Origin of the sequence: Microbacterium azadirachtae (genome assembly GCF_000956505.1) — a bacterium.
Taxonomy (GTDB): Bacteria; Actinomycetota; Actinomycetes; order Actinomycetales; family Microbacteriaceae; genus Microbacterium; species Microbacterium azadirachtae_A.
The window spans coordinates 111575-169245 of sequence record NZ_JYIX01000037.1 but is presented as its reverse complement, the minus strand read 5'-3'; the positions used below and the strand labels follow the sequence as shown (position 1 = coordinate 169245).

At 68.2% G+C, this 57671-nt stretch carries 48 protein-coding genes and 1 tRNA gene (2 of these 49 running past the window's edge); 19 read left to right on the top strand and 30 right to left on the bottom strand.

The window, feature by feature from the left end:
* Together RS86_RS13615 and RS86_RS13610 are read left to right on the top strand one after the other, a co-directional pair.
* Positions 1-173, top strand: partial view of a macro domain-containing protein gene (locus tag RS86_RS13615; RefSeq protein ID WP_052680272.1) — the 3' portion only. It extends 682 nt beyond the left edge of the window; only the last 173 of its 855 coding nucleotides appear in the window; its start codon lies beyond the left edge, outside the window; it ends in the stop codon at positions 171-173.
* Positions 170-673: an HIT family protein gene (locus RS86_RS13610; protein WP_045272781.1), complete on the top strand. Its 504-nt coding sequence runs from the start codon at positions 170-172 to the stop codon at positions 671-673. Before RS86_RS13615 ends, RS86_RS13610 begins: the two co-directional genes overlap by 4 nt.
* A gap of 138 nt (positions 674-811) precedes the next feature.
* On the opposite strand, the gene RS86_RS13605 is transcribed toward RS86_RS13610, so the two are convergent.
* From RS86_RS13605 to RS86_RS13585, 5 genes are all read right to left on the bottom strand, one after another.
* Positions 812-1534, bottom strand: coding sequence for a M48 family metallopeptidase (locus tag RS86_RS13605; protein ID WP_045272780.1), 723 nt, complete (start codon positions 1532-1534; stop codon positions 812-814).
* Positions 1521-4622 carry a type I restriction endonuclease subunit R gene (locus RS86_RS13600; protein ID WP_045272779.1) on the bottom strand — a complete coding sequence of 1034 codons (3102 nt, stop codon included), beginning with the start codon at positions 4620-4622 and terminating at the stop codon, positions 1521-1523. The genes RS86_RS13605 and RS86_RS13600 overlap by 14 nt, the downstream gene beginning before the upstream one ends.
* Positions 4619-5764, bottom strand: coding sequence for a restriction endonuclease subunit S (locus RS86_RS13595; protein ID WP_052680271.1), 1146 nt, complete (start codon positions 5762-5764; stop codon positions 4619-4621). The genes RS86_RS13600 and RS86_RS13595 overlap by 4 nt, the downstream gene beginning before the upstream one ends.
* Positions 5764-8214, bottom strand: a complete 2451-nt coding sequence (locus tag RS86_RS13590) for a type I restriction-modification system subunit M (RefSeq protein WP_045272778.1) — start codon at positions 8212-8214, stop codon at positions 5764-5766. The genes RS86_RS13595 and RS86_RS13590 overlap by 1 nt, the downstream gene beginning before the upstream one ends.
* A gap of 211 nt (positions 8215-8425) precedes the next feature.
* On the bottom strand, positions 8426-8809 hold the full coding sequence (locus RS86_RS13585; protein WP_052680270.1) for a hypothetical protein: 384 nt from the start codon (positions 8807-8809) through the stop codon (positions 8426-8428).
* A 684-nt stretch (positions 8810-9493) separates the two neighbouring features.
* On the opposite strand from RS86_RS13585, the gene RS86_RS13575 reads away from it, so the two are divergent.
* Complete coding sequence (locus RS86_RS13575; protein WP_045272777.1) at positions 9494-9778, top strand: helix-turn-helix domain-containing protein; 285 nt, start codon at positions 9494-9496, stop codon at positions 9776-9778.
* Positions 9779-10823: 1045 nt separating this feature from the next.
* On the opposite strand, the gene RS86_RS20425 is transcribed toward RS86_RS13575, so the two are convergent.
* The 4 genes from RS86_RS20425 to RS86_RS19925 form a co-directional block, all read right to left on the bottom strand.
* Complete coding sequence (locus RS86_RS20425) at positions 10824-11381, bottom strand: hypothetical protein (protein ID WP_152642177.1); 558 nt, start codon at positions 11379-11381, stop codon at positions 10824-10826.
* Positions 11382-11722: 341 nt separating this feature from the next.
* Positions 11723-12748 carry an ATP-binding protein gene (locus RS86_RS13565; protein WP_052680269.1) on the bottom strand — a complete coding sequence of 342 codons (1026 nt, stop codon included), beginning with the start codon at positions 12746-12748 and terminating at the stop codon, positions 11723-11725.
* Positions 12745-14751: a Mu transposase C-terminal domain-containing protein gene (locus RS86_RS13560; RefSeq protein ID WP_082076781.1), complete on the bottom strand. Its 2007-nt coding sequence runs from the start codon at positions 14749-14751 to the stop codon at positions 12745-12747. The genes RS86_RS13565 and RS86_RS13560 overlap by 4 nt, the downstream gene beginning before the upstream one ends.
* Complete coding sequence (locus RS86_RS19925) at positions 14748-15485, bottom strand: TnsA-like heteromeric transposase endonuclease subunit (protein WP_052680267.1); 738 nt, start codon at positions 15483-15485, stop codon at positions 14748-14750. The genes RS86_RS13560 and RS86_RS19925 overlap by 4 nt, the downstream gene beginning before the upstream one ends.
* 469 nt (positions 15486-15954) lie before the next feature.
* On the opposite strand from RS86_RS19925, the gene RS86_RS13550 reads away from it, so the two are divergent.
* From RS86_RS13550 to hrpB, 4 genes are all read left to right on the top strand, one after another.
* A complete protein-coding gene (locus RS86_RS13550) occupies positions 15955-16383 on the top strand; it encodes a MarR family winged helix-turn-helix transcriptional regulator (RefSeq protein ID WP_045272775.1) in 429 nt (142 codons plus the stop codon).
* A gap of 108 nt (positions 16384-16491) precedes the next feature.
* Positions 16492-17838: an HNH endonuclease signature motif containing protein gene (locus RS86_RS13545; protein WP_045272774.1), complete on the top strand. Its 1347-nt coding sequence runs from the start codon at positions 16492-16494 to the stop codon at positions 17836-17838.
* A gap of 118 nt (positions 17839-17956) precedes the next feature.
* The gene (locus RS86_RS13540; protein ID WP_045272773.1) at positions 17957-19567 is read left to right on the top strand and encodes a flotillin family protein; all 1611 of its coding nucleotides are present in this window, start codon (positions 17957-17959) and stop codon (positions 19565-19567) included.
* A 72-nt stretch (positions 19568-19639) separates the two neighbouring features.
* On the top strand, positions 19640-22201 hold the full coding sequence (gene hrpB / locus RS86_RS13535; RefSeq protein WP_045272772.1) for an ATP-dependent helicase HrpB: 2562 nt from the start codon (positions 19640-19642) through the stop codon (positions 22199-22201).
* Between the two features lie 30 nt (positions 22202-22231).
* Here the strand turns inward: hrpB and RS86_RS13530 are convergent, their stop codons facing one another.
* The 7 genes from RS86_RS13530 to RS86_RS13500 form a co-directional block, all read right to left on the bottom strand.
* Positions 22232-22966 (bottom strand): ABC transporter permease, encoded by a 735-nt coding sequence (locus RS86_RS13530; RefSeq protein ID WP_045272771.1) that lies wholly within the window; start codon positions 22964-22966, stop codon positions 22232-22234.
* On the bottom strand, positions 22963-23736 hold the full coding sequence (locus RS86_RS13525; protein WP_045272770.1) for an ABC transporter ATP-binding protein: 774 nt from the start codon (positions 23734-23736) through the stop codon (positions 22963-22965). The genes RS86_RS13530 and RS86_RS13525 overlap by 4 nt, the downstream gene beginning before the upstream one ends.
* Positions 23737-23794: 58 nt before the next feature.
* Complete coding sequence (locus RS86_RS13520; protein WP_045272769.1) at positions 23795-24382, bottom strand: TetR family transcriptional regulator; 588 nt, start codon at positions 24380-24382, stop codon at positions 23795-23797.
* 42 nt (positions 24383-24424) lie between these two features.
* The gene (locus RS86_RS13515) at positions 24425-25927 is read right to left on the bottom strand and encodes an L-serine ammonia-lyase, iron-sulfur-dependent, subunit alpha (RefSeq protein WP_045272768.1); all 1503 of its coding nucleotides are present in this window, start codon (positions 25925-25927) and stop codon (positions 24425-24427) included.
* Complete coding sequence (locus RS86_RS13510; RefSeq protein ID WP_045272767.1) at positions 25924-27495, bottom strand: sensor histidine kinase; 1572 nt, start codon at positions 27493-27495, stop codon at positions 25924-25926. The genes RS86_RS13515 and RS86_RS13510 overlap by 4 nt, the downstream gene beginning before the upstream one ends.
* Positions 27492-28289: a response regulator transcription factor gene (locus RS86_RS13505; protein WP_082076780.1), complete on the bottom strand. Its 798-nt coding sequence runs from the start codon at positions 28287-28289 to the stop codon at positions 27492-27494. Before RS86_RS13505 ends, RS86_RS13510 begins: the two co-directional genes overlap by 4 nt.
* Before the next feature lie 117 nt (positions 28290-28406).
* Positions 28407-29699, bottom strand: coding sequence for an MFS transporter (locus RS86_RS13500; protein ID WP_045272766.1), 1293 nt, complete (start codon positions 29697-29699; stop codon positions 28407-28409).
* A gap of 103 nt (positions 29700-29802) precedes the next feature.
* On the opposite strand from RS86_RS13500, the gene RS86_RS13495 reads away from it, so the two are divergent.
* A complete protein-coding gene (locus RS86_RS13495; RefSeq protein ID WP_045272765.1) occupies positions 29803-30687 on the top strand; it encodes a LysR family transcriptional regulator in 885 nt (294 codons plus the stop codon).
* A gap of 13 nt (positions 30688-30700) precedes the next feature.
* Here the strand turns inward: RS86_RS13495 and RS86_RS13490 are convergent, their stop codons facing one another.
* Positions 30701-32152, bottom strand: a complete 1452-nt coding sequence (locus tag RS86_RS13490; protein WP_045272764.1) for an MFS transporter — start codon at positions 32150-32152, stop codon at positions 30701-30703.
* Positions 32153-32214: 62 nt separating this feature from the next.
* Here RS86_RS13490 and RS86_RS13485 point away from each other — a divergent pair, with 62 nt between their 5' ends.
* Positions 32215-32658 (top strand): MarR family winged helix-turn-helix transcriptional regulator, encoded by a 444-nt coding sequence (locus tag RS86_RS13485; protein ID WP_045272763.1) that lies wholly within the window; start codon positions 32215-32217, stop codon positions 32656-32658.
* On the opposite strand, the gene mmuM is transcribed toward RS86_RS13485, so the two are convergent.
* Positions 32644-33534: a homocysteine S-methyltransferase gene (gene mmuM / locus RS86_RS13480; protein ID WP_045272762.1), complete on the bottom strand. Its 891-nt coding sequence runs from the start codon at positions 33532-33534 to the stop codon at positions 32644-32646. The two genes, RS86_RS13485 and mmuM, sit on opposite strands and share 15 nt — an antisense overlap.
* Positions 33535-33599: 65 nt before the next feature.
* Between mmuM and RS86_RS13475 the strand changes: the two genes are divergently transcribed.
* The gene (locus RS86_RS13475; RefSeq protein ID WP_045272761.1) at positions 33600-34409 is read left to right on the top strand and encodes an IclR family transcriptional regulator; all 810 of its coding nucleotides are present in this window, start codon (positions 33600-33602) and stop codon (positions 34407-34409) included.
* On the opposite strand, the gene RS86_RS13470 is transcribed toward RS86_RS13475, so the two are convergent.
* From RS86_RS13470 to RS86_RS13460, 3 genes are all read right to left on the bottom strand, one after another.
* Entirely contained in the window at positions 34403-35155 is a 753-nt protein-coding gene (locus tag RS86_RS13470; RefSeq protein WP_045272760.1) for an IclR family transcriptional regulator domain-containing protein, read from the bottom strand. The two genes, RS86_RS13475 and RS86_RS13470, sit on opposite strands and share 7 nt — an antisense overlap.
* An 83-nt stretch (positions 35156-35238) precedes the next feature.
* Positions 35239-36366: an alanine racemase gene (gene alr, locus RS86_RS13465; RefSeq protein WP_045272759.1), complete on the bottom strand. Its 1128-nt coding sequence runs from the start codon at positions 36364-36366 to the stop codon at positions 35239-35241.
* Positions 36363-37886 (bottom strand): amino acid permease, encoded by a 1524-nt coding sequence (locus RS86_RS13460; protein ID WP_045272758.1) that lies wholly within the window; start codon positions 37884-37886, stop codon positions 36363-36365. The genes alr and RS86_RS13460 overlap by 4 nt, the downstream gene beginning before the upstream one ends.
* Before the next feature lie 291 nt (positions 37887-38177).
* Here RS86_RS13460 and RS86_RS13455 point away from each other — a divergent pair, with 291 nt between their 5' ends.
* Together RS86_RS13455 and RS86_RS13450 are read left to right on the top strand one after the other, a co-directional pair.
* A complete protein-coding gene (locus RS86_RS13455; protein WP_045272757.1) occupies positions 38178-39233 on the top strand; it encodes a homoserine dehydrogenase in 1056 nt (351 codons plus the stop codon).
* Positions 39230-40645, top strand: a complete 1416-nt coding sequence (locus tag RS86_RS13450) for an aldehyde dehydrogenase family protein (RefSeq protein WP_045272756.1) — start codon at positions 39230-39232, stop codon at positions 40643-40645. The genes RS86_RS13455 and RS86_RS13450 overlap by 4 nt, the downstream gene beginning before the upstream one ends.
* Before the next feature lie 16 nt (positions 40646-40661).
* Here the strand turns inward: RS86_RS13450 and RS86_RS13445 are convergent, their stop codons facing one another.
* Positions 40662-41090 (bottom strand): Lrp/AsnC family transcriptional regulator, encoded by a 429-nt coding sequence (locus RS86_RS13445; RefSeq protein ID WP_045272755.1) that lies wholly within the window; start codon positions 41088-41090, stop codon positions 40662-40664.
* A 112-nt stretch (positions 41091-41202) separates the two neighbouring features.
* On the opposite strand from RS86_RS13445, the gene RS86_RS13440 reads away from it, so the two are divergent.
* The 3 genes from RS86_RS13440 to RS86_RS13430 all read left to right on the top strand — a co-directional run bounded on the left by RS86_RS13440 (position 41203) and on the right by RS86_RS13430 (position 44415).
* Entirely contained in the window at positions 41203-42402 is a 1200-nt protein-coding gene (locus RS86_RS13440; RefSeq protein WP_045272754.1) for a trans-sulfuration enzyme family protein, read from the top strand.
* A gap of 64 nt (positions 42403-42466) precedes the next feature.
* Entirely contained in the window at positions 42467-43180 is a 714-nt protein-coding gene (locus RS86_RS13435; protein ID WP_052680266.1) for an alpha/beta hydrolase, read from the top strand.
* Between the two features lie 380 nt (positions 43181-43560).
* Positions 43561-44415, top strand: a complete 855-nt coding sequence (locus tag RS86_RS13430) for a hypothetical protein (RefSeq protein ID WP_152642175.1) — start codon at positions 43561-43563, stop codon at positions 44413-44415.
* Positions 44416-44789: 374 nt separating this feature from the next.
* Here the strand turns inward: RS86_RS13430 and RS86_RS13425 are convergent, their stop codons facing one another.
* The 4 genes from RS86_RS13425 to RS86_RS13410 all read right to left on the bottom strand — a co-directional run bounded on the left by RS86_RS13425 (position 44790) and on the right by RS86_RS13410 (position 48648).
* Positions 44790-46124 (bottom strand): DUF4041 domain-containing protein, encoded by a 1335-nt coding sequence (locus RS86_RS13425; protein ID WP_045272751.1) that lies wholly within the window; start codon positions 46122-46124, stop codon positions 44790-44792.
* On the bottom strand, positions 46117-47370 hold the full coding sequence (locus RS86_RS13420) for a hypothetical protein (protein ID WP_052680265.1): 1254 nt from the start codon (positions 47368-47370) through the stop codon (positions 46117-46119). The genes RS86_RS13425 and RS86_RS13420 overlap by 8 nt, the downstream gene beginning before the upstream one ends.
* Before the next feature lie 449 nt (positions 47371-47819).
* Positions 47820-47892: transfer RNA gene (locus tag RS86_RS13415), tRNA-Arg, on the bottom strand.
* 114 nt (positions 47893-48006) lie between these two features.
* Entirely contained in the window at positions 48007-48648 is a 642-nt protein-coding gene (locus tag RS86_RS13410) for a hypothetical protein (RefSeq protein ID WP_052680264.1), read from the bottom strand.
* A 134-nt stretch (positions 48649-48782) separates the two neighbouring features.
* Between RS86_RS13410 and RS86_RS13405 the strand changes: the two genes are divergently transcribed.
* The gene (locus RS86_RS13405) at positions 48783-49634 is read left to right on the top strand and encodes an SDR family NAD(P)-dependent oxidoreductase (RefSeq protein WP_045272748.1); all 852 of its coding nucleotides are present in this window, start codon (positions 48783-48785) and stop codon (positions 49632-49634) included.
* 6 nt (positions 49635-49640) lie between these two features.
* Here the strand turns inward: RS86_RS13405 and RS86_RS13400 are convergent, their stop codons facing one another.
* The 3 genes from RS86_RS13400 to RS86_RS13390 all read right to left on the bottom strand — a co-directional run bounded on the left by RS86_RS13400 (position 49641) and on the right by RS86_RS13390 (position 52480).
* Entirely contained in the window at positions 49641-50375 is a 735-nt protein-coding gene (locus tag RS86_RS13400) for a GntR family transcriptional regulator (RefSeq protein ID WP_082076778.1), read from the bottom strand.
* A gap of 96 nt (positions 50376-50471) precedes the next feature.
* Positions 50472-51008, bottom strand: a complete 537-nt coding sequence (locus RS86_RS13395) for a gluconokinase (RefSeq protein WP_235281777.1) — start codon at positions 51006-51008, stop codon at positions 50472-50474.
* Between the two features lie 14 nt (positions 51009-51022).
* Positions 51023-52480 carry a GntP family permease gene (locus RS86_RS13390; RefSeq protein WP_045272929.1) on the bottom strand — a complete coding sequence of 486 codons (1458 nt, stop codon included), beginning with the start codon at positions 52478-52480 and terminating at the stop codon, positions 51023-51025.
* 144 nt (positions 52481-52624) lie between these two features.
* Here RS86_RS13390 and RS86_RS13385 point away from each other — a divergent pair, with 144 nt between their 5' ends.
* The 3 genes from RS86_RS13385 (at position 52625) to RS86_RS13375 (ending at position 55657) form a co-directional block, all read left to right on the top strand.
* Complete coding sequence (locus RS86_RS13385) at positions 52625-53347, top strand: FadR/GntR family transcriptional regulator (RefSeq protein WP_045272747.1); 723 nt, start codon at positions 52625-52627, stop codon at positions 53345-53347.
* A 77-nt stretch (positions 53348-53424) separates the two neighbouring features.
* Complete coding sequence (locus tag RS86_RS13380) at positions 53425-54705, top strand: alpha/beta fold hydrolase (protein ID WP_082076777.1); 1281 nt, start codon at positions 53425-53427, stop codon at positions 54703-54705.
* A gap of 121 nt (positions 54706-54826) precedes the next feature.
* Positions 54827-55657: a VOC family protein gene (locus tag RS86_RS13375; protein ID WP_082076800.1), complete on the top strand. Its 831-nt coding sequence runs from the start codon at positions 54827-54829 to the stop codon at positions 55655-55657.
* Positions 55658-55703: 46 nt separating this feature from the next.
* Here the strand turns inward: RS86_RS13375 and RS86_RS13370 are convergent, their stop codons facing one another.
* Positions 55704-57671: the 3' portion of a DUF2264 domain-containing protein gene (locus RS86_RS13370; protein WP_200892811.1), read on the bottom strand. The gene runs 6 nt beyond the window's last position; only the last 1968 of its 1974 coding nucleotides appear in the window; its start codon lies beyond the right edge, outside the window; the stop codon is at positions 55704-55706.

Here is a 57671-nt window from a genome sequence, read left to right as displayed (position 1 = left end):
CCCCTGTACTGCCAGCAGCGGATTCCGTGCGGTTCATCGCGTTGTCATTCATGCTCGCCTCCCGCACAGCGAAAGTCTGCGACGAACTCGTGATCGTTGCCCCACCGGCCCAGTACGACGCACTCGATCACCTCGAGATCCAGGCATTCCTGAACTCGTTGAAGCCGTCATGAGCGACACCGGCGAACCAGCCATCGAACTCCCCGACGAAGACCGGTGCGCCTTCTGCGACTACCTCACCGGCCGGCGCCCATACACGGTGCTGTGGCGGGAAAATCGCGTTGCCACGCTGGTCACCCGAGAACAGCGCGGCATCGCGCACCTCCTGATCCTTCCGGTGGAGCATGTGCCCTCACTGCTGCACCTGCCCGACGAGGACGCAGAGCGGATGATGATCGCCGTGCGAGATGCCGGCCTCACCATCGACGGTGCATACGAACGACCCGGTATCGCCGTGTGGCAGAACAACGGCGTCGCCGCACACCAGGCCATCCCGCACCTGCACTTCCATGTCGCGGGCACGTTGCCGAGCGGGGGAACTGATTTCGGCACGGTGCCGGAACTGCCCGTGGAAGAAACCGACGCGATCGCACGACGCCTTGCCCCGTTCGTCCCCGACCGCCGCAGCAGTCAGCGCCGCCTCGACACCCGATTCGACAACACCGCCACCTAAGACGCCGCCGATCGTCCGATCTCGCGAATGTTGGCAGTCGGTGAGACGAATACGTCACTGTCCACCCTGGTCGCATGGCGCGGCTTGACTAACGTTCGGAACGAAGTCGAGTTCTGCCCAACCAAAGAGGCGCAGAATCTACTCCCAGTCCTCATCAGCCAACGGAGCGTCGTTGAGTTCATCACGCCGCGCTCGCCAGTCCGGCAGGTACTGATCCATGAGCGCGACAAACCGTTCGTTGTGGCTGCGTTCGTGCAGATGCGTTAGCTCGTGAACGACGATGTACTCGAGACAACGAGGATTCTTCTTGGCCAGTTCCGGATTCAGCCAGATCGTGCGTGAGTGCGCAACGCAGGTGCCCCACTTGGTCTTCATCCGCCGCACGATGATCTTGCCCGCTTCGACACCGATGACCGGTTGCCACTTGGACAGGAGCGCAGGAACGGCTGCCTTCAGTTCCCGGCGATACCAACGGTCTAGCGTTGCTCGCTTGGTCTCTGCGTCAGCGTCCGCGGGTGTGGTGACCCACAGTGTCTGTCCTTTCGGCTCGACGTGATAGTTCCCTGACGTTTTCGATATGTCGAGCCTGTACCGCTGACCCCAGACATAGTGCGTCTCACCGGACTGCATCTTACGTACGCTCTGCCGGTCGGCCTTCTGCAGTTGCTCCCTCTGCCGTTTGATCCACGACAGGCGCTGCACCACCGCGAGACGGATCGTGTCCTCGCTCGTCGATGCCGGGGCTGCAACTCGTACGCGTCCTACCGGTGGGTAGACGGAGATGTGCAAGTTCTTGATGTCTTTGTAGATGACATCGACCCCAAGTCCGGCAACTGTTAGGTAGGAGCTAGCGGTATTCATCACGAGCCTTCACCAGTTCAAATAGTTCTTCGAAGCGGTCGAAGCCAGCAGGCAATGCCCGGCGAAGCTCCCTGGCCAGCGCCCGCTCCTTGATGCGGCTGCCGACCCAGCCATGCTCCTTCTGGCGCATGACGGTGTAGTCGACCACGACGGCGAGGTTGGGGTCAGGGAAGCTGAAGTCGACCAGCGCCCGCTGGGCACCGTTCTTCGCCCACTCCGGATAGACCGTGTCGGACTCCTTCTTGCCGACCTTGGTCGCAAGCTCAAGGAGGCGCTCCAGGTATGCCTTGTAGTCGAGGGCATCCTGGCGGCGCTGTTCGATCAGGGCATCGAGCAGATCGGACATCCGATCGTAGTAGCGCGGGTTGAGAGCTCGCTCGTCAACGATAGTCTTGCGAACGTTGTTGACGATCGTCTCGGCGGCAGCTTCGGGGCTCTTGCGAATACCTGGTGGGAGCGAGGTCAGAGCATCCTCACCGCGTTCGACGATGAGATCGACGAGGCCCTTCTCGAAGGTCGCTACCACCTCCGACGGGTCAGCCTGGATGTAGTTGTCGAGCAGTGCGCGCATGCCAGCCTCGAACTGTTTCATGTCGATGTTCTCGCCAGCACCGAGTTCGACCTCGTCGCGAACGGCGACGAAGTGTGCGACCTCGTTCTTGATCGCCGCAGCCTCAGCCAAGGAGTAGCCCGCGGCCTCCATCTCGTTGGCCAGAGCACCGTACGCGCGCACGAGGCCAGAGACGGTCTTGTACAGTTCGACGCGCTTGGCCTCGTTCGCCTTGATCTGAGCGAAATCACCCGGCGTTGAGGCCACGAAGTAGTGCTGGTACTCGAGAGTGCCCTTGGGAGGCGCGACCGGCTCGGTCAGAGCACGGATCCGTTCCAGTGCCTCTTCGAGATCCTCGCGTCCCTGTTCGACGCGGTCTTTGAGCAACCCCTCGACGTCCTTCTCCTCATAGCCGTCCAGAGCGCCCGAGGTGTAGTCAGTGATGGCCGACTCCAGCGAATTGAACAGATCGCGGTAGTCGATGATGTAACCGTAAGTCTTGTCGTCGCCGTCAAGACGGTTGACCCGGCAGATGGCCTGGAACAGGCCGTGATCGCGCATCTTCTTGTCGATGTACAGGTAGGTGGCGCTCGGAGCGTCGAACCCGGTCAGGAGCTTGTCGACCACGATGAGCAGTCGCATCTGGCCGGGTTCTTCGATGAAGCGGCGCTTGACTTCCTTCTCAAACTCCTCGATCCGGCCAACCGCCTCGTCCGCGGGCACACCGAAGAAGTCCGCCAACATCTGCCGATAGATGTCGTACTGGCGCAGCTTCTCAGTCGCGCCCTCGCCCGAGTCCTCCTTGGAGATGTCGCTCGGGTTCGGCACGTAGCTGGTGACGATGGCAACCTTGTCCTTGAAGCCAGCGTTGACGAACATCTCGTAGAACTTGCACGCCTGGTAGATCGAATCGCCAACGAGCATCGCGTTACCGCGACCGCTCACCAGCCGTGGTTCGGTCTCCATGTCCAACAGGATGTCCTGGACGATCTGCTTGGCCCGAGGTTCAGCGGACACGACTTTCTGCATCGTGCCCCACTTCTTCTTCAAGCGGGCCTTGCTCAGGTCGGTGAGGCCCTTGGTCTTGGCCTCGAACCACTTGTCGACCTTGTCCGGGCTGGTCAGGTCTTGTTCGATGTTGCGCGCCTCGTAGCGCAGATCGAGCACGACCCCGTCCTCGACAGCCTCATCGAACTTGTAGGTGTGGATGAACGAGCCGAAGGCCTCGACACTCGTTGCCTTGTCCGCCTTGAGTAGCGGCGTGCCTGTGAAGCCGATGAACATCGCCCCCGGCAGAAGCTCCTTCATGGCTCGGTGCATCTTGCCCGACTGCGTCCGGTGCGCCTCGTCGACGAAGACGAACAGGTTGCCCTTCGGGGTGAACCCGGCGGGAACGCGCGAGCGTAGCTCAGCGATGAAGTCCTCGCTGTCCCGGTCGATCTCCTTGTCGTCGTCGCTGCCCCGAAACTTGTGGACGAGGGAGGCGATGAGCCATGGATCGTGCTTGTTGACCTGGGTCAGCAGGTCCGCGCTGGAGGTCGTGCGGTAGATGTTCTCGTTGACGCCGCCGAAGACTTTCTCAATCTGCTCGTCAAGCTCGGTGCGGTCGGTGATGATCAGGACGCGCGATTCCGGCTGATGCTCACGGATCCACTTGGCCAGCCACACCATCGTCAGGCTCTTACCAGAGCCCTGGGTGTGCCAAATGATGCCGCCCTCACGCTTGGCGATGCGTGCCTGTGTCGCCTTCACCCCAAAGTACTGGTTGTGTCGAGCCGTCTTCTTCTTGCCGGCATCGAACACCATAAAGTCGTGGATTAGTTCGAGGAAGCGTTCCTTCGAGCACATCTGGAGAATCGCCCGGTCCAGCGGTTCGGCCACGTCAGCCCCGACTTCGCTGTCCTCAGGCTCTTTCCATTCCAGCCAGTACTTCTCCGGTGTCTCGATGACGCCGTAGCGCAGGCCCTCGACGTCGTTACCCGCGAACAGGAACTGGACAGTCGAGAAGAAAGGTCGGATGAAATGAGCGCTCTGGTTGCCGATGTTCTGGCGGATACCCTCCGTGATGCTCACCTTCGAGCGTTTCAACTCGATTACCCCCAAGGCCAGGCCGTTGACGTAGAGTACGACATCGGGACGCTTGTTGTGCTCGCCCGCAATCGCAACCTCCTCGGTCACGACGAAGTGGTTGGCCTCCGGGTTGCTCCAGTCGATGAGCCACACGGTCTCGAACTGATCGCCCACACCACGTTTTACCTTCACGCCGTAGCGCAACAGGTCGTAGACCTCACGGTTTGCTTCATACAGCGTGCGGACTCCACCGACGGATGCGGCCTTGGACAGCTCGTTGATGGCCTTGCCGATGACCTCCTCGTCGTACCGGCGCGCCAGCAGGTTGTTCCGGAGGTATGCGACCTCGATGTTCGAATTCGCCCCCCGATCTTCCCAGCTGTCGCCGTATTCGTAGCCGAGGCGCTCCTTGAAGAACCTCACGACGCGGTTCTGCGTCTTGCGTTCGACTTGTCCAACCGTGCTCATGCTATTTGCTCCTTGGCCAGCAGACGAGTGCGCCGAGTGAGCAGCTTCTGCATCACGCCGTGCTTGATGGCGTGAGCGGACTCTAGACGGCGCTCGAGGGCTGCGATCTCGGCATCGGCGTCCTCGGCGACCCTAGCGATTGCCCGCTGCTCGTCGGTGGACGGAATGTCAACTTCAACCTTGCTGTATTCCCCAATCCATCGGCGCTTGTGATCTACGATCACAAAATCAACGAGTTGCATGCGTTCGAACACGAAACGGAGGTCCGCGCCAGGCTTTGCGCGGAGAATCTTCATAGCTGATGACTTCGCCTTGAAGGGGAAATCGACGTACTTCGTCGCAGTCGTGAAATCGTCGAAGATGATCACCGGGGGCGAGTCATAGATGCCAGTTGTCTCAGTGGTGTAGCCCAAAACGAACGTCTTGCCTGCCGTGAGCACGGGTGTTCCCGCGCTCACATAGTCCGTACTAGAGACGAGGAATCGCCCCGGCTGTTGGTACGAGAGCATCTCCGCAAACTTCATCGAGCGCCAGTCGCCGCTGAACCCAGGCAGTCGCGTGCGCCCGGTGAGGAGCTCCTGCATCATGCCTTGCTTGATGTCTCGCTTCTTCGCAACTTGCTTCTCGAGCGAGGAGATGAGCCCATCGACATCACCCAGCGTCTCCGCAATTTGGCGCTGCTCATGTAACCCGGGCAACGGAACTTGAAGCTTGTTCAGGTCGGCTAGGTTGACCACGATCTGCGCGGATCCAGCGCTTGGCTTCAGGAACTCGGCCCGTCCGACCGGCGAGTTCAGGTACTGCGCCAGGTACTCAGGTAACAGCCTCCGACCCGGGCGCAACAGGCCGACGGCACGAGAGATGTTCGCTCCGACCAGTCGGTCTGGGATCACCGCACTATCGCCCGGATACCCGACTAGCGCGATAACTACATCGCCGGTCTGGAGGACAGTCCGAGAGAACTCACTGCTCTTCTGCTTCGTAACGTACGGGAGTCCGTAGCCAATCTTGCCGTCCTTGATGTCGCCACCTCGGAGCATCTGAATACCAGTTGTTTGAAACTCACCGGCCTTGACGATTCCATAGGTGGCTGGCCGTTGAAGCAATTCGACCAACTTCACCGACTCTACTGCGGGGGTCATTATTCGACTCCCATCGCGACCAGGTGAGCTGCCACCTTCGCACTCAAGACGTCGACCTCGGCGTCGAGTTCGCCAATCGTTGTGTCGTAGCGGTCGCCAAGCACGTTGAGACGCTGCACAAGCTTCTGGATCAGCACCGCACGCTCCGCGTGAACTCCCGCGGCCACGCGGCCACCCCACTTGTCATTGATGACGAGGCTCTGGATATCAGCTGTGGTGAGCTGCGCGTACTGCTTGAGCGTCAGCTGATCGAGCTTGAGTCCGGCCTCCTTGGCCGCCTTCTTCGCGGCAACCTCTGCTTTGAAGAGACTGACAACGTGGACCAACGCCTCGATCTCGTCGCTATCGGCGCCTTCTGCTCTGGCCGTCTTGAGCCGGTCCGTGGCGGTTTTGTTGGTGACCTTGCCGTCATCATCGGTCGCCTCGAACAGCAGTCCTTCCTCGACGGCGTGCTCCTCGAGGTACTCCTCGATCGCCCGACCAGCACCTTCGGCGGCTGCTTCCAGCGCATCGAGATCGACCTGCTCCTTGGCGAAGTAGCGCGCGACGATCAACTCGGGCGGCACCAGGTCCATCACCCAGCGCTGGGCCTTGACACCGGTGCCAAACGTGATGTGCGCCGACTCATACTTCGGCTTCTTAATCTTGTCGTAGCCGAGGATACGGGCAGCGCGCGGCTTGGCTGCGTCGTCCCATCCTTCGCCCATGATGAGGGCGACGTCGTCGTGCATGACGTCGTTCCAGTAGCTCATCAGCTGCTCATACACGCCGTACTCGTCGAGGAGAGGCTGACTGCGGAACGCATCAAGCAGGCTGTCCCCCAGCTCGGCAATGAGGTCTGAGGGTCGGGTGGAGTTCGTGATGCCCTGTAACAACGCCTCGTGGCCGTTCCACCAGCGATTGACGGCTCCGTTGGTGTTACTCACGAACGCTTCGTACTCAGTGGAGCCGGTGATCGTGGCTTGGATGTCGCCCTTGTCGACAGCCAGTTGGCTGTAGCCGTCGCGCAGCGGCTGGAACAGAGTCCTCCGCAGGCTCGGGAAGGCGTCCCAGTACGGCTGGAGGGCGTCGAAGTCGAGGTTCGGGATGCCGCCCTTGAGGTGAGCATGCAGGTCTTGAAAGTCCTCGGGTTCCGAACCGTCAATGTAGCGCGGGATGTTGAGGTTGGAGTCGTTCTTCGGGTCGGCGATCTCACCGATCGGCACCATCCGCGAATAGCGCTCGATCTCCTTCTGGTTCACAAAGGTGTCGATGATCTGGTGCATGTCGCGCGGGCGGAGGCGGTTTTTGTTGCCGTCTTTGGTGAAGCCCTTTGAAGCGTCAATCATGAAGATGCCCGTCCGGCCTACGGCATTCTCCTTATCGAGCACGATGATGCAGGCCGGGATGCCTGTGCCATAGAAGAGGTTCGCTGGCAGACCGATGATCCCCTTGATATAGCCGCGCTTGATCAGTTCCTTGCGGATGGTTGCTTCGGCGTTGCCACGGAAGAGCACGCCGTGGGGCAGGATGACTGCGCCCTTGCCGGCGCTCTTGAGGCTCTTGATCATGTGGAGCAGGAAGGCGTAGTCGCCGTTCTTCTCGGGCGGTCGCCCGTAGCCGTCGAACCGGCCGTACTCGTTCTCCAGGCCGTTGTTCCAGGACTTGACGCTGAAGGGTGGGTTGGCGACTAGGTAGTCGAAGGTCTGTAGTTCGTTGCCCCGGAGGAACTGCGGGCTCGTGATCGTGTCGCCCTGCCGGATCTCTGCGGTTCCGTTGCCGTGCAGGTGCATGTTCATCACGGCGAGAGCGCGCGTGGCGTTGTCCTTCTCCTGGCCGTAGATCGTCAAGCCATTCGGTGCGGCGTCGGCCACCTTGAGCAACAAGGAACCAGATCCACAGGTTGGGTCATAGACGGTAGCCGACTTCGGCGTGTCCGGCTTGATTCCGATAAGCGCAGCCATGACGCGCGACACCTCGGCTGGCGTGTAGAACTGGCCCTTGCTCTTGCCCGACTCGCTGGCGAAGTGACGCATCAGGTACTCGTAGGCGTCACCCAGTAGGTCATCTCCCTCGGCCCGCGAGCCGGAGAAGTTGAGATCCTGGAAGATCCCGATCAGCTTGGTCAGCCGGTCGACGAGTTCCTTGCCCTTGCCGAGCTTGTCCGGGTCATCGAAGTCGGCGTTGTTTATGACGCCCTGCAGGTCGTTGGCGTCAGCCAGCTTGCGGATGGCGACATTGACCTGCTCACCGAGGTCGGGCTTGCCCTTCATCGCGACCAGGTCGTCGAACGAGCCGCCGTCGGGCACCTCGACGTCGGCGTAGGGATCGGCCTTGGCCTTGTCCGAGACGTACTTCACGAACAGCAGAGTCAGGACATAGTCCTTGTACTGGCTGGCATCCATGCCGCCACGGAGCTCGTCCGCCCCCGCCCAGAGCGAGCTGTACAGGTCCGATTTCTTGAGTGCCATCAGGACAGCTCAACCGTCAGACGGGAAAAGGAATCTCGAACGGTCGTCATTAGGTAGGGCTCTTTCCAGCGCACTCTCGGCACCATGCCTTGTCGCCAATCTCACTCTATTCGGGCGAAGGCGATGCACACCCGCTGCCGAGATGTGCTCCGAGAGATCGCCAGTCGAAGCCTTTCGCGCGGTCCTGAATCACCGCGCTCGATGCAAGGGGTCAGGGCGGGCCGGGATCCGCGTCACTGGCTTCCCAGAGGTGCCTGTCGCAGAGGGTCTTCACCCACAGCCGGATCACATACTGCTTCGCGGGCGCCCCGCATACCTCGCACGTCTCGATGCTTCGCCACTCGGCGGCGCGTATCGCCTCGTGAAACTCCTCGTCGTACTCGTACGCATCCTCGGAGGGTGAAGCGTGGAAACTCAACGATCCGAACTTCGACTTGACCTGCTGCACCATGTAGGCGGGCGCGATCAGCGCGAGGGTTTGATCGAGTTCGACAACCAACGGATGCCATCCGGCAGCCACTTCCAAGACCGGCGGCCAGCCGGGCGCAAACCGGTCGATGATGCGCTGAAGCTCGGGTGGGAACATCTCAGTCATGGCTAAGCTCGGCCTCCGGTCGCGTGACATCCACATCCCAGCCAACAGCCCCGGGCATCTCGCACCTACTGGCCGTCACTTGCGTGTTCTGTCGCGCCAGGTCTTGCTGGCGCTGACGGGAGCGCCTCCGGAATTCCCTTCCGACGCGCAGACTCCGAGTCATACCTTTGTCGAAGCTCAGCATCCCGCGTCGCCTCCACTCGACGGTTACGTGTCCTCGGAAGCCGGCGATTGCGCGGCGTCGCTCAATGTGTTCAAGCCCCTCGGGGAACCGGGCAGGGAGCCCATCAGTGTCTGGCAGGAGGTGCTTGAACAACTCCGCGAACGTCGGACCGGTTCCGGTCCTCCGCCGTGTCTGCGCGATGAAGATCGCTGCCGCCAATGCCCATTCTCCGGCGGTGTCCTCTCCGGTGAACGCTTCAAACACGTAGGCCCACTCGGCAGGGGGAGGCGTCGCGATTCCACGCCACCAGATCGGGTACGCCTCGGACATTCAGCCATCGCCTTCACGGTCGTACACGCGAGCCGTTCCCGCGACGCGACCGTTCGATGTCGGGATCGGCAGCACACGTGCAGAGGAGAGCGGAGCGGTCCGACGGAGTCGATGATTGTTTCGTATGGCCTCCCGAATTATGCCATACGGATTAGGCCATGTGCGGGTGCGACTATCTCGACTCTTGATAGGTGCGGCAGCGGAACGATGACATCGAAGCAGAATGGGCTTCGTTCGCCCAGCGTTTCGCGACTTCCCTTCGCACCGCTCGCGACAACGCGAATCTGAGCCAGGAAGACGTGGCCTACCGCGCTGGGCTGACTCGATACACCTACCAGAAGTACGAGAAGGGTGAGTCACGCCCGGGCCATCCCGCCAACCCGACGTTGCGGACCCTGCTCGCTCTCACGCAGGTGCTTGGTATCGCTTTGGTCGACCTGGTCCCCGACGACGCCCCCGATTTCCGAAATCGCTGAGCGCTTACCCGCCAGGTGTTTCATCCACGGGACGTTGTCCGCCCAACCAGGAATGATGCGTTGGGATACGACGCGGGATGCAGGGGCCGCTCGCACGGCTCGCTCCACGACGTCCACTCGTCGGCCTGAGCGAGTGACATGGCGAAGGAGTACCGCCTTCTCCCGGTACGCCGCTTCCGCTATCCCCTTCTCGAAGGGCGCCTTCGATGTCGTCGCCCCACTCGATCTCGGCATCTGGATCGCGGTGCACATTGCGGCGCGATGCACCCTCACCACAGCAACTGCCGTCGTTTCCAACTCTGGTGTCCGGCTTCCTCCGCCAGCGCCGACGACGAGTCCGATCAGTCCTTCGATCTGTCGAGTATCCCTCTCAGCTAGGGCGGTCAGCCCCAGAACAACATCCGCGTCAGTGAGAGTCACCAACAAGTCGACAGCCGGCCCGTACACGCATGAGGCAGTGCGTCGCTCTGCTTCAGGCGGCTCCTGCCAGCTGTCCAGAATCAGGCGAGTCGCGAGATCAAGTTCACCCGTATGCATCGACACCCCACGACTCCACAGGAGACCCGACAGCGTCTGCTCAGCGCGGCGATATCCCTCTGGAGAGCCGATGAGTTTGTCTTCGCCACGGAAGTGCCATCGACGATGCCGAACGCAGTACCCGCCTCCTCTGCCGAACACCTCGGTGGCGTTTCCCTCGCTGCATACCGAGCATGCGGAGCGGGCTTCGTCAACGACGTCGCATCTCGCACAGCGCCGCAGCTTCCACCCCACGTGGTGGCAGCGCCTGTACATCCGGAAACGAGCACGGTCGTGTGCGAAATGTCCAGGGGGCAGTGCACCAGCACTTTCCGCGGCCGACATCAGAAAGTGGTTCGTTGGGCCTATGGATCTCGTGCCAGCCTCGCGCAGGATGTGGTTCGCGAGAGCCATCGCATCGATGGCGTTGGCAGCCGCAAGTCTGGCGAGAAAACCTGTTGGTGTCTCGCCGGGTAGCGGGATCACCCGGCACGGAAGAGCTCGCACAATTGCCTTTGACCCAGCTCGACTATCTTGGACCCGGTTCGACCCGATGATGCAGCACCCGCGCCCGAATCGTCTTGGCCCTCGGGAGCATGCGCTTGGCGGAGGGCGTCAGCACGCAACCACCCTGCACAGGAACTGCGGACGTTCCGCTCCAGAGCTCGCGTCCTTGAATCCTCAATCCGTCGAGGACGCCCTCGACAGCCCGCCGCCCGACAGCGTGCGCGGCGACAAGGCGATCGAACAGCATTGCGAGCGCGTACCCGCCGAGGCCATGCGGCATCAGGACGTTTGCGAGACGTGCGTCGGTGAGCACCGCCGTCAGCGAGATCCGCTGCGGAAACAGCTCGATCTCGTCATCCAGAGGGTCCGCTGGGCGCTCAACCTCAACGTTGCCCAGCTGTAACAACTCCGTGGCTGCCTCTACTTCAGGTGATCTGTACGGCACGCCGCGAAGGCTGAGAGAGCCGTTCAGCCTACGTTGCGCAACCACCAGTTTCGGCCTTCCCGATAGGCCGATGTCGCGATCGCCACCGTGCCACCTGCGATGGCGCACGCAGACCGGACCGTGCATGCGCGCCACGGTGATCTGCTCGCCAGCTGAGCACCGTCTGCAGAGCGTTACTGCGGCCGGGATCATGCGACAACTCGGACATTCCACTTGGCGCGTTGCGCCTCCATGTTCACAACCGCGACCGCCTGAGTCTCGGAGCAGTGTGCCTTCTGGGAGACGACCCAAGGCCTCAATCTGCCAGAGGGCGCTTCTCGGCGTCACCCGGATAGGAAGTGTGGGGTCGTCGTGGCGCAACGCCAACCAGAGGTCCTTCTGGCCGATCGCGTTGGCAGCGCAGAGCCGCGTCCAGTAGCTCACTGGCGTCTCACCCGGGTAGATGCGAACAGCGATCGGAAGCCCGCGCAGCAAGGTCATGCCGAACCCACGGGTGTTCGCGATCGGCGCGGCTTCGCGTACATCGCCGCGGCCGCCTGACGACGGCGAAGTTCACGCTCGAACTCAGACAGATCAAGCGTCTCCGTTTCGTCCTCCATCGCCCTGAGGGCAGCAAACTGCAGCAGATCCTTGAGCAGACCGATCTCACCGCCGGTCAACGAGTGGAGCGACAATGCCGCGGGAAGGATTGAGCCCGGGCGTTGCTCGACCAGACACAGCGAGCTCTCCATCGCGAGAAGGAGGTCGCCCCAGCGAGCCTTCTCATCGGCTGTGTTCAGTGGAAACGGCACAGCTACGTGCACTTCGAATCTCTTCCCGATCTGGCCGCCCCGCTCACCATCGAGAAGCCCGGTACCTTCGACGGCGATTCCGGCATAGACGAAGGTGCCTCCGCATCGCTCCGACAGTTGCTTGAGCATGTCCGACGCCTCGATGTTCTGCCGGTACTTGAGGTCAAGGTGATGCACGTCGTCGATCAGAACGAGTTCAGTCGCGCACCGGCGGAGCGCGTTTGCCACAGCGTCCAGCAGATTGCCGTAGGTCATTCGGCCAAGAACGGGAATGCCCAAGAATCGGGCGAACTCGTGCATCAGCGCTTTGGCGGAGCACTGAGCCGGCACCGCGACGTAGACGACCGGAATCTTGCCCGGCCCCGCTGCTGGATGGCCGGTATCTCGCCGCCGGCGCTCGTGCGCGCGACCAACTTCGACGAGCGAGGTGGTCTTGCCCTGGCCTGGCTCACCCGAAAGGATCAGGCCTAGCTTGCCAACTCGCCGGTAGGTGTTGAGCATGACGCGATCGCGCACGGCATTCTGAAACACCTGGAACTGCGGCGTCCGCACAAACGCGCCGGCCTGGGAGTACCGGGCGCGGGCCTGGTTGTACAACGCGCGGTCTCCGAAGCTCAGGGCCCGAAGATCCTTCAACGTGATCGGCGCCGGCCTTTCGTACACGGTGTCAACGTGCTCGCGCCAACCTTCCTTGGTGGCGATCTCGATCATTCGTCGAGTCTCCCCCGCACCTCGTCCAGCATCTCGCCGATGAACGGGAAACCGCCGGTGTTCGGCCACTCGTCGGCGGACGCGCCTTCGACGGTTGGCTCGACGACCTCGGTAGACGCGTCCTCGGCCTCGTGACTCTTCACACTCGTGAGGTTCATCGGGTCGTCAGCGATCGCCACCATCCGCGCACGCTGTCGCGCACTTCGCTTCTGATTGGTGTTCCGTGGTGCCGGATTTCCTCGCCCGGCGAACGCCTTGATCGCCATGGCAAGCTCCCGACGTTCCTCGTCGAGATCGGCGACCCGAGTGGAGAACTCGGTGCGGGCGTACCGCCATACATCACCGAGCAGCGGGAGTTCATGGACCTTGTCCGTCCATCGCAGCGGAATGAACTCGCCGTCTCGTTCGAGCCAGACGACGTGCAGGTTGTAGGGGTCCACGCGGATCGGCCATCGACCGTTTTTCGCCTTGTCAGGAGACTTGCGCCTCCACAGGCCCTTGAGCCGCTCGGAGTTGTAGATCCGATTGTCGATGCGCACGCCATATCGGTTGAGAACTCGGTGAGCGACAGGTAGCAGCGCGATGTAGTCATCTCGCGTCAGCGGTACATGGAGCTCGGGCACGTACGCACGGAACGCCCGACACATCTCGTTCGGCGACAACTTGATGCGCGGATGCAGCGGGTCGCGCAGCCCGTCATGCGGACGGTTCTGCCACTCCACCGCAATCCAGTCCTCGATGAGCTCCTGGGCCTGAGCGATGGTCAGTAGTTCGGCAGACGCCGTGTCCGCGTCACGGCCGCGATGTTCGACGCTACGACCGACGTATCCCTTCACGTGCTGCAGCAGCATTGAGTTGATTGCCCCAAAGGCTCGCTCTACGTGGGGCTTGTCCGTCGGCGTGTGCGGCGCCGAGGTGATCAGCGAGATCTTCAACGCTTCGCATGCCGCCCGAAAATGACGCGACAAGTAGTTGCGTCCACGATCCGTCGTGATCGTGTCCGGGAACACGTAGGGCTGAGCGAGACGCAGTCGCTCGAAACGTTCTTGACCGATCAGCTGGTCTTCAGCCCATGCCGTCGAGATCAGCTGTCTAGTCTCGCGAGCCCCCTCCATGCGGCGGCCGTATGGCACCAGGGCACGTGCAAGAACCGCCACCAGATCGACGCTCTTCGTGCCCTCCGGGCGCAGCATCGCGGCGAGGATCGACCGCGTCGCCACGTCAATGAGAATCGTCAGCTCGGGTCGGCCGACCGTTTCTTCATCGATCCGCAGCATGACATCTATCCGAGTGGAGTCCATCTCGACAAGCTCACCGGGGCGTAGTGCGGTGCGGGTGCTGAACTTCCCGTCGGGCTGCAGCGCCAGCGACTCGCGAGTCTTGGCCGATCCGAAAGTGAATTGCCCACGATCGTCTGCTTCAAGAAGCCGGAAGAACGTCGCACGACTCGGCAGCTTCACCGAATCGCCATGCAGACGTTGGACGCGCCGCGTGATCTGCTCGATCGCGGTCGTTTGGCTCACGGTCGAGGAGCGACTCTTCCCTTCCAGGACGAAGTTGATGGCCTCGATGAGGCGCGGATCCCACTTGCTCTTGCGTGGTGCACGATTACCTGCGTTGGTCGTCCCCCGGGCTCGGAACTCCTTGAGCCGGCGCTCTACGGCGCGCGTGGAGACGGGCTTGCCGAGGCGTGTCTCCAACCATTGACGCTCGGTTTCGACGGCCTTCCCGACCCCGACCTTGTCGCGTGAAGCCTCGATGCGGATGCATGCCTGAAGCCAGGGATCCATGTCTGGCACGATGTCCTCCACTCGCAGCGGTAGGTGCCGGAGGCCGGAGGTATCGGTCAGTAGTGGTGTTGCATCACGTCCAAGCTCGTCTAGGGCGACTTGGATCTCGCCGCCGTCATCGTCTCGGAGCGTCGCGGAGTCTCTCTCGATGAAGAGAACTGTGTACTGGCGTTGACGCCACATGAGCGACCCGCCGACTGCAATACGCATCATGCTTTCCTTTCCCACACGATCGATTTGGTACCGAGTGCCTCTTCGAGGTCCGTCTCGAGCAGCCCCGACCAGAGGTGCGCGTAGCAACGCGCATATCCCTCGGATCCGACGCCGAGCAACGCAGCAGCCTTGGCCAAAGGCAACCCGTCCTCCGGCAGTCCCGGCAGCTCCTCAGTGCTCGCGCTGCCTCGAAACGGCGCGAGGAATCGCAGGTTCGCTTCTCGGATCTGTGATTCGGCGTCATAGACGACGTACCGCCATCCGCGCTCAGCGGCGAACTGCCCAGTCATGTCGAACTGCGCCCTGACGTCGTCGTCGATCCGAGCCGCAGGCTTGACGTCCATCAGCACGGCCGTCCCGTCGTCCAGACGCACGAAATAGTCCGGGTAATGCTCGCGCAGGCCGTCGGGAGTGACCCATCGAATCCACATCGGCTGACTCGCGACTGCAACAACACCCGGCGTGCGGTCCAACTCGATGAGACAGCCTCGCTCGGTCAAAGACTCGAAGCCGATCGACGAGCCGAGCGCGCCCATCCAGTGGTAGCCGTCGTAATGCCGTTTGAGTCGCCAGCTAGGGAAAGTCCGAGCAGGATCGCCTCGTTCGAAGGGGACGTCATCGCAATCGACGGCATCGAGCTCCAGTTGCACGCCATCGAGACGGTACTCGACGCGCGCTCGCGTCACGCCTACTCTGCGAGCGAGAGGGGTCGGCCACTGCAGGGTCAGGTCCATAGGGATCCAATCGACATCGACGGATACGTCCTATTCGGCAGTCAGCCTCTCTCCTGGGGAGCGGTTCTGGCCTATGTCCTGAGCCTTGACAAAGATCACCCGACTGGGGATCTACTCACGAGCAGGGTACGTCTGGTGCCCAACCAGCCTCGTCGACACGCCGCGGCGCCCGACACGTAGGGTGAGATTCCGACACCTTCGTGAGACGCTCCGACAGTTCGCATGAGACTCCGACACTTTTCGTGAGATCGGACAAGTCCTTATGAATCCGCCCAGACCGTGACCTGATCGTTGCATTCGTTACCCCGCCGTTATACAGTGATCGCACGGTGAAAGTTTTGCTGTGGCTCTCACCGCATGTGATTGCAGGACACTCTTGGTGCAAAGGGACAAAGGCCGGTCGGAAGCCTCTCCGACCGGCCTTTACTGCGCGAAGCCTCATGTCCGTCCGGGCGGATATTCTGATGCGATGAGCGATCGGAAGCTGGCCCTGACAGCCTGGGAGACCCTCTTCCGCGCCCAGCACGAGATCTTCACCGAGATGTCGACCGACTTCGACGGCGCCGACCTCTCGGCCGCGGAGTACGACGTGCTGCTCACCGTCACCCGCTGCGCGTCGCACACCGCGCGCCTGCGCGAGGTCACGGCGAACATGTTGATCAGCCAGCCCAGCGTCTCGCGCCTCGTCGACCGCATGGTCGCGCGCGGACTGCTCGAGAAGTGCCCGGATCCGGAGGACGGACGCGGATCCCTCGTGCATGCGACAGAGGCCGGGACGCGCGCGTTCCGCCAGCTCGCCACCGCGCACGGTCGCTCGATCGCCGAGCGCATGTCGGCGCTGGATGACGAGGAGCTGCGCACTCTGACGACCTTGACGGAGAAGCTCCGGGCGCGCTGACCCCCGGCGGTCCCTTCGTTCGTTCCTCACAGGCAGCGTCTCGGAGAAGTTCTTCACAGATCTCGTAGATAGCTTCGAATGTCTTGTGATCCCGCGTAAAATCAAGGCATGACCGGACATCTCGACCCACTGCACGAGGCGCTGACGCGTCTCGATGAGGTGTGGAGCGGCGCACGCGAGGCGGGTGACCTCTCCCGCACGCAGCTCATGGCAGTGACGGAGGCGCTCGGCCTGCTGCATCGCCGATCCGGGGCGATGCTCGCCGAGGTCGCCGCGTGCGTGGCGCACGAGTCCCGCACCGAGCTGGGCGCGGACTCGCTGGCGAAGGAGCAGGGGTTCCGCAACGCCGCACAGCTCATCGCGACCACGACCGGCGCGACCACGGGCGACGCGTCGCGGCTGGTGAAGGTCGGCGAGGCCACGGCGCCCCGCACGAACCTGGTCGGCGACCGCGTGCCGGCGAAGTACCCGGCCGCGCAGCAGGCGCTCGCCTCCGGCACGCTGAGCGCACAGGCCTTCGCCGTGATCCTCGCCCTGCTCGAGCGCGTGCGCTGCAAGATCGGCGCGGCGCAGACCGCGGAGGCGGAGCGACTCCTCGTGGACAAGGCCGCCGGGCTGTCGCACGACGATGTGCGGCGGCTGGTCACCCGGGCCGAGGCGTGGCTGGATCCCGACGGGGTCGCCCCGCGGGAGCAGGAGCAGCGCGACCGCCAGTCGCTGTCGATCTACGAGCGCGACGGGCGGATCCACCTCGACGGCGACTTCGACGCCGCTCATGGGGCGCCCATCGTCGCCGCGGTGAACGGGTACGTGTCGGCGCTGTTCGCCGCGCGGAAGGACCGGCTCGCCCCTGACTCTCCCGATGCGGATCACCGCTCGGTCGCGGCGCTGCGTGCCGAGGCGCTCAGCACGATCTGCGCGCACGCCCTCGGCTGCGAGAACGAAGCGCCCGCGCTGGCCGGCGCGACCGTGGTGGTCCGGGTCGATCTGAAGGACCTCACCGACGGCACCGGATACGCGACCATCGACGGATCGGACCTCCCCCTCAGCATCGCCGCCACCCGGCAGCTCGCCGCGAGCGGCGGCGTCATCCCGTGCGTGCTCGGGACCGACCGCGAGGTCCTCGACTACGGCCGTCGGCTGAGGTTCTTCACCACCGCGCAACGCCTCGCCCTCGCCGAACGCGACGGCGGCTGCGCGATGTGCGGACTCCCGCCGTCCATGACCCGGGCCCATCACATCCGCTGGTGGAAACGCGATACGGGGCCGACCGACCTGGAGAACGGGATCCTGCTCTGCGAGAGCTGTCACCATCGCATCCACGACAACGACTGGGAGATCCGGATCGAGGGCAAGGGGCGGCACAGCAGGGTGTGGTTCATCCCGCCGCCGCACGTCGATCCCGCGCGCAGTCCCCGTCTCGGCGGCAGAGCCCGGTTCGACCTCGCCGCTTGAGGACGGCCGGCTGGTCAGTCCGGAGACTCATCCACATCCCTCACGGCCGGTTCATAGGTTCTGGCATAGTCGTTCGTGACGCCCTCATCGGGCGCGACCGGAGAACACAGGAGTGCATATGGACCCCGCCGCCCTCATCGGGTTGCTCATCATCATCGGGGCCGCGATCGTCGGCGTCGTCATCATCCTGCTCGTCGTGCTGCTGCTCGCGCGCAGCTGGATCAAGGTCGCCCGCGCCGACGAGGCGCTCGTGATCTCGGGCCGCAAGCAGAAGGTGCAGCGCGCGACCCTCCTGCCGGACGGCTCGACGAGCTCTGAGATGTCCGAGTCTCCGGTCACGGTCATCGTGAACGGCAAGTCGCTCGTCAACCCGATCACGCAGCGCCACGAGATCATCTCCCTGCGCTCGCGCCAGGTGCTGCTGAACGCCGAGGCGCAGTCGCTCGACAGCGTCACCCTGAACGTCGACGGGGTCGCGATCGTGAAGATCGGATCCGACCCGCTCTTCGTGCGCCGCGCCGCCGAGCGCTTCGCCTCGCAGGACAAGGCCATCGAGCAGTTCACCACCGAGCAGCTCGAGGGCGCGCTCCGCGGCATCGTCGCGACCCTCTCCGTCGTCGAGCTGATGCGGGAGCGCAAGAAGTTCTCCGACCAGATCGCCGCCGACGTCTCGCAGGAGCTCGCCGAGCAGGGCCTGATCCTCGACTCGTTCCAGATCAAGGGCATCACCGACAAGGTCGGCTACATCCAGTCGCTCGGCGCCCCGGAGATCCAGGCGAAGCGTCAGGCCGCCGAGATCGCGCAGACCAACGCCGACCGCGCGATCAACCAGAAGCTCATCTCCAACCAGGAGGCGAACCTCGTCGAGCAGACCGCTCTCGACACCAACACCGCCAACGCCGCCGCCGGCGTCGGACGCGCCCGTGCCGAGGCCGAGCAGGCGGAGCAGCTCGCCCGCGCGCAGGCCGAGCAGGCGGTGCTCCAGCAGCAGGCCGAGAACAAGCAGGCCCAGCTCGACGCCGACGTCAAGCGCGTCGCCGACGCTCAGCGCTACGAAGCGGAGACCCGCGCCCAGGCCGAGCTCTACACGCGCGAGCGCGCCGCCGAGGCCGCCGCGATCGAGCAGGTCAAGCAGGCCGAGGCGTCCACCCGCATCGCCGAGCAGCAGGCGCAGTCCGACAAGGCCCGCGCCGACGGCGAGGCGGCCGCCGCGGTCGCCACGGCCACCGGTGAGGCCACCTCGCTGCGCGCCCAGGCCGACGCACAGGCGGCGGCTCGCCGCGTGCGCGCCACGGCCGAGGCCGACGCGATCCGCGCCGAGGGCGAGGCGAAGGCCGCCGCCGTCGAGGCCGAGGCGAAGGCCATCGCGTCGAACCAGGAGGCATTCCTGTCGCAGCGCGTCCTCGAGGTGCTGCCGTCGATCATGGCCGAGTTCGCCAAGGGCTACTCCGCGATCGGCAGCGTGTCGATCATCGGCGGATCCGGCGAGGACGGCGCCTCGAGCGTCGTCGGCGGAGACAGCGCCAAGGCGCTGCGCAGCGTCTTCGACAGCGTGCACGCCGCGACCGGGCTCGACCTGGCCGGCATCCTGCAGGGTCAGGCCGTCGGCCGCGGCTTCGGCGCGGGCCTCGCCCAGTCCGAAACCCGCCAGCCGGCCGCGCACGCGACCGCACCCGCGACCCGCGCCGCCGCGAAGAAGGCCGACGAGACCGACGAAGCCGCGGAGTAACCCCTCACGACGGACGGCGTTCGGATCCTTCGGGGTCCGGGCGCCGTCCGCGTTTCGCGGCAGACTGGACGGATGACCTCCGCGCCCTTCGACCTGCGTGCGATCGGCGCCTCGCTGTCCTTCGCCGCGGCTCTCGACGAGGTCGCCGCAGCACTCGACGCCGGGACCGCGGCCGTCATCAGCGCACCGCCCGGCACCGGCAAGACCACGCTGATCCCTCCCCTGCTCGCCTCCCGCGCCCCGGGCCGTGTGATCGTCACCCAGCCGCGCCGCGTCGCAGCACGCGCGGCCGCACGGCGGCTCGCACAGCTGGACGGATCCCCGCTCGGAACCAGGGTCGGCTTCACCGTTCGCGGCGAGCGCTCCGTGGGCCGCGATACCCGCGTCGAGTTCGTGACCGCGGGCGTGCTGCTGCGCCGGTTGCTCGCAGATCCCGGCCTCGACGGCGTGGACGCCGTCGTCATCGACGAGGTGCACGAGCGCGCCCTCGAAACGGACCTCCTGATCGGCCTGCTCGGCGAGGTACGCGAACTGCGCGACGACCTCGTGGTCGTCGCGATGTCGGCCACGCTCGACGCCGCCAGGATCGCCTCCGTGATCGGAAGCGATGACGCGCCGGCGCCGGTCGTCGAGCACACGGTCCCGGCGCATCCGCTCACCGAGCGCTGGGCGCCGAGCCCGGTCCCCCGGCTGGACGAGCGCGGCGTGACCCGGGGCTTCCTCGACCACGTTGCACGCACGGCGGCGGACGCGGCTCGGGACCTGGTCCGCCACGACCCCTCGGCCGACACGCTGGTCTTCGCGCCGGGGGCGCGCGAGGTCGCCGAGATCGCGCGTCGCATCCGCGACAGGGATCCGGTATTCGACGTCCGCGAACTGCACGGACAGATCCCGGCGGCCGAGCAGGACGCGGTCATCCGCGGCCGACGCCCCTCCGAGGCGCCGCGCATCATCGTCACCACATCGCTCGCCGAATCGTCGCTCACCGTGCCTGGCGTACGCCTCGTGGTCGACAGCGGCCTGTCCCGGTTCCCGCAGCGCGACACGGCGCGCGGCATGAGCGGGCTCGTGACGGCCGCGGCCGCCCGCTCCTCCGCCGTGCAGCGCGCCGGCCGCGCCACCCGGCAGGGGCCTGGCACGGTCATCCGCTGCCTCGACGAGCGGACCTTCGCGGCGGCACCGGCCCGGCCCGCCCCCGAGATCGCCACCGCGGACCTCGCCGATGCGGCGCTGCTGCTGGCGTGCTGGGGCGCCCCCGGCGGGACGGGACTGCGACTGATCGATCCGCTCCCCGCCGACGCCCTCGCCGAGGCGCAGTCCGTGCTGCACGACCTCGGCGCCACGGACGCCGACGGCCGCGCCACGGACGAGGGCCGCGCGCTGGCCCGGATCCCGGTCGACCCGCGCCTCGCCCGCGCCCTGATCGAAGGAAGCGGACTCGTGGGCGCCCGGTTGGCCGCGGAGGTCGTCGCACTGCTCGGCGGCGACCTGCGCACGCCCGATGCGGATGTCGCCGCCGCGATCGTCGCCCTGCGGAACGGCCGGAGCCCGGACGCGCGCCGCTGGGCGCAGGAGACAGAACGACTCCGGCGCTTCATCCCGCCTCAGCGGTCCGCGACCGCCGCAGCCGGGGTCGACGACGCAGGGCTGGTGATCGCCCTCGCCTTCCCCGCACGCGTGGCCCGGCAGGTGGAACGCACCTCGGACGGAGCCACATTCCTGCTGGCGTCGGGAACCCGCGCCGGCGTACGGGGACCGCTCGCCGGCGTCGAGTGGCTGGCCGTCGCCGACGTCGCACGGGCTTCCGGACGGGTGGCGGACGGATCTGGGGCCGTCATCCGCGCCGCTGCCGCGATCACCGAGGCACAGGTGGAGCGGGCCGCCGACCACCTGATCACGGACCGCGTGGAGGCGGAGTTCGCCGGCTCCCGCGTCACCGCCCGGCGCGAGCGCAGGGTCGGCGCGATCGTGCGCTCCTCCGCACCGGTCCGGCCGGGCGCCGAGGAGGGCCGCGACGCGGTGCGACGCGCCCTGCAGGCGCAGGGACTCGAGGTGTTCGCCTGGTCGGAGTCCGCGGATCAGCTGCGCCGCAGGCTCGCGCTGCTGAATCATGCGCTCGGATCCCCCTGGCCCGACATGTCGGACGCCGCCCTGACCGCGGCGCTCGACGACTGGCTCGGCCCCGAGATCGACGCGCTCGCGACCGGGACTCCCACGACGAGGATCGACCTCGCCCCGGCGCTGCGCCGGCTGCTGCCCTGGCCCGCCGCCACGGAGTTCGACGCGCTGGCGCCCGAGCGCCTCGAGGTGCCGAGCGGCTCACGCGTCCGGATCCAGTACCCGGCGCACGACGATCCGGCCGTGCGACCGGTGGTGGCGGTGAAACTGCAGGAGTGCTTCGGCTGGGCCGAGACCCCGCGCGTGGCCGGTGGGCGCGTGCCCGTGCTCTTCCACCTGCTCTCCCCGGCCGGACGTCCGCTCGCCGTCACCGACGATCTGGCGTCGTTCTGGTCGGGACCCTACGCCCAGGTGCGGGCCGAGATGCGCGGCCGCTATCCGAAGCACCCCTGGCCGGAGGACCCGTGGCAGGCCGCACCGACCAGGCACACCAAGAACCGCGCCGCACGCGACTAGGACGTGTGCACGACGACGTCGTGCCTGTGTTCAGGACGTGCGCCGGCGCAGCGTGAGCGGCGCAAGCACGAGGAACGCCACGGCGAAGCCCGCCACGATCAGCACCGGACGCCACAGATCCCAGTCGCCGGTGCCCGCGGTCACCGCCTGGATCGCGTCGATCGCATGACTCAGCGGCAGCCAGTCGGAGATCGTGTAGAGCACGTCGGGCATCTTGTCCCGCGGCATGAACAGTCCGCCCAGGATGATCTGCGGGAACACCAGCACCGGCATGAACTGCACAGCCTGGAACTCGGTCTGCGCGAACGCGCTCGCGAGGAGTCCGAGGGAGGTGCCCAGCAGCGCATCCACGACCGCGACGAGCCCGAGCTGCCAGAGCGGACCGTCCACGGTGAGTCCGCACACGTACACGGCGAACGCGACCGTGACCACGGCCTGCAGCACCGCCATCAGACCGAACGCGAGCGCATAGCCCAGCACGAAGTCGGCCTTGCCGAGCGGGGTGGTCATGAGCCGTTCGAGCGTGCCGGACCGCCGCTCGCGCAGCGTCGTGATCGAGCTCACCAGGAACATCACGATGAACGGGAAGAGCCCGAGGATGGCTCCGCCGAACGTGTCGAACACGCCCTTCGTGTCCGTGAACAACCAGGCGAAGAGCCCGACCAGCAGGCTCGGCGCGACCACCATGAGCGCGATCGAGCGCGGATCGTGCCGCAACTGGGTGAGCACCCGTCCCGCGGTCGCGAACATCCGGCGCGGGTTCATGATGCCGCCGCCTCTCGCTGCTCCCGGCGCGTCTGCGGATGGGCGCCGGTCTCCGAAGCCTCGTCGCGGGCGATGAGCACGAGGAACGCCTGCTCTGGGTCGGTCTTGCCCGTGTCCGCCAGCAGCTCGGCCGGTGTCGTGTCGGACACGATCCGCCCCTCGCGCATCAGCAGGAGCCGGTCGCAGCGCAGGGCCTCGTCCATCACGTGGCTGGAGACGAGCATCGTCGTGCCGGCCTCCGCGATCCGGCGGAACAGATCCCACAGCTCCGACCGCAGCACCGGGTCCAGTCCCACGGTCGGCTCGTCGAGCACCACGAGCTCGGGCGCGCCCAGCAGCGCGACGCCGAGCGACACCCGGTTCGCCTGCCCGCCGCTGAGCGCGGAGACCCGCTGCCCGGCGTAGGGCGTCAGCCCGACCTGCTCCATGACGCGATCGGCGTCGGCATGGCTGACCCCGAGCACCGCCGCGAAATAGCGCAGGTTCTGCCGCACGGTGAGATCGGAGTACACGGCGGCGCCCTGCGTGCCGTACGCGACGCGATGGCGCAGGGCGGCGGATCCGGCCTTCTCGCCGAGCACCGTGACCGCGCCGGAGCGGATCCGCTGGACGCCCACGATCGCGCGCATGAGCGTGGTCTTGCCGCAGCCGGAGGGTCCGAGCAGCCCCGTCACCTCACCCCGCGGGATCGTCAGCGCGAGGCCGTCGAACACGTCGTGCCGGCCGCGCCGCACGTGCAGCCCGTCGATCACCACCGCGTTATTCATCATGTGATGAATTATGGATCCGCGGGGGTCGGGGGTCAAGGGTCCGGGATCCGCGGAGCTCCTACTCGAACAGGTAGCGCTGGATCGTCGGGCCGACGCGCGCGACGAGCTCGTCGACCGGCGCATCCGCAATGGGCTGCAGCCGCGCCACGTACCGGGTCACGATCAGCCCGGCGATCTGCGATGCGACGAGAGTGGCGCGCAGAGCCGCATCCGGCGTCTCGAGACGCGTCGTGATCCGCCCGATCAGCTCTCTGGACAGGAAGCCCACGAGCGGCGGCGACATGACCTTGGATCCGAGCGCGACACGGATCATCGTCACTCCGCGCCGCCGCACATCGGGGCGCTCGAACGCCTCGAGCACGTAGCGCACCACGCGCTCGCCGACCTCGTCGCGGGGTCCCTCCAGGATCGTCGGGACGTCGAGGTCCGGCCGCAGCGGGATGCCGATCACCTCTGCGAACAGGTCGGCCTTGGCGCCGAAGTAGTGGTGCACGAGCGCGGAATCGACACCCGCGCGCGCCGCGATCGCCCGGATCGTGGCGCCGTCGTAGCCGTTCTCGCCGAACTCGTGCTCCGCGGCGACGACGATCCGCTCCCGGGATCCGGACTCCCCCTTGGGGCGCCCGCGGCGACGCGTCGTGCTCATCTGCTCACCCTACGACGGGTGCCGTCAGCGCGCGCCCCGAGCTCAGCACTCGATGACGTTCACCGCGAGGCCGCCCTCGCTCGTCTCCTTGTACTTCGTCGACATGTCCAGGCCCGTCTGCCGCATGGTCTCGACGACGGCGTCGAGCGAGACGTAGTGCTGGCCGTCGCCGCGCAGGGCGAGCCGGGCCGCGGTCACGGCCGTGGAGGCGGCGATCGCGTTGCGCTCGATGCACGGGATCTGCACGAGACCGCCGATCGGGTCGCAGGTGAGCCCGAGGTGGTGCTCCATGGCGATCTCCGCGGCGTTCTCGATCTGCCGGTTCGTGCCGCCCATGACCGCGGTGAGCCCGCCCGCGGCCATCGCGCACGCGGATCCGACCTCGGCCTGGCAGCCGCCCTCGGCGCCCGAGATCGACGCGTTCGCCTTGAACAGGGATCCGAGCGCGGTCGCGGTGAGCAGGAACCGGCGGATGCCGCGCCGGCGGTTGGCCTCGGCGACGGTGTCAGGGTCCTCGATCGCTCCGACGGCGACGAGCGATGCCTCGGCGCCGAACCCCATCAGCGCGCTGCCGACCAGCTCGCCGTACGGGGTGACGGCATTGCCCGCGCCGAGACCGGAGTCGGCGAGGAAGCGCCACCAGTACATCGCCACGGCCGGCAGGATCCCGGCGGCGCCGTTCGTGGGGGCGGTGACCACGCGCCCGCCCGCGGCGTTCTCCTCGTTCACGGCGAGCGCGAACGCTCCCAGCCATTCGCCGGGGACGGCGGGGTGCCCGTCGGACTCGACCTCGTCCAGCTGCTCGCGGATCGCGCCGGCGCGGCGCTTGACCTTGAGGATGCCGGGCAGCGTGCCCTCGGCGTGCAGGCCGGCGTCGACGCACGCGGCCATCGTGTTCCAGATCGCGTCGAGCCCGGCCGCGACGTCCTCCTCGCTGCGCAGCGCGGTCTCGTTGCGCCGGGCGAGCTCGGCGATCGTCAGCCCGTTCTCGTCGCACAGCTCGAGCAGGGAGGCCGCGTCCCGGTAGGCGAAGGGGAAGGCGGCCTTGTCCAGCGACCGGCCGGATTCCTCGCCGTCGCGGCGGATGAACCCGCCGCCGATCGAGTAGTAGGTCTCCTGCGCGAGGTGGATCCCGTCGGCGTCGAGCGCACGCAGGGTCATCGCGTTGGGGTGGCCGGGCAGGCGCGTGCGCGGCTCGAACGTGATGTCGTCCTTCTCGAAGACCACATCGTGCGTGCCGTTCAGCGCGAGCGAGGATCCGTCGGTCCAGTCGCCCCAGGCGCGGCGCACGTCGGCGGGATCGCAGGCCTCGGGGGTGAGGCCGCGCAGCCCCGCGACGACCGCATCGGGCGTGCCGTGGCCGAGGCCGGTCGCACCGAGGGATCCGTAGAGCGAGCAGGTGACGCGCGCCACCTTCTCGAGCTCGCCGTTCGCGGCGAGCCGCGCGGCGAAGTCGACGCCGGCGCGCATCGGGCCCACGGTATGGGAGCTCGAAGGTCCTACACCGATGGAGAACAGATCGAAGGCCGAGACGTACGCAGTCACCCCTCCAGCGTAATCCGCCGCGAGGCGTCCGGATCCGCGTCCGGCCCCGCGATCGGCAGCGTCACCACGAAAGTGGTGCCGGGCCACTGCCCCAGCGTGATCGTGCCGCCGTGCGCCTCGACCACCGCGCGGGCGATCGCCATGCCGAGGCCGGTGCCGCCGCCCTCGCGGGAGCGCGAGGTCTCTCCGCGGGCGAAGCGCTCGAACACGGTGTCGCGGACGGCTTCGGGAAGGCCAGGGCCGTCGTCCGCCACGGTGAGGCGCACGGACCCTTCGGCAGATTCGGGGATCGCCCCTTCGCCGGTGCGCACTTCGTCCAGCCGCACGCGCACGGTCGTCCCCTCCGGCGTGTGCACACGCGCGTTGCCGAGCAGGTTGTCCACCACGCGGCGCAGATCCCCGGCATCGCCGCGGACGAGAGCGGCATCCTCGCCCAGCTCCAGGATCCAGACGTGATCGGGCCCGGCGAGACGCGCGGCGAGCACGGCCTCGGCGAGCAGCAGCCGCAGATCGACCTCGTCCTGCGCGAGTGCGGGCAGCGCGTCGAGGCGTGCGAGCAGGAGCAGCTGATCGATGAGCGCGCCCATCCGCACCCCCTCGACGTCGATGAGCGCGGCGTTGCCGCGGATCTCGGGCTCCTCCGCGTCCGCACGATCGGAGAGCTGCGCGTAGGCGCGGATCGTGGCGAGCGGGGTGCGCAGCTCGTGGCTGGCGTCGGCGACGAAGCGTCGCATGGTCGACTCGCTGGCCTCGCGCTGAGCGAGGGCGCTCTCGACGTGGTCGAGCATGTCGTTCAGGGCCGTGCCGACCTGGCCGACCTCGGCGGTGGACGCGATGTCGCGGGCGTCGACCCGGCCGGCGAGTCGCACCTCGCCCCGGTCCAGCGGCACCGAGGTGACGGCCGTCGCGGTGTGCGCGACGCGGCGCAGCGGGCGCAGCGCCCGCCCCATCGCGACGGCGGCGGCCGCGATCGCGAGCACGATGCAGGCGAGGCCGACCAGCGCGACCACGAGCGTCAGCCGCCCGGTCACCGCCGTGACGGAATCGAGCGGCAGCGCCGTGACCACGCCCACTCCGCTGCGCGTGGTGCGCCCGGCGACACGGTAGTCGCCGAGCGCGCCGCCGAGGTCGAGGGTGACCGGCGCCGTGCGATCCGCGGATCCGGAGGGAAGACGCGCGGCGAGGAGTTTCTTCTGCACGGCGGTGAGATCGTGCCTCACCCCGTCGGAGGCGATCCAGCCGCCGATCTCGAAGGCGCCGTCGCGGAAGATCGCGGTGATCGTGCCGGCGGACTGGCCTGGTGCCCCGACCACGTCGTTGCGGCTGGGCCGCGTGGGCGGCGTCGGAGCAGGAGTGGGCGAGGTCGTGCCCGGCGTGGATCCGGGTCCGCGCCCGCCCGCGATGTCCGCGCCGCGCGCCGCGGCGCCGTTCAGGCGCGCGTCGACCTGGCTCAGCATGTAGTCGTGCAGCGAGAGCACCGCGACCACGCCGACGACGATGCTCACCGCCGCGACGAGGGCCGAGGCGATGAGCACCACCTGCAGGCGCAGACTGCGGGGACGCCTCATGCGCCTGGCTCGTGGTCCGTGACGCGCAGCACATAGCCGACCAGCCGCACGGTCTCCAGGTTCAGCACCGCGGAGCCTGCGAGCTTGCGACGCAGGCTCGACACGTACACCTCGACCAGATTCGACTCTGCACCGAAGTCGTAGCCCCAGACCGCCTCGAGGATCTGCGCCCGGCGCAGCACGCGCCCGGCGTTGTTGGCGAGCAGGAGCAGCAGCTCGAACTCCGTGGGGGTCAGCTCGAGCGGGGATCCGCCGAGCTCGGCCGTGGTCTCGGCCTTGTCCACCGCGAGGTCGCCGACCCGCAGCTGCGATTCGGCGGGTCGCGCGATCGCCGCGGCCGTGCGCGCCAGCACCCGCACTCTCGCCTGCAGCTCGGCGATCGCGAAGGGCTTCGTGAGGTAGTCGTCACCGCCCGCGCGGAGCCCTGCGATGCGGTCGTCGTGGCCGTCCAGGGCGGTGAGGAACAGCACCCTGATCTCGGGCCGGATCGCACGGATCCGCTCGAGGGTGTCGAGCCCGTCGATGTCCGGCATCATGATGTCGAGCACGACCACGTCGGGCTGGAACTCGCGCACGGCGATGAGGGCGCTGCGCCCGCGGTGCTCGACCCGCACCTCCCAGCCGTCGGCGCGGAGGGATCCGCCCACGGCCGCGGCGAGCGCCTGCTCGTCGTCGACCACGAGCGCCCGCGCCGCCGATCCGTCGGCCCGCACGATCGGGGGCAGACCGAGGGGCAGGGAGACCGCGGCGGAAGTCCCCGTCCCGTCGCCGTCCTTCGGCACCGCCTCCGCCATGTCCATCCTCCCCTGGCCCGCTCTGCGCGCCCGGCTCCATGGTCCGAGTCCCCTCGACGCAACTCCTGTGAGGCAGCTATGCGGCGGATGAGGATGCTCGATCGCCATGCACTCCGATCATGCCCCGTAGGCGACGGATCGGCGAGCGCGCCCGCGGAAGGTGTGGACGAGCACGACGGTGAGGGCGATGAGGGCGGGCGCACCACCGGCGAGCAGGAAGGTGATCTCGCCGCCGAGCGCGTGCACCGCCCAGCCCGCGGCGAGCGCCCCCGCCGCCTGCATGCCGGTCATGCACACGACGTAGAGAGACACCACGCGCCCGCGGATAGCGCCGTTGGCCGAGAGCTGGGTGAGCGAATCGTTGCCGATCATGAATGCGGTCCGCATCAGCATCGACGCCACCAGTCCGACGACGAACAGTCCGGCGAAGGGCGCGAGCCCGGAGCACGCCCAGACCACCCCAGAGCCCGCGAGCAGCAGCGCGCTGTCGCGGAGGCGCAGCTGTCGCCGACGTGCCGCCAGCAGGCTGCCCAGCAGAGCACCGACGGCCGACGCCGTCTGGAACAGGGTGTAGCCGAGCGTGCCGAGGCCATAGCGCTCGTTCGCCGACCAGGCCATGAGGATCGACGCCGTGAGCGCGAAGAACGCGAGCGATGAGATCAGCAGCAGGGCGGTGCGGATCTCCGGCTTGCGCCGCACGTACCGGATGGCCTCTCGGATCTGCCCCCGCCGGGCGGCGACCTTGATCGCGGGGTGCAGCGCGGAGCGCCGGATCCCCAGCAGCATCACGATGCCCGCGAGCGGCCCGACGGGCGCCGCCACGAGGGCCCATCCGGATCCGATGATCGCGACGAGACCGGCCGTGAGCAGGGCGCCGAGGATCCCGGCGAGCTGCTGCACGGCGGCGTTCAGGCTCATCGCGTTGGGCAGCGCGCGGGTGCCGACGACCTGCACGAGCAGCACCGCGCGGGCCGGCGCCTCGAACGCCGCCGCGACGCCGAGCAGAAGCGAGGAGGCCACGATCAGCGGCACGCCGGCCGTGCCGAGGATCGCCGGCACGCCCAGACAGAGTGCCGCCAGCACCACGACGAGCTGGGTCAGCACGACCGTCCGTCGCGGTGCGAAGCGGTCGCTGAGCACGCCTCCCCACGGTCCGAGCACGATCGACGGAAGCAGCTGCGACGCGACGACCAGAGCGACGAGGCCGACATCGCCGGTGAGCTCGATCATCAGCGAATCCGTGGCCAGCCGCGCCAGCCATCCGGCTGCGGAGGTCGCCGCGAGGCCGGCGAAGTAAAGCCGGAAGTTCGCCTCCTGCAGCGCCGCGAACGTCGCGCGGAAAGTCGGTCGAGTCGCGAGCACCGGCAGCGGCTCGGTGATCGGATGATCCACAGCCGACACGGAAGACATGACCTCAACGCTACGGAGGATCGCGCGATCACTCACGATAATGATGGACATAACTGTTATCGGATCTGTGAATGAGCAGGATCCCCCTGCGGGAGGAACGAGCGTGTACGAGCCCGATCTGCTGCGCTGCTTCGTCGCCGTGGCCGAGAACCGCAGCTTCTCCGAGGCCGGGAGACAGCTCGGGATCAGCCAGCCCACCGTCAGCCAGCGGGTCCGCCGCCTCGAGGAGCAGACCGGCCGCGCACTCTTCGCCCGGGACACCCACAGCGTCGGCCTCACCGACGGCGGCGAGGCGATGCTCGCGTTCGCGCGCCGCGTCCTCGCCGTGCTCGATGAGGCGCACGCGTACTTCTCCGGCCCGGCGGAACGCGCCACGGTGCGCTTCGGCACCGCTGATGACCTCGCACTCACCCACCTGCCCGGAATCCTCCGCGACTTCCGCCGGAAGAACCCGCTCGTCGACGTCGAGATCACGGTCGGACAGTCCGCCGCCCTGGTCCGACGCCTGAGGGCCGGCGCGCTCGATCTCGTCTACGTGCGGCAGGAGCCCGGGATCGCGGAGGGTCACGTGGTCCGCCGCGAGCAGCTGATCTGGAGTGCGCACCCGTCGCTGCGACTCGACCAGAGTGACGTGGTCCCTCTGGTCACGTATCCGCGACCGAGTCATTCTCGCGCCGCCGCGGTCGCCGCGCTCGAATCCGCGGGACGACGCTGGAAGGCGACCTGCACCGTCCGGGACATCGCCGGGGTCCTTGCCGGTGTCCGCGCAGGCCTCGGCGTCGCCGTCTTCCCCGGCGGGATGATGCCACCCGATCTGGTCCGCGCGGACGCCACGCTCGGCCTCCCGCGGCTGGGCACCCTCGACTTCGCCCTCATCGACGACCCGGCGGCTCCGCGTGCGCCGATCGAGGCGCTGAGCACGGCGATCATCGACTCCCACACGAACGAGGCCCGCCAGCTCCCCGGCACGCGTCCGCGGACCGATTGACGAGAGCTTCCCTCTACGCAGCCACGGTCTCGGCCTCGGCATCCGCTTCGACAGCAGCAGGCGCCGCACCTTCCGCGCGACGGGCCGACTCCGGGATGAACAGTGCCACGGCCGCGGCCACGATCGAGACGCCGGCGCCGATGAGGAGGGCCGTGCGGAAGCCTGCCTCCGAGGGCACGGCGACGTCGCCGAGGGGAATGGTCATCTGCGCGAGGATGACGCCGATGACGGCCGCGCCGATCGTCGTGCCGAGCGAGCGCATGAGGGTGTTGAAGCCGTTCGCCGCGGCGGTCTCCGAGCGGGGCACGGCGCCCATGATGATCGCCGGCATCGAGCCGTAGGCGAACGCGACCCCGCTGTTGATCACGAGGCTCGTGACGAGGAGTCCCCAGGTGCTGCCCATGCCGACGAGTCCCACGCCATAGCCTGCGGCGAGGATCACCACGCCGATCACGAGCGTGAACTTCGGCCCTCGCGCGTCGATCAGACGCCCCGCGACCGGCGACAGCAGGAGCATCATCAGACCTGCGGGGGCCATCCAGAGCCCGGCGGCGAGGATCGACTGCCCGAGACCGTATCCGGTCGCGGCCGGCAGCTGCAGCACCTGAGGCATGACCAGCATGCTCGCGTACATCCCGAAGCCCACGAAGATCGACGCGATGTTCGTCAGCAGCACACGCGGGCGGACCGTCGTGCGCAGGTCGACGAGCGGCTCCTTCACGCGCGTCTCCCACACGCCCCAGCCGACGAACGACAGCGCCGCGAGCGCGAGCAGTCCGATCGTCGACGCAGATCCCCAGCCCCACTCCGTGCCCTTCGAGATCGCGAGGATGAAGGAGACGAGACCGACCGCGAGACCGAGCGCGCCCAGGCCGTCGAAGCGCTGCCCGGCGGCTCCGGCCTGCGTCGCAGGGACGAGGATCCAGATGGCCGCGGCCGCGACGACGGTGACGGCGCTCCCGACGAGGAACAGCACTCGCCAGTCGGCGAACTGGACGACGGCGGCCGACAGCGGCAGCCCGATCGCTCCCCCGACGCCGAGGGTCGCGCTCACCGTCGCGATCGCGGAGGAGAGCTGTTCGCGGGGGACGACGTCGCGCAGCAGCGCGATGCCCAACGGCACCATGCCCGACCCCAGTCCCTGCAGTGCGCGTCCGACGATCATGATCTCGACCGACGGAGCGAGCGCGCAGACGATACCGCCGAGGATCAGCGGGATCGCGACGATCAGGATCATCCGCTTCTTGCCGAACAGGTCGCCCAGCCGGCCCGCGATCGGCACGGCGACGGCTGCGGCCAGCAGTGTCACGGTGACGATCCACGCCGTGTTCGCCGCGGAGCTGTCGAAGATCTCCGGGAACCGGGCGATCAACGGGGTCACCATCGTCTGCGTGAGAGAGGACGCGATGCCGGCGAACGCGAGGACCGCGACGATGACCTTCGGCCGGGTGGTGGATGCGGACACGACGACTCCCAACGATGTGTAACTTACATATGCATCATACACATCCGCGGTAGGATGAAGGCATGAGACGTCGCAGAATCGCGGACATCGAGTATGCGCAGATGCTGCTCAGTCGCTACACGATCGCTCAGCTGCGGCACGACGGCAGCCTCGACCGCAGCGCCTACGTCGTCCTGGCCCGCCTCGCCTCCGACGGCCCGCTCTCGATCGGAGAGCTCAGCGACCTCCTCCGTCTCGACGCGTCGACCCTGCAGCGCCAGACGACCGCAGCCATGCGCATGGGTCTCGTCGACCGCATCCCCGATCCCGACGGCGGCCCCGCCCGCAAATTCACGCTCACGAACGAGGGGAGGATCCGCCTCGATGCCACTCGCGAGCGCTCCCTCCACGCCCTCGACAAGATCCTGGGCGACTGGACCGACGACGACATCGATCGCTTCGCCGGACTGCTCCACCGGTTCAATGCCGCGATCGAGACCTACAACCCCGGATCACGGAAGGACTGAGGCGACGGCCTTCGCGAGGCCGGCGATGTCCGCCGGGCCGTATCCGCAGCAGCCGCCGATGCAGCGGGCGCCGGCGGCGACCCAGGCGCCGACCAGGGCGTGGTCGACGGCGTGCGCCTGCGACCACGTCTTGGCGGCGCTGTCCCAGACGCCGCCCCGGTTCGGGTAGGCGACGCCGGGAAGCCCTGTGACCTGCACCGCCGTCGTGATCGCACCGAGCACGTCCGCCTGATCCGAGCAGTTGACCCCCGCGGCGATCAGCGCGGATGAGCCCGCGAGAGCGGCGAAGGCCTCGGTGAGCGGCTGACCGGCGCACGTGGCCGCTCCGCGCGCCGAGTAGCTGAACCACGCCGGAAGCCCGATGTCGTCGAGCAGCGCGACCAGCACGACCGCCTCTTCCACGTCGGGGATCGTCTCCACCGCGAACAGATCAGGACCTGCTTCCGCGAGCAGCTCCAGCCGCGGACCGTGGAAGTCCCGCAGCCGGGCCGCGGAGAGGCCGTAGCCGCCGCGATACTCCGAGCCGTCGCCGAGCACGGCGCCGTACGGGCCGACGGACGCCGCGACCCGCAGGCCTGGGCGGGCCGAGGCGAACTCGTCGCGCACGTCGCGGGCGACCGTCACCCCGCGGCGGATCAGGGCACGGGCCTGGGCCGCATCGAAGCCCGCGGCGAGGAACCCGCGCTCGCTGGCCTGATACGTCGCGGTGGTCGCGACATCCGCCCCCGCCTCGAAGAACTCGCGGTGCGCCCGGGCGATCCGCTCCGGCTCGTCCGCGAGCAGTCGCGCCGTCCACAGCGCACCGTCGACCACGATCCCCTGCTGCTCCAGGGCCGTCGACAGGCCGCCGTCCAGGACCGTGACGTGCGGCATCATCGCCCCCACCTGATCCGTCCCCGTGCCGCGAAGGACGGGGGACGACGGTCGAGTACGCTCGTGCCATGCCGACCGCCGAAGATCTCGCCCAGGTCAGGACCAGCATGGGCCGCGGCTTCGATGTCCTCTCCGCACTCGCCGAGCTCCTGCCCGAGTCCCCCGCAGGCGCCACGGTCCAGGATGTCGCGCAGGCTCTCGGCCGCGAGCGCTCGCAGGTCTCCCGCACGCTGTCCGCGCTCGCCGACCAGCGGCTCGTCGTGCGCGGCGAGGATCACCGCTACCGCCTCAGCTGGGGCTGGTACGCAGCAGCACAGGATCTGACCGACCGCCGGATGCGCACCACAGGGCTCGAGGTGCTCGACGAGCTGGCATCCTCGGTCGGCGAGGCCTGCTTCCTCGGCATCCTCCAGGGCGACAGCACGCTGACGATCGTGGAGAGCATCCCTGCGGGATCCCGCATGATCGGATCCTGGATCGGCCGCGCATACCCCGCGTTCTGCAGCGACGCGGGCCAGGCCGTGCTGTGGGACGCGAGCGACGACGAAGTGCGCACCGTGTTCGCCCGCACTTCGTTCACCAGTCCAGGCCCGAACGCACCCGTGTCGGCGGAGGACTTCCTCGGTCGCCTGCGGGAAGCCAGGGAGCGCGGTTACGCGATCGTGGATCAGGAGGCCGAGCCCGGCCTCTACTCCGTGTCGGCGCCGGTGTGGGACTTCCGCGGCGAGGTCGCGGCCGCCGTCCAGATCGTCGGCGAGCGGCGGACGCTGCAGCCGCGCACGAGCGAGCTCGCGACGGCCTGCGTCGCGGCTGCTGACGCGCTTTCGGCCGCGCTCGGAGCACCCGGCGGACGCCGGGAATCGCACGGGCCTCACTGACGGCTCGCGGATGCGCTGAGCCGGTCGCGGACCTCGCCGAGGGCCGTCAGCGCCGCACGTGTTCGACGAGAGCCCTGAGGGGCGCCGCTGATCGCGATCGACGCCACGATCCCGGAGCGCCCGAGCACCGGCAGCGCGAACTCCGCGACGCCTTCTGCGTACTCGTCCACGGCGGAGATCACGCCGGCGGCCCTGTCGCGTTCGAGGAGAGCCTGCACCTCCCCTGTCGTGCGTGCCGCCGCAGGGCCCCCGACTCCGACGAACTGCACGTCCTGGAGCAGCTCGGCGAGCTGTTCCGGGGAGTGGTCCCAGAGCAGCGCCCGGCCGGCGCCGGTGCCCCAGATCGGGGTGACCGTCCCGTATCTGGTGGACAGGTCCGTGGCGCCGATGCCCGCCTCGGCGCGCAGCACGAGCGCCGCCGCGCCATCCGCGGCGCAGACGCGCGCCGTCATGCGCAACGTCGATGCCAGCGTCCGCAGTTCCTGCCGTGCGGTCCTCAGCCAGGGGGCGTCGAGGGCGGCGGCGATGCCGAAGTAGGCGTCGCCGGCCCGGAGGACCGCGTCCTCGTCGCGCTGCAGGAAGCGCAGCGCGCGCAGTTCCTGGGTGAGGCGCGACACGCGGCTGCGTTCGATCCCGGTGGCATCGGCGAGACGGGAGGCGTTGTACCCGGACCGCCCTGCCTGCTCGCGCACGACGGCCGACCCGAGCAGCGCGAGGCCCTGCGACAACGACGAGGGAGCCGACATCCTGCCTCCCCGGTTCCTGCGCCATTCTCCGGAGACGGCTGATCCGGATCCGGGTCCGGCCAGCCTATCCGGCGCCTTCGCGATCATGATGACTCCCGCCCCGCTCTTGCTCGTCGCGGGAGCAGGCGCCCCCACGCGGTGTACAGATCGGCCGCGATCTGGCCCGATGCGGCCTCGAGGTCCTGCGCGAGGATGGCCTCGCCGTCCTGTTCGCCTGCCAGCACGACCTCGTCCCCGATCCGCGCCTCGGGAACCCCGGTGACGTCGATCACGAGGGAGTTCATCGCGAGCCTGTCGACGGCGGGGACCCTGCGTCCCCGCACCAGCGCATGGGCGCGCCCGCCGAGCACCCGGTGATAGCCGTCCGCATATCCGAGCGGCACAACAGCGAGACGCGCGGCGTGCGGGATCCGATGGGCGCGGTCGTAGCCGACCGTGCTGCCGGCGGGGTAGGTGTTGATCGCGGCGATCCGAGACAGCAGTCGCAGCGCGGGACGGAGCCCTGCCATCGGAGCCGCCGTGTCCCCGTACAGCGCCGCTCCCACGCGCACGAGGTCGAATCTCGATGACGCGACCGTGAGCGCCGCAAAGGAGGTCGCGCAGTGCCGCTCGAGGCCGGGCGTCCCGCCGAGCAGGCGGACGGCCTCGGCGGACTGCACACGGAAGACCTCGGCCCCTGCGGCGACGTCCTCCTCGTCCTCACAGGGGAAGTGGGAGCAGACGCCGATCGGGCGCAGCCCGGTGAGTCCGCCGATCTCGGCGAGCTCCGCCCTGCCCCGTTCGTCGCCGACGTCGACGCCGTCGCGGCTGAGTCCGGTCGAGTTCAGGGAGACGTGCACCGGGATCCTCCGGCCTACGGCGCCCGCCGCCGCATCGATCTCGCGCGCGTGGGCGAGCCCGCCCGCCCACTCCTCGACGCCCGCGGAGGCGGCATCCTCGATCTCGTCGCGCAGCGCCGTTCGCAGCCGCATGATGCGACCACGGAATCCGAGCTCGCGGGCGCGGCTCGCCTCCTCGTTCGAGGTGACGCCGATCGTCGAGACTCCGGAGTTCATGAGGACCGGGAGGACGAGGTCGATGCCGTGCCCGTAGGCATCGGCCTTCACCACACCGCACAACGGCGTGGTGGAGCCGACGGTCTTCCGGACGACCTCGACGTTGTGCGCGATCGCATCGACGTCGACCTCGATCCATCCCGGCCCGACGGTCATCGCCGGTGGCCTGCGATCGGCTCCTCGGCGGCCGGATCCTCGCCGACCTCGACCGGCGCCTCCTCCGAGACCACGGCCGGCGCCTTCGCCCCGCGTCGCCCGTAGCGCCACCAGAAGAACAGGTAGCAGGCGCCGACGAAGGGGATGCCGAAGTACAGCGCGGCGACCTGGTTGGGATCGAAGGCGATCGCGATCACCGAGACGAGCAGCAGCACGAACGCGACGATCGGCAGGACGGGGAAGAACGGCGTCCGGTAGGGCAGTGTCGAGAGGTCGCCGCCCCGACGGAGGAACGCGCGCCGGTGGAAGAACTGCGACGCCACGATCGACATCCACACCGCGACGACCGCGAAGCCCGCGACCGACACCAGGGCGAGGTACACGGTCTCCGCCGCGATGACGCTGGACAGCAGCGAGACCAGGCCGAGCGCCATGCTCACGCTCAGCGCCACGATGGGGATCCCGCGCCGGGTGAGCCGCGTGAACGACCGCGGCGCGTGCCCCTCCTCCGCGAGCGAGAACAGCATCCGCGCGCAGGAGAACAGGCCGCTGTTGCCCGCGGAGAGCAGCGCGGTGATGATGACGAAGTTCATGATGTCCGGCGCGAGCGGCACTCCGGCGTACGCGAAGACGTCCACGAACGGGCTGCTGGTGACGCTCGCCTTGTCGTACGGCAGGATCGCGGCGATGACCGTGATCGACCCCACGAACAGCACCAGAAGTCGCAGCACCGTGGACTTCAGAGCCCGAGGGATGTTCTTGCCCGGATCCTTCGTCTCGCCGGCGGCCACCCCGATCAGCTCGGATCCGCTGAACGCGTAGAAGACGGCGAGCGACGTCATCAGGACTCCGCCGACGCCGCCGGGGAAGAGCCCGTGCGGGGTCGCGAAGTTGCTGAACAGCACGGCGCCGGGGTGCGTGCTCGAGAGCGGCGTGAATCCGAAGATCGCCGCCCCGCCGAGCACGATCAGCGCGACGATCGCGACGACCTTGATGAGCGAGAACCAGAACTCGGTCTCGCCGAACACGCGCGCGGAGATCGCATTGATCGAGAACAGCACCGCGGCGAAGACGAGGCACCAGACCCACACCGGCACGCCGGGGAACCAGCGCTGCATGAGGATCCCTGCGGCGGTGAACTCGGATCCGAGCGCCACCACCCAGCACAGCCAGTACAGCCAGGCCGTGGTGAACCCGGTGGCGGGGCCGATGGAACGCGCGGCGTAGATGTGGAACGCGCCGGAGACCGGATAGGCGGTCGCGAGCTCGCCGAGGCACGCCATCACCAGATAGACGACGAGCGCGCCGATGAGGTACGCGATGATCGCGCCGAGCGGGCCGGCCTGACTGATCGTGTACCCGGAGCTGAGGAACAGTCCCGATCCGATCACGCCGCCCAGAGCGATCATGATCAGGTGCCGCGCGTCCATGGAGCGCTGCAGCCGGCGCAGCGGCACCTGGGTGGCGGTGGTGTGGGGCAGGGCGTTGGGCAGCGCCTTCTCCCCGGGAAGTGGGCTCATGATGTCTCGCATTCGAAGGGTGTGAGGGGTGAGACGAACATCTGCGTGCTATATCACCACATCCATGTGTCGATGTCGCACGCAGTGTTTCCGGACATTACCGCGAGGGAGTCCGCCCGCACAACCGTTCCCGGGGCTCGCCCGCCGCTGATCGCCGATTCGGGCGAAACGTCATCGCGGTGGGCACAACGGCAGTGCGCTCGGACGATCGGGCAGGCGCGCACCGACACCCCGCGCGCTCAGGATGGATCGCGACCTGCCCACCCCCTCCGAGCATCGAAGGAGCACGACGTGAATCGTCATGACCTCGCCCTCATCGGCTTCGGCGGCGTGAACCGCGCCCTCGCCGAGATCATCCACGACCGCGGAGAGGGGCTCGCGGACGAGCTCGGCTTCGCGCTGCGCGTCGTCGCGATCACCGACCTGCGCCTCGGCTCGCTCATGCAGTCCGACGGCATCGATCTCGGCGCCGTGCTCGGGATGGCCGATGGCGCCACCTTCGCCGGACTCACCGGCGGTGTCGCGGTGCCGCAGAACGACTACGTGATCCGCAGCACCACGGCCGACATCGTCGTGGAGGCGACGTTCACGAACCCCGTGGACGGCGAGCCCGCGGTGTCGCACGTGCGCGCGGCCCTGGAGAGCGGCAAGAGCGTCACGACGACGAACAAGGGTCCGGTCGCGCTCAGGGGGACCGAGCTCAACCGCATCGCGGACGCGCAGGGCGTGCGGTTCGAGTACGAGGGCTCCGTGATGAGCGGCACGCCCGTGCTCCGCTTCGCGTCCGATGCTCTGCCGGGCCTTCGGGTCTCGGCCGTGCAGGGGATCCTGAACGGCACGAGCAACTACGTGCTGGGGCGGATGGAGACCGGCATGACGCTGGCCGACGCCGTCGCAGAGGCACAGGCGCTCGGCTACGCCGAGGCCGATCCGACGGCCGACATCGAAGGATCCGACGTGCAGCTGAAGGTCGTGATCCTCGCCAACGAGATCCTCGGCGCGGACATCACGACGGCCGACGTCGAGCGGCGCGGGATCTCCGGCATCACCCAGGAGGACATCGTCGAAGCGGCCGCCGACGGAAAGCGCTGGAAGCTGATCGGCACCGCCCGCCGCGATGACGCGGGCGAGGTGGTCGCCACGGTCGAGCCCGTCGCACTGCCCTCGACGCATCCGCTGGCCGGCATCTCGGGGCCGATGAACGCCGTGTCCTTCGACACGGATCTGCTCGGCACCGTGACCGTCTCGGGTCCCGGCGCCGGTCGCATGGAGACCGCGTACGCGCTCCTCTCCGACATCATCGCGATCGACGCGCACCAGCGCGCCCTCGCCGAGGCGACCCGATGAGCGCGCCCGCCATCGCGGTACCGCACGACGTGACGGAAGCTGCGGCGCTGGCCGTGCACAGCCCGTTCGACGGCAGGGCGATCGGATCCGTCCGGCAGAGCGCGCCCGGCGACGTGGCAGGGATCCTGGAGCGGGCGCGCACCGGCTTCGCGATCTCGCGCACGCTGTCCCGCTTCGCCCGACACGAGATCCTCGACCGCGCCGCGGGTCTGCTCCGCGACCGGGCGGACGACGCGGCCGCGCTCATCGTGGGCGAGGCCGGCAAGACCATCCGGCAGGCGCGCAAGGAGGTGCGCCGCGCGGTGACGACGCTGTCCCTCTCCGCCGAGACGGCGCGGTCGCACGCGGGCGAGGTGATCCCCTTCGACGCCTTCGAGGGATCCGAGAAGCGCCGCGGCTGGTTCACCCGGGAGCCGCTCGGCATCATCGTCGCGATCACGCCCTACAACGACCCGCTCAACCTCGTCGCGCACAAGCTCGGCCCGGCGGTCGCCGCGGGGGACGCGGTCATCCTGAAGCCCTCCCCGTTCGCCCCGCTCACCGCGGAGTTCCTCGTCGCCCTGCTCGTCGAAGCCGGCCTGCCGACAGAGGTCATCACGACGGTCCACGGCGACCCTGCGGTCGCGCAGGCGCTCGTGGCCGCGCACGACGTCCGGCTGATCTCGTTCACCGGCGGGTTCGCGACCGGCGAGGCCATCGCGCGCAGCGCAGGGCTGAAGCGGCTCGCGATGGAGCTCGGCGGCAACGCCCCCGTCCTGGTGTTCGCGGACACCGACATCCCGGCGGCGGTCGAGGCCTGCGTTTCTGGCGCGTTCTGGGCCGCGGGCCAGAACTGCGTGGGAGCGCAGCGGATCCTGGTGCAGCGCGAGGTGCACGAGCGCTTCCGCGACGCCTTCGTCGCCCGCACGAGGGAGCTCGTCGCCGGCGACCCGACGGATGAGCGCACGGATGTCGGCCCGATGATCACGGTCGAGGCCGCCGAGCGCGCGCAGCGTCTCGTCGACGATGCCGTCGCGGTCGGAGCCCAGGTGCTCGCCGGGAACCGCCGCGAGGGCTCGGTGTACTGGCCGACCGTCCTCGATGCGGTGCCGTACTCCTGCGCGCTGTGGCAGGACGAGGCATTCGCCCCGGTCGTGGCGCTCGCTCCCTTCGACACCGAGGAGGAGGCGATCGCCCTGGCGAACGAGACCGACTACGCCCTGCATGCCGGGGTCTTCACGGCGGATCTCACCCGGGCGCTGCGCGTCTCGGAGCAGATCGAGGCGGGGGGCGTGATGATCAACGACTCCTCGGACTACCGTGTCGACAGCATGCCGTTCGGGGGTGCGAAGCACGGCAGCATGGGCCGGGAAGGCGTGCGGTTCGCCTACGAGGAACTGACCCAGCCCAAGGTGGTGTGCATCAGCACCTGACCCGGGGCGGCGCCGATCAGGGTCTGTCGATCACGCGAGTGAGCGACAGCGACGTGACCGTGTTCTCGACGCCGGGCAGGGCGGCGATCATCTCCCAGATCTCGCCGATCCGGTCCATGGTGTCCGCCCGCACGGTGACGAAGAGGTCGAACTCGCCGGAGAGGATGTCGCAGCGCACCACCTCGGGGATCCGCTCGAGCGCCGTCACGACGTGCGCGCCGCGCATGCGATCGGTGCGATAGACCATCACGATCGCGGTCACGCGTCGTGCCGCCGCCGCTCCGCGCACCACGGTGTACCCCGCGATCACGCCGTCGCGCTCCATGCGCTCGATCCGCTGCTTCACCGCGTTGCGCGACAGATGCACCCGGGCCGCGAGCTCCACGAGGGCGACGCGGGCGTCCGCCGTCAGCTCCGCCAGGATGCGGTGGTCCGTCCCATCCACGCTGCACCTACTTCATTCATGTGCAATATAGACAATTGCTGATGTTGATATCACACGTTAGCGTAATGCCAGCGCGATGACCACGACCATCGCCCATACCCAGGAGGACTCCATGACGGAACGTCCCGACCGCACGCGCCCCGCCACCCTGTCGGACGCGAGCCTCGCCGTCCATGCCGGTATCCAGGTCGACTCGACCAAGGCCCTGCGGACGCCGCTCGTGATGGCGAACTCCTATCTCCTTCCGGAGGATCCGAGCGAGATCAGCTGGTCTGCGACCGCGCCGGGTCTCTACACGCGCAACACGGGCGTCAACCAGCAGGCGCTGCAGGACAAGCTCGCCGCGCTCGAGGGCGGAGAGGACGCCGTCGCGCTCGCGTCGGGGGTCGCGGCACTGCACGCCGTGTTCTTCACGCACGTCCGTGTGGGCGACCACGTGGTCGTGAGTGACGTGACCTACGAGGCGACCTGGCGGCTGTGGACGGAGCTGCTGCCGCAGCGCTACGGCATCGAGGCGACGTTCGTCGACATCACCGACCACGACGCCGTGCGGGCGGCGATGCGGCCGAACACCCGCCTCGTGTGCGTGGAGGCGATGGCGAACCCGACGACGCAGGTGACCGACGTCGCGGCCATCGCCGACATCGCGCACGGCGCCGGGGCCATCCTCATGGTCGACTCCACCTACACGCCCCCGCCCTGCTACCGCCCCCTCCGGGACGGCGCCGACCTGGTCGTCCACTCCCTGACCAAGTACATCAACGGGCACGGCGACGCCATGGGCGGGGCCGTCATCGGGCGGCATGAGCTGATCGAGCCGATCAAGGCGGATGCGATGGTCGACGTGGGCGGGATCATCTCGCCGTTCAACGCGTGGCAGATCCAGCGCGGATCCGTCACGCTGCCGCTGCGGATGCGTCAGCACCTCGCGTCGGCGCAGGCGATCGCCGAGCTCCTGGCCGACGACCCCCGCGTCGCCTACATCTACTACCCCGGTCTGCCCTCGCACCCGCAGCACGAGCTCGCGGCCCGCCAGTTCGACGGTGCGTTCGGCGGGATGATGGCCTTCGCCGTCGACGGCGGCCCCGATGTGCAGAACCGCTTCGTCGCGAACCTGCGCCTGATCACCTCGGGCTTCTCGCTCGGACACGACGACTCCCTCATCGTGCACACGGGGACCGAGGGAGGCCGCGTGTCCACATACCCGGAGCCTTTCCGAAGGCTGGGTCACCTGCGCCTGTCGGTCGGGCTGGAGGACACGCACGACCTGCTCGCGGATCTGCGCGCGGCGCTCGACGCCACGTTCCGCTGAAGGCCCGCAGATTCGGCAATCCTACGGATGGTGGCGGCCGTGGCCTGGGCCCAGGCTGTTGCGCATGACCGATCGTCCCCGCATCCTGCTCGTCCACGGCGCCTGGGTGGGCGCCTGGGAATTCGCCGACGCCGTGGCCTTGCTCCGCGAGCGGGGCTGGGAGGTGGAGGCCCTCGATCTGCCCTCGACGGGGTCGACCGCCGGTCTGGCCGCCGACGCGGCCGCGGTCACCGCGGCGCTCGATGCGATGCCGGGCCCCGTGATTCTCGTCGGTCACTCCTACGGGGGCGTGCCGATCACGCAGGCGGGCGATCATCCCGCGGTGCAGCACCTCGTCTATGTGGCCGCCTTCGTTCTCGACGCCGGCGAGAGCGTGCAGAGCTCCCTCGGCGGTGAGCTCCCCGAGCTCTGGCACGTCGAGGACGGACAGGTCTCTCTGGGACGGGATCGCGCGGCGCGCATCGCGATGGTGAGCTCAGACTTCCCGCCCGGAACACCGGCCGAAGCCGCCGAGCAGCTGGCCGACATGTTCCGCCCGCAGTCCCTCGCGTCGCTCCAGGGCGAGGTCAGCAGCGTCGCGTGGAAGCGCAAGCCGGCGACATACGTGCTCACCGAGAACGACGTGCTCGTCCCACCGCCCTTCCAGGAGCTCCTCGCGACCCGCGCCGGAGCCGAGATCGTGCGGGTGCCGACAGGCCACGCGCCCTTCCAGGAGGATCCGGCGGGCTTCGTCGCCGTGATCGAGGCGGTCGCCGCCGGCTCCGCGGACGAGCGGTGATCCACCCGGGAAAAGCGAAACGGCCCGCCGAAGCGAGCCGTTTCTTACTGTCTCAACACAGTGTGGGTCTTTTGTGGGGCCGAGGTTCTTTCCGGCTGGACTCGCGCGACGACCAGTTGGTGGCGTTCCCGCGGTAACGATTAAGACTCTTCCAGCCAACAACCTCGCAGCTGGCGCGGCATGCCGGAGGCAATGTCCGCCATGCCGCCGATACTGGGGGCATGGCCGGGGGCTGTTGGACCAAGTCAAAGGAGGGTGCCGGTGCAAACGTTTCTGGCTGAGCACACGTGGGACGTGTTGATCGGCGTTGGTGCGATGGCGTTGGGAGCGGTCGCGTCGTTTCTTCTGAACTTTGTTCGCAGGGGTGGAGGGCGAGACTGGTGACGCCGCCGACCTGGTTCGCAGTAGTGTCCGCACTCGCACTGATCGTCCCCGGAGTGATCGTCGGCTCAGCGTTTGCCGACATGATTGCACTTCCTGTTGCAGGGCAACGGCGCTCACTCAACGACGCACTCGTAATTGCCCGTAAGGCGACGCCGTGGCGGTTGCGGAGAGCGTCGCGCCCGCGTCGCAGGTCTAACGACCCGGATGCAGAGAGGGCCATGGCCTTCTTCATGATGTTCGGCTTGGTCGTCGCCGTTGCCAGGTACTCGCAGTACGTCGGCGAGATCGCGTATGCACTTGTGCTGTTCTCCGCGGTCGTCTTCGTCGGCACGATGCTGTCGTTCGTCGTCTTCTGGGCCAAGAAGTGCGTCGATGGTCGCTCAGTCGTGTGGCGGATTCTGCTGAGTTCGGTGCTTTGGACTACCGGGTGGTTCAACGCATACTGGCTCCAAAACGCGCCTCTGCATGGTGATGCTGTTGGTCGCCTCCGCGCACGTGTCGAGCAGTACGGTGCGATCGGAGCATTCTTCAAGGCCCCACCTGGCGAATTCCAACAGGTAGCAAACCAGATGATCGGGGCATTCCTTTGCCTCCTGATGCTCGTCGTCTTCATTGCGCTGTGCTTGGCGAGCATCTCCGGTGTGTACATCGCGTCCTATGGTCGTCCGCGCTGGTTCTGGCTCTCGCTTTTCTGGACAAACGGATGGGCTGTTCAGCTTTGGGTCTGGGTGCTCGCCGTTGGGGTTGGAGTCGTCGCGCTCTTCTGCACGAGCGGCGTGGCGTTCGACGGCGGCGACGCCCTCGCAAAATGGTTCAGCACCCTCATTCCAACGCCAACGCCAACGCCGTAGACGACTGCAAGCGGTGGCGGTGTTCCAGTTTGCATTCGAAGACGGCAACACACTCGCCTGGGAAGCCCGAGCTGAGATGGTCTCCGGCATCGCATCACGGTCCCTAAACGGCGATGTATCGTGGCGGGCCGTCTCGTGGGCTGGTCTCGCGCAAGACCAAAAGAAGGCGGTGGAGATGATTGACTTCGCTCCGGGATCGTTGCTCGATGCAGGGTTTTCCCGTCACTCTCAGGTGGGTGCGCGCCGCCCGCGAGATCTCCAAGACTGCCATGCAGGTCGTCAAGAACGCGAAGACCGACGAAGTCGCAGACGAGCGACGGAACATCGACGTCGACCGGGCGGGTGTTGTCTGCGCTCGCTCGCAAGTCGAGCTGCTACTCCTGGCGCGGCCAGAGCCCGACCGACTGCCTGTACTCAGTCGCGTCGGCATGCTCGGTGAATTCGAGCATGTTCCCGACCTTCTCTAGGAGGACATCGCGAACCTCTGCAGGTGTGGCGAAGAAGAACTCCTTGCGCGAATTCGCGCGGTTGAGCGCGCGATCCGCGAAGTGCCTGTGAAGATCCGCTTCCAGCGAGACTGCGTCTTCTGAGAAGTACAGTGTGTGCGTGTCGAACCGGAAGGGCACCGACGCGCCTCCCAATTCATAGATCCGCTCGCGAGGTTCAAGTCGCCGTGTAAGACCGATCTTGACTACGTTCTTGCCGAACGCGCCCTCGTTCGAGATCACGTAAACGTAGCCAGCACGGATGTTTGCGGCCCGGAAGTCGTTCTGCGCGATCGCTTCGTCCACCTCGCCGAGCCGATGGGCAAGAGCCTCGTCGTACTCACCCTTCTCCTTGAGGGCGGCGAGCATGTTGAGCAGATGCGCGCGCTCCTTGTCGAGGCGTTCACGCTCCTCTGCGAGTTCACGTTCGACCCGCTTCTCCTCACGAAGGCGGGCACGCTCCTCTCGCTGCGCTTCCCTCTCTTCTTGTTTCTTCATGAGCCAGTCAGCCGTCAGTTCGAGCTCCTCGATGCGGAGCGCATGGAACTCGTCGCTGATTCGCATTTCCATCATCGAGCCCAGCTTTGCAATCGCCGCACGGGAGGCTTCGAGCCGTTTCTTCGCGATAACGGTGTTCCCCGCCCGAAGAGTGCGCAGGACATTCTCAGCCTCCGCGTTGTACGCGCGGAGCATCAGCTTGGACAGATCACCGGTCATCCGACGGCCTTGCGCAAGCGAGTTGTTAAAACTGAACAGCTCCGACTTGATGATCGCGCGTGCGCTCTTCACTAGCTCGGCAATGCGCAATCCGATCAGCTCAAGGCGCTGCTGGTACGCGGCTGCCGTCTCGAGAGGGTGGTGGTAGCGGTAGATGCCAACCTCTTGAAGAACGCGTGCGTCGTTCAGCTCAATGGCATCGTCTTCGGCGTTGCTCCTGAGCCGAGCCTTGAGCGACGCGATCTCCGCTTCCAGATACGCGACGCGAGCGGAGCCTGACGAGGATAGTTCCTCGGGTGTAGTTGATTCGCGAACTCTCACCTCGGGTTCGCCTGCCAGCTCCGGTGCCCTTTCGCTGCTCTCTCCATCGTCACCGATCCACAGCTGCCATCCCTCAGGCGGAGTCGGCCACGCGGGATCCGGCGTCCAGCTTGGAGGCGGCACCCAGCCTGCTGGCGGTTTCGGCCATCCTGGTGGGGGATTGAACCTCAGCGCTGGCTCACTCATTTCCGCGCCGAATGCCGCCTGATGCGATCGGCACCAGTCCCTGGGGGTTCTTCGACACGGCGGCGCCGAGATGGGCCAATGTAGCGGCTGGCACAACGGCGCGAAGATCGAGCCCGCTGAACTGCTCACGGTTGGCCGCAACTGCGACGAAGGGTACGTACAGCGGCTGACCCGTCGCCGGACTGATCGTCTCTGTGCCGAGTTCGAGCGAGATGCTCCGAATCAGTCCACGCCGATCGGCTTCGAACACCTCGTGGATCGTCCGCAAGGCGACGTTGTTTACGATCGTGGCATAGCGATCCTTCGCGTCCTTCTGCGTTGCCGCCGTCGGCGTGATCTCGTCGTTGGCCTTGACATAGCGGTACTGCTTGATCGTGGGCACGGTCTCCGGCCCGGGAATGCGCACGCTGACGAAGAGCTCAGAAGTACTCGGCTCGAAGACGGAGCTGTGTGTTACGGGGAAGTCCTCGGGGTAGACAGAGTTCGCGAGGACGATCTCGACATACTCTTTCACCGCATCAGCAGTTCCATACCCCAGGCCGGCGATTAGCTGATCGAGAGCCTCGTTCTGCTCTTTCGCCTCTGCCTCTCGCGCCGCGCATTCAGTCTCGTACTTTGCGGTTTCGACTGCGAGCTGCTCTTCCCTGCGTCGTTCGGCTTCGTTGTGCGCCGCGTCCTGAGCGGCCCGACGAGCGGGAAGCTCCTCCGTCGCCGCCGTCCAGGCCCAGTAGTCCTCCGCGTATTGACGTTCAACGGCTTCTTGCGCCTCGGCCGTCTTCTGCTTGCGACCGAACAGCCCCTTCACAGCCTCTGGCTCCCGCTTGACCGGGAGTGGCGGGTCCGGGATGGGCTTCGGCGCGGGAACTGGAACCTTCAGATCCAATCGGGGAAAGGATGGATGTTCCGCGAATACCCGGAGGGTCTCGAGGTCGACAAAATCATCGACGTCAAGCGTTGCTGTCAGCAGACTGTCGAGGATCTGGTACCTGTCCTGAAGTGTCGAGTTCAGCTCCTCGACTTCCGCTTGACGCGCTTCGACATGCGCGAGCGCGGCTTCGCGCTCAAGACGCTTACGGTCCTGCTCTGATGCGCGCGCGGCCGCCACTCGTGCGCGCTCCGCCGCCCGCTGAGCCTGCTCCGCACGCCTGACCGCGGCGGAGTGCTCACGAGCTGCCTGCCGCTGGCGCTGCTCCGCGATCCTCGCTTGATGCTGCATCTCGGCAAAGAATCCACGCCGTCGCGCCATTCGACCATCTCCCCAGTCTCGGTTCAGAGCCGACAATGACTGATGACTTGCTCACGCTCGACTCGCTGCAGAAAACTCAGACTATCGGTTGGGTCGGACGTACTAATGCGATCGCAGGAGCAGGCGAGCGAAGCGCTGTGCACAGCAGGGTGAGCGCCCGAGCTGACCCTCGACGACGCCAGAGACCCGCCGGGTCGTGCGCGCATACGTGAGTGATTCCAACCCGCCCCGAGGCCACGGCTCCTGCCAGCCAACTGCAGAATCACGCGGATCCGCGCCGAATGCCCGCGAGGAAGTCAACTGATTCGCGATCAGCTAAGGAAGATCCGGCGGGCTTCGTCGCCGTGATCGAGGCGGTCGCGGCCGGCTCGGCGGACGAGCGGTGATCTCTCAGGGAAAGGCGAAACGGCCCGCCGAAGCGAGCCGTTTCTTACTGTCTCAACACAGTGTGCGCCTGGAGGGACTCGAACCCCCAACCTTCTGATCCGTAGTCAGATGCTCTATCCATTGAGCTACAGGCGCATCCGGTCTTTCACAAGACCGCCCGCTCTCGCGGGCCTCGTCAACAATACCTCAGAGCCGGCCCGGAACGCGAATCGGGAGCGCCACGAGCGGGACCGCCGGGCGTGGCGGCCGTCAGCGCAGCTGCCGCGCGGTGCGCTTCTCCTCGCGCTCCGCCGCCTTCGCGGCAGCCTTGTCGGCCTTCTCCGCGACCTTGTCGGCCTTCTCGCGGTTCTTGCGGCGCGCGCGCTGATCGGAGGCGAGCGCCTGCAGGTCGACGAGCCGCAGCGCCTGCATCCGGGCCTCGCGCATGGTCGCGTAGTCGGGATCCTCGTCCGGCCGCATGGCCTCGACCGTGAGCCGGCTCTGCAGGTTGCCGGCGACGTCGCCCCACGCGGCGGCGCGGGCGGCCTCGACGAGGAAGCGCAGCGTCTCCCCGTCCTCCGCCATTTCGCGCAGGCGATCCGCGACCGCCGAGGACTGCTTCGCGCGGCGCTTGAGGTTGCGCACATCGCGGTCGCGGTAGTCGTGAGTGCCGTGCGGATCGGAGTACCGGCCGTGCGCGCGCTTGCGCAGCTTGGTGGCGAGCTCCGCCGCCTCCTCCGACTCCGCGGCGAGCGCGAGCAGCGCCTCCCGCGCGTCGTTCATGTACTTGGCGACGTCGAAGGACCCGCCCTGCGCGATCGTGCCCACGAGGATGTGGTTCTTGACGGTCAGACGGGCGGCAGACGTGGCGATCGCCACGCCCTCGGCGATGGCGTCCGCGCTCTTTCCCACTCCGACCTCCTCTGACATCGAGCGTACCGGTTCCCGTTCCGCAAGAGCAGGACCATGAGGCAGGATGGGACCAGCGTCTGCGCCCACCCGACGCATGCGATGAAGCGTGCGAGGGCGCAGCGGTAGGAGGAGCGTTGCCCGTTCTCGACGCATCAGGGCGCAGCAGTGCCATCACCGGCGCCGCCCATGGCATCGGCGCAGACACCGCCAGAGCGCTCGCGCGCCGCGGTGCGAACCTCGCGCTCATCGACCGCGACCGGGCGGGGCTCGCCCTCGTCGCCGATGAGCTGCGCGCCGCCGGCAGCACCGTGACCGTGCATCCGGTCGACCTGCGCGACGACGACGCCGTCGCCGCGATCGGGGAGGAGATCGAGGCCGCGCATCCCGAGCTGCAGACGCTGATCACCTGCGCCGGATCCTCGATGCTCGGATCCCTCGACCAGCTCACGATGGAGGAGATGCGCTGGCTGATGGACGTGAACCTCTGGGGCACGGTGTCCATCACCAAGGCACTGCTGCCCGCTCTGCGCCGCTCCCCCGCCGCCCACATCACGCACATCGCGAGCATCTACGCGCTCGCCTCTCCGGGCGGCCGGATCCCCTACTCCATGACGAAGTTCGCCGTGCGCGCGTTCTCCGAGGCCCTCATGCACGAGGTCGAGGGGTCGACGGTCACGGTCGGCGCGGTCTATCCGTCCGGTGTGCGCACGGGCATCATCCTGCACGGGCGCTACGCCTCCTCGATCGATCCGGGGGTCGCGGGACGGGCCGCCGCCGCGCAGGCCGCGATGTACCACATGGAGCCGTCCGACGCTGCGGAGCGCATCGTGCGGGCCACGCTGCAGCGCAGGGCCCGTACCCTGGTCGGCAGGGAGACGCGCCTCGTGGACGCGCTCGTCCGACTCGCCCCCGTGCGCTACTGGGCGCCGATGCGGCGTCCGCTGCGCGAGGCGATCGACACGACGACGCCGATGTCGCCGCGCTGACCGGCGTCACTCGCCGGCGACGGATGCATCCTCGCGCTCGATCGACACGGCGTCGCGCGCGGCCGCGGCACGTGCGCGGATCGCGGCCGTCTCGGCGTTGTAGGCCGCGAGCTTGCGCAGGGCCGTCGTGGTGCCCGCCCGCAGGTGGCGCTGCACGCGCAGCCGCAGCGTCGCCGTGTCCCGTGCCGCGAACGACTCGAAGATGCGGGCGTGATCCTCGGCCATTGCGATCAGGTCGTCGTGGTCCTTGAACAGCAGCAGCAGACGCCCGCGCATCATGCCGAGGATCTCGTTGACCGTCGCGTTCTCGGCGAGCTCCGCCATGATCAGGTGGAACTCCGCCCCCGCGGTGCGCGCCGCGGCCGCATCCCCAACCCCTGCCGCCGCGAACTCGCGCTCGAGCGCCGCCTCGACCTTCGCGATCCCGTCCGCTGTGTGCCGGAGCGCGGCGATCTCGAAGACGAGCACCTCCAGCACGTCGCGCACCTGAGCGATGTCGCGCACATCGTCCTCGGTGAACTGGCGCACTACGGCCCACGACCTGGGACGCGCGGTGAGCATCCCCTCCGTGAGCAGCTGCCGGATCGCCTCCCGCACCGGGAGCCGGCTCACGGCGAGCTCGTCCGCGATGTCCCGCTCGATGAGACGGTCACCGGATCGGCGCTGCCCGGACAGGATCGAGTCGCGCAGGAGCCGGACCACCCTGGCCGACTCGAGCTCCACGCTGCCCGCGTTCCCCATGGGGCCATTGTGGCACCGACACGCCCGGCAGCAAGCTGTGAGCCCGGATCCGGGAGCGGAACCGGGGCCGCCGCGCTCGGCGGATCCCGGGCTCCGTCAGGGGCTGGTCGGCGTCCCGTGCTCGTCGAGCCAGTCGAGCACCTGCTGGGCGGCGTCCTGCACCGGCAGGGCTGCGTCGACGACGAAGCCCGCTTCGTCGGGCCCGAGCGGTTCGAGCGTGTCGAGCTGGGAATCCAGCAGCGAGGCCGGCATGAAGTGCCCCAGCCGGCGGCCGAGCCGCTCGGCGAGATCGTGCTTGGTGCCCTCGAGATGCACGAACTCCACACCCGGCCGGGCCAGGATCTCGCGATAGCTGCGCCGCAGCGCCGAGCAGGTCACGACGCCCGGCTCACCGGCCTCCTGCTTCGCGACGATCCACTCGCGGATCAGCTCGAGCCAGGGGCGGCGATCCTCGTCGGTGAGCGGGATCCCTGCCTCCATCTTCGCGACGTTCGCCGCGGGATGCAGGTCGTCCCCCTCCTCGAGCGCCCAGCCCAGGCGCCCGGCCAGCACTCCGGCCAGCGTGCTCTTGCCCGATCCGGAGACCCCCATCACGACGAGGATCGTCGGCGGAACCGTCTGCGTCGTCATCATCGCCCGTCCCCCGATCAGCCCACGAACACGCCGATGACCAGGACGCCGGCGAGGCCGACGACCGAGATCAGGCACTCCATGATCGACCACGACTTCAGCGTCTGCGGGATGCTCAGGCCGAAGTACTCCTTGATGAGCCAGAAACCCGCGTCATTAACGTGCGAGAGGAAGACGGATCCGGCGCCGATCGCGAGCACCAGCAGCGAGGCTCCCGCAGGCGACAGGCCGAGGTCGTGCACGAGCGGCTGCAGGATGCCGGCGGCCGTGATGGTGGCGACCGTGGCGGATCCCGTCGCCACGCGGATCAGGACGGCGACGAGCCAGGCGAAGAACAGGACGACGGGCAGCGCCCCGCCGATGCCCGAGATCGCGTGCGCGATCACCGTGCCGATCGTGGAGTCGACGAGCACCTGCTTGAAGCCGCCGCCGGCGCCCACGATGAGCAGGATTCCGGCGATCGCGGGGAGCGACGCCGACACCGAGGCACCGACCTGCTTCGAGGACATGCCGCCCCCGCGGCCGAGCACGACCATGCCGACCAGCACGGCGATGAGCAGCGCGATGACCGGCTTGCCGAGGAAGTCGATGATGCCCTTGAACGCCGAGGTGTCGTTCGGGGCGACGATGTCGACGATCGCGGAGAGCAGCATCAGGACGACCGGAAGCAGGATGCTGAACAGCGTGGTGCCGAAGCCGGGACGCTTGCGCGCCTGAACGGTCTCGGTCTCACCGGACTGGGAGGTGTCCTCGGCGGTCTGGAACAGCGCGGGCACGGGAACGTCGACCCAGCGGGCCGCGAGGCGACCGAACAGGGGGCCGGCGACGATCACGGTCGGGATCGCGATGAGGACGCCGAACGCGAGCGTGAGACCGAGGTTCGCGCCGATCAGGCTGATCGCGGCGAGCGGTCCGGGGTGCGGCGGCACCAGGCCGTGCATGGCCGAGAGCCCCGCGAGCGTCGGGATCGCGATCTTCATCAGGGAGACGCCGGAGCGACGCGCGACCAGGATGATCACCGGGACGAGCAGCACGAGACCGACCTCGAAGAACATGGGCAGGCCGATCAGCGCGCCCACCAGGCCCATGACCCAGGGCAGCGCCGCGGCGCTCGCCCGGGAGACCAGGGTGTCCACGATCCGGTCCGCACCGCCGGAGTCGGCGAGCAGCTTGCCGTAGATCGCGCCGAGGGCAATCAGCACGCCGACCCCGCCGGCCGTGGATCCGAAGCCGTTGGAGAAGCTCGTGACCGTCTGCGTCGCGGACATGCCGGCGACGAGGCCGGTGACGAGCGCACCGATCAGGAGCGAGAGGAACGGATGCAGCTTGACCCAGGTGATCAGCACCACGATGGTCGCGATGCCGATGAGCGCCGCGAGGATCAGCACCCATTCCGGGGCGGTCGTCGTGGGCGGGACGGGATCTGCGGCCGTGAGGAGCGTTCCGGGAACGGCGGCGAGAAGGTTCGATGACATGGCCATGAGCTTCCTTGGTCTGGCGGAGAGATTTCGCCTCAGCGTAAGCGATAAGTAGGACTTAATCAAGCACCGGTCTGCTATACACAGATCTACAAGGGGTTTCGACGTCGTTCTTGCCGGGCTATCGCCATAATGGGCTTCATGGCAGAAGGGACCCGCGAGGCGGCATCCGCGCAGCACCGCCGGCTGCTCGACGCGATCGGCATGCGCATCGTGGAGGGCGAGCTGGCACCGGGCGCCCGGCTGCTCACGGCCGACGTCGCCGCGGAGTACGGGGCCTCCCGCTCGGCGATGCGCGAAGTGGTGCGCGTGCTCGAGACGATGGGCATGGTCGAGGTGCGCCGCCGGGCCGGAGTCGAGGTCCTGCCGGCCGAGCGCTGGAGTCCGTACGCGCCCGAGGTGATCCGCTGGCGGCTGGACGGATCCGACCGGCTCGGCGCCCTGCACGAGCTCAGCCAGCTGCGCTCCGCGATCGAGCCGCTCGCCGCACGCCTCGCCGCCGCGCACGCCTCCCCCGAACAGCGCGCCACGCTCGTCAGGGCGGTGCTCGGGATGGTCGAGCACGGCGACAGGGCCGACGAGCCCGTCTACCTGCAGCACGACATCGACTTCCACGCGGCCGTGCTGCGCGGCTCGGGCAACCCCTACCTGGCCGGTCTCACCGATGTGGTCGCCGAGCTGCTGCACGGACGCACGGCGCACGCGCTCATGCCGCATCGCGCGGATGCGACCGCCCTGCGGCTGCATCAGGACGTCGCGGCCGCGATCACCTCGCGCGACCCCGAGGCGGCCGCGACCGCGATGGCCGCGATCGTGACCGAGGCCGACGACGCCGTGGAGTCGATGGCCAAGCCCGAGGCCTGAGACCCGAACGCGGACCTTAACCCCGCTGATAGCTTCCGGACAGCGCCCGCTGAGCGCCCGGCACGCATAATCGACCCATGGCGAACACGAAGAGCGAGGCGGGACGCGGAACGCACGCGCCCAGCGCGCTGCCTCGTCTGCTCGCCGCCTCCGTGCGCGGGGTGCGCCGGGTGCGCCGCCCCGCGACGCCGACCGCACCGGCCTTCGATCTCGCGTACGTGCGCAGCGGACCGCGCTCCGCGGCGCCGATCGTCGTGATCCCCGGCGGCCCGGGACTCGGATCCGTGCTCCCCTACCGGCGGTTCCGGCGCAGGGCCGCCGCCCTCGGGCTCGACGTCATCATGATGGAGCACCGCGGCGTCGGCCTGTCCCGCACCGACCTCGAGGGGCGCAGCCTGCCGCTCTCGGCGATGCGCATGGTCGACGTGATCGACGACCTCGCCGCCGTCCTGGAGCGGGAGGGCGTGCACCGCGCGTACGTCTCCGGGTCCTCGTACGGCAGCTACGTCGCGGCGGCGTTCGGCGCCCGCCACCCCGGCCGGGTCGCCGGGATGCTGCTGGACTCCGCCCTCCAGTCGGTCGCGGATCGCGACGCCGAGCGCGCGATGATCCGCGAGCTGTTCCTCGACGGCGACACCCGGATCGCCGCCTCGGTGCGCGAACTGCTCGACGACGGATCGGATCCGCGCATCCTCCTCGGCGTGCTGCGCGCGGCCTATGAGCTCGGCGGAGAGGGGCTCCTCGAACCGCTGCTGCGCCAGCGCGTGCACGACGCCCGGCGCACGGATCGGAGCGGACGTCCCCGCCACGACTCCCGCGGGCACGGATCGGTGTGGTCGGCCCTGGAGGCGTACGTCGACAAGGCCGAGTCCGAGGCGCACGTGCCGGGGTTCTACGAGTTCGACCTGGTCGGCGCGATCGCGTTCCGCGAACTGGGATTCGGGCCGGATCCGGACGGATCCGCCCTCGACCCCTCGCTCACCTACGCGGCGGTCGCCGACAGGTTCCCCCGGTTCGCCGGCGAACCGTTCGACCTGCCGGCCGCGGCGGCCGGCTTCGACTGGCCCACCGTGCTGCTGACCGGCTCGCGCGACCTGCGCACCCCCGCCGCGGTGGCGCGCCGCGTGGCCGCGGCCGCACCCGACACGGTGCTCGTCGAGATCGACAACGGGCACAGCGCTCTCGAATCGCACCCGCTCGCGCTGCTGCACGCGCTGCAGCGGCTGAGCCGGGGCGAGCAGCGCCGGCTGCCCGCCGAGAGCGCGATGATGAGCGCGCTCCCCCGGCGCGGACTCGTGGCGGGCCTCCCTCGGCTGCTCACCACGGGCACGCGCTGGGAGGCGGCGCTGCGGCCCTGAGCCGCACGCGGACGCGATTCGGCCCCGCGGGCGCGCGTCTGCCAGGAATGGATCCCAGGTCCATTCGGTTGCATAGACCGTGACCTCATCCCGCTCCGACCTCCTCGCCGCCGACACCGCGATGGGCGCTGTGACGCTGCTCGTCGCCGATCTCGACGCGATGACCGCGTACTACCGCGAGGCGGTCACGCTGCGGGTCCTGTCCGCCGAGGGCGACCGCGTGGTGCTCGGCCGCGGCACGACGCCGGTGGTGATCCTGCAGCACAGCCCCGACCTGAAGCACGCGGCGCCGCGCGCGGCGGGACTGTTCCACACCGCGATCCTGTTCGAGACGCAGGCGGCCCTCGCCGCCGCGCTGTACTCCGTCGCGCAGCACGCCCCCGGAACCTTCACCGGCAGCGCGGATCACCTGGTCAGCCAGGCGTTCTACTTCACGGATCCCGAGGGCAACGGAGTCGAACTGTACTGGGATCGCGACCGCACGCAGTGGAGCTGGGCGCACGGCCGGATCGAGATGGACACCCTGTACCTGGATCCGAACGCGTTCCTCGGCGAGCATCTCACCGAGAGCGGCACCGCAGACCCTGTGATCGGCGGCGCGAGCGTCGGCCACGTGCACCTCTCGGTCGGCGACGTGGCCTCGGCGCGCGAGTTCTACGTGCACCGACTCGGCTTCGAGACCACCTCGGAGCTCGGCGGATCGGCGCTGTTCGTGAGCGCCGGCGGCTACCACCACCACATGGCGATGAACACGTGGAACAGCGCGGGTGCGGGCCGGCGCTCCCCGGCGCTGGGCCTCGGCCGCGTCGACATCGTCCTGCCGGGGGCGGATGACCTCGGCTCCGTCGCCGAGCGCATGACGCATTTCGGCGTCCCCGTGCGTGACGACGGACGAACGCTCGCGTTCGAGGATCCCTGGGCGAACGCGATCCGCCTCACGACCGCGGGCTGACGAGCCGGACCGAGGACCGCGGGGCGAGTCCCCGATCCGAGCGGCCTCAGCCGATCCGCACCGCGCTCACCGCGCCGTCCGGCCAGAACACCTCGACGACAGCCTCGCCCGCATCGGACACGACCGCCCGCGCCGACGGCGCCGGGTCGGCTCCGCGCCCCAGGCGGATCGCTGCGATCACGACGTCGCCCTCGCCCACCTCGGCGAAGTCGAGCCGCGGGATCGAGGCGACCTCGCCGATCGGTGAGACGCCGGCCTCGGTGCGGATCGAGGCCGTCGCCGCCCCCGACAGCGCGCGGAGCTCGGAGCGCACCCCGTCCAGATCGAGCGCGATTGCGGCGTCCTCGCTCTCCGCGATCGCCGCAGCGGACCCGGTCAGCGGCCAGCCGCTCACGCGCACCGGCAGCGGCGCCGCAGCGACGCCCTCCTGAGGCAGCCGCCGGGTCGCCCGCACCTCCCACGACCCGCGGACGACGCTCGCCGTCGCGAGCAGGGGCCCGTCCGTCACGACGCCCGCACGTCCGGATCCGTGGTCGTACGTCGGCGGGTCGTTGCTCGAGTCCACCCAGTGCGCGTCGGCCGTCGAGCTCGCGAACGCGGCGATGCCGTCGTCGCCGAACGCGCCGCGGACGAACCCGGTGCGGTGCGTGGAACGCCCCTCGGCGTCGAGCGCGCCCACCATGCTGTCGGCAGGATCGTCGATCGTCGCGCCGATGAGCGGCGGCAGCGTCGCGCTGGAGTAGCCGAACCGGGCGTACAGCGCGGAGTCGCCGATGCGGTCGCCCTCGAACGCGTGGTCCGCCCCGTGGTTGATCACGCGCACGATGCCGTCGGCCGCGGTGCCGCTGACGAGCCAGCCGGCGGGCCGGATCACCCGGCGCACATCGCCCTGCTCGATCGGCAGCGGTTCCTCGACGGCGGTCCACACCTCGTGGTCCGCCGGCAGCACGAGGCCGAGGAACCCCTTCGACGCCCAGTACGGCGATCCGCCGCCCGAGTACGACTGCGCCATCGCCGGCCACTCGCCGAACAGCCCCATCGTGAGCAGACCCCGTTCGTCGACCGCCCCTCGTTCCACGAACGCGCGCAGCTGACCCGAAGCGGCCCGGCGCAGCAGGCCGAGCGGCTGCTGCGTGGCGCCGGTGACCGCGCCCATCCAGAGCGGCGCGGCCGTCGCGAACCGGTAGATGAGGCTGCGCCCCTGCAGCACGGGCACGCCATCCGCGCCGGTGAGCGTCACGTAGTCATCGAGGAACTCGGTCAGCCGGGCGCGGAACACGGGCGCGAGCGCGCCGGATCCGAAGTCCGCGGATCCCTGCGACCCCGCCCAGAGCAACGGATACAGGTGCATCGCCCAGCCGCAGTAGTAGTCGTAGGCGCGCCATGTGCCGTCGGCCCACCAGCCGTCGGCCTGGTAGTAGTCCTCGATGCGGGCGAGATCGGACGCGATCCGCGCGGGGTCATGCGGTCCGCCGACCGAGGCGAGGAACGTCTCGACGGTGATCCGGAACCACAGCCAGTTGTTGTCGGGGTACCAGCCCACGGGGTTCAGGGACAGCCAGTCCACGATGCGCTGCTGCGCCACGGCGTCGAGCGTGTCCCACAGCCAGGGCCGGGTGAGCTGCAACCCGAGGGCGATCGAGGCGGCCTCGACCTCTGCCTGCGCCTGCTCGGCGGGCAGGATCCACCGCTCCGGATTCGACGGGTCGGTACCGGCGACGAGTCCGTCGCGGTACCAGTCCAGGAACCCGTGCGGATCCGCCCCGCGTTCGCCGGTGAGGCGGAAGGCGAAGAGCATGAACGAGCGCGCGAAGCCCTCCAGCCCGTCGCTGGCGGCCCCGCTGCTGCTGGTCCGCCCCGGCAGGCGCACCTGGCTGCGCGTGGACGTGAAGTACGGCCGCAGCGAAAGCAGCAGGTGGTCGGCCACGGCGGCCCAGTGCCCGCGCGTCCATCCCGTGTGCGGCGAGAGCGCGCGGTCCTCCGGCGGCAGGATCAGTCGGGCGGGATCGAAGGC

Bases quoted from the DNA above. Each gene is read 5' to 3' on its own strand.
- RS86_RS13610 (WP_045272781.1), top strand. From the start codon at position 170: ATGAGCGACACCGGCGAACCAGCCATCGAACTCCCCGACGAAGACCGG.
- RS86_RS13605 (WP_045272780.1), bottom strand. From the start codon at position 1,534: ATGAATACCGCTAGCTCCTACCTAACAGTTGCCGGACTTGGGGTCGAT.
- RS86_RS13600 (WP_045272779.1), bottom strand. From the start codon at position 4,622: ATGAGCACGGTTGGACAAGTCGAACGCAAGACGCAGAACCGCGTCGTG.
- RS86_RS13595 (WP_052680271.1), bottom strand. From the start codon at position 5,764: ATGACCCCCGCAGTAGAGTCGGTGAAGTTGGTCGAATTGCTTCAACGG.
- RS86_RS13590 (WP_045272778.1), bottom strand. From the start codon at position 8,214: ATGGCACTCAAGAAATCGGACCTGTACAGCTCGCTCTGGGCGGGGGCG.
- RS86_RS13585 (WP_052680270.1), bottom strand. From the start codon at position 8,809: ATGACTGAGATGTTCCCACCCGAGCTTCAGCGCATCATCGACCGGTTT.
- RS86_RS13565 (WP_052680269.1), bottom strand. From the start codon at position 12,748: ATGATCGAGATCGCCACCAAGGAAGGTTGGCGCGAGCACGTTGACACC.
- RS86_RS13560 (WP_082076781.1), bottom strand. From the start codon at position 14,751: ATGATGCGTATTGCAGTCGGCGGGTCGCTCATGTGGCGTCAACGCCAG.
- RS86_RS19925 (WP_052680267.1), bottom strand. From the start codon at position 15,485: ATGGACCTGACCCTGCAGTGGCCGACCCCTCTCGCTCGCAGAGTAGGC.
- RS86_RS13550 (WP_045272775.1), top strand. From the start codon at position 15,955: ATGAGCGATCGGAAGCTGGCCCTGACAGCCTGGGAGACCCTCTTCCGC.
- RS86_RS13545 (WP_045272774.1), top strand. From the start codon at position 16,492: ATGACCGGACATCTCGACCCACTGCACGAGGCGCTGACGCGTCTCGAT.
- RS86_RS13540 (WP_045272773.1), top strand. From the start codon at position 17,957: ATGGACCCCGCCGCCCTCATCGGGTTGCTCATCATCATCGGGGCCGCG.
- hrpB (WP_045272772.1), top strand. From the start codon at position 19,640: ATGACCTCCGCGCCCTTCGACCTGCGTGCGATCGGCGCCTCGCTGTCC.
- RS86_RS13530 (WP_045272771.1), bottom strand. From the start codon at position 22,966: ATGAACCCGCGCCGGATGTTCGCGACCGCGGGACGGGTGCTCACCCAG.
- RS86_RS13525 (WP_045272770.1), bottom strand. From the start codon at position 23,736: ATGATGAATAACGCGGTGGTGATCGACGGGCTGCACGTGCGGCGCGGC.
- RS86_RS13520 (WP_045272769.1), bottom strand. From the start codon at position 24,382: ATGAGCACGACGCGTCGCCGCGGGCGCCCCAAGGGGGAGTCCGGATCC.
- RS86_RS13510 (WP_045272767.1), bottom strand. From the start codon at position 27,495: ATGAGGCGTCCCCGCAGTCTGCGCCTGCAGGTGGTGCTCATCGCCTCG.
- RS86_RS13505 (WP_082076780.1), bottom strand. From the start codon at position 28,289: ATGGCGGAGGCGGTGCCGAAGGACGGCGACGGGACGGGGACTTCCGCC.
- RS86_RS13500 (WP_045272766.1), bottom strand. From the start codon at position 29,699: ATGTCTTCCGTGTCGGCTGTGGATCATCCGATCACCGAGCCGCTGCCG.
- RS86_RS13485 (WP_045272763.1), top strand. From the start codon at position 32,215: ATGAGACGTCGCAGAATCGCGGACATCGAGTATGCGCAGATGCTGCTC.
- mmuM (WP_045272762.1), bottom strand. From the start codon at position 33,534: ATGATGCCGCACGTCACGGTCCTGGACGGCGGCCTGTCGACGGCCCTG.
- RS86_RS13475 (WP_045272761.1), top strand. From the start codon at position 33,600: ATGCCGACCGCCGAAGATCTCGCCCAGGTCAGGACCAGCATGGGCCGC.
- RS86_RS13470 (WP_045272760.1), bottom strand. From the start codon at position 35,155: ATGTCGGCTCCCTCGTCGTTGTCGCAGGGCCTCGCGCTGCTCGGGTCG.
- alr (WP_045272759.1), bottom strand. From the start codon at position 36,366: ATGACCGTCGGGCCGGGATGGATCGAGGTCGACGTCGATGCGATCGCG.
- RS86_RS13460 (WP_045272758.1), bottom strand. From the start codon at position 37,886: ATGAGCCCACTTCCCGGGGAGAAGGCGCTGCCCAACGCCCTGCCCCAC.
- RS86_RS13450 (WP_045272756.1), top strand. From the start codon at position 39,230: ATGAGCGCGCCCGCCATCGCGGTACCGCACGACGTGACGGAAGCTGCG.
- RS86_RS13440 (WP_045272754.1), top strand. From the start codon at position 41,203: ATGACGGAACGTCCCGACCGCACGCGCCCCGCCACCCTGTCGGACGCG.
- RS86_RS13435 (WP_052680266.1), top strand. From the start codon at position 42,467: ATGACCGATCGTCCCCGCATCCTGCTCGTCCACGGCGCCTGGGTGGGC.
- RS86_RS13425 (WP_045272751.1), bottom strand. From the start codon at position 46,124: ATGAGTGAGCCAGCGCTGAGGTTCAATCCCCCACCAGGATGGCCGAAA.
- RS86_RS13420 (WP_052680265.1), bottom strand. From the start codon at position 47,370: ATGGCGCGACGGCGTGGATTCTTTGCCGAGATGCAGCATCAAGCGAGG.
- RS86_RS13400 (WP_082076778.1), bottom strand. From the start codon at position 50,375: ATGGGGAACGCGGGCAGCGTGGAGCTCGAGTCGGCCAGGGTGGTCCGG.
- RS86_RS13395 (WP_235281777.1), bottom strand. From the start codon at position 51,008: ATGATGACGACGCAGACGGTTCCGCCGACGATCCTCGTCGTGATGGGG.
- RS86_RS13390 (WP_045272929.1), bottom strand. From the start codon at position 52,480: ATGTCATCGAACCTTCTCGCCGCCGTTCCCGGAACGCTCCTCACGGCC.
- RS86_RS13385 (WP_045272747.1), top strand. From the start codon at position 52,625: ATGGCAGAAGGGACCCGCGAGGCGGCATCCGCGCAGCACCGCCGGCTG.
- RS86_RS13380 (WP_082076777.1), top strand. From the start codon at position 53,425: ATGGCGAACACGAAGAGCGAGGCGGGACGCGGAACGCACGCGCCCAGC.
- RS86_RS13375 (WP_082076800.1), top strand. From the start codon at position 54,827: ATGGGCGCTGTGACGCTGCTCGTCGCCGATCTCGACGCGATGACCGCG.